Here is a 55,355-nt window from a genome sequence, read left to right on the forward strand (position 1 = left end):
CTGTAGAAATGACAACGCATCATAACCCGGCGCAGCGGGGCGGATTTGATCCGCAGCGGCAGATTATAAGCGGGATCGGGCCGCGCCGGATAGTTCGCGGACGCCTCAGCCGTCCTTGTCCTGCGGCAAATCCGGCATCTGGTCGCGTGCGAACGAGAAACAGATATAAGCTATTCCAGCAGAAAGGATGGCGAGCACGTACGCCAGCCGTTTTCCATGCCAAAGGCTGGACAGCCAGCGATTGAAGTCGGCGATCAATCTTCCCGAGGTTCCGCCATACAGCTCGACGTCGCGGCGGTAAGCCTTGGAATCGCCCGGGTCGACGGCATAAACGCCTCCGCCCACCACCTGGTAGCTGAGGGCGGCGCTTTCCCGTTCGGCGGCGGTACGATAGATCAGGCCGGCGGACAATAATCCCACCAGCAGGACCGCCGCGGCTATCAGGTACAGGGACAGCTGGAGATGTGAGTGCTTGCCGTGCATATGCCGTCCAGTCATGGCGCCGGGGTTTCTTCCGGCCCGATGTTTTTCCTCATCCGCGTCACCGGCACCTCGATGCCGCCTGGCAGGTCGAGCGCGAACCTTTCGATGACGGCGAAGCCGGACGCCAGGTACAGCGGCTCGCCGGGCAGCGTGGCGACCAGTTCCAGCGCGTTGAAGCCATTGCGCGCCGCTTCACGGGTGCAATGCTGCATCAGCCGGCTGCCGAGGCCGCGGCGCTCCATGCCGGGATCGACAAAAAAAGCCCGTATGCGGGCGGCTTCGCGCGACGGATCGAGCAGGGGATCCGCGCCGCTTTTCGCGCGGTCGCCGCCGAACAAGGTGCGCCGCTTGCTCCAGCCGCCGCAGGCCACGGCGTTGCCGGCATCTTCGATCACAAAATAGGTCTGGTCGGCGATCAGCTGCGTGTCTACGCCAAACACATGGCGGGTGACGGCTGCCGCCTGCGCCTCCGAATAGAAGCCGGCGCTGAGGGCGATGCCGGAGCGGGCAATCAGCGCTTCCAGCACCGGCACGTCGGCCATCTGCGCGGGACGCAGGCTAAGGGCCGATTCGCGGCCAGCGGCGACGGGATCCTGGGGTGGCATGAGTTATCCGCGCTCCTCAGGATTTGAGCCGGTAGCCGGTCTTGAAGATCCAGGCCACGATCGCCAGGAACACCGCCAGGAACATCACCGTCATCGCCAGGCTGATCGTGATGTTCACGTCCGCAGTGCCGTAGAAGCTCCAGCGGAAGCCGCTGATCAGGTAGACCACCGGGTTGAACAGGCTGATCGTGTGCCATACCGGCGGTAGCATCTTGATCGAGTAAAAGCTGCCGCCGAGGAAAGTCAGCGGCGTGATGATCAGCAGCGGCACCAGCTGCAGCTTTTCGAAATTGTCGGCCCAGATGCCGATGATGAAGCCGAACAGGCTGAAGGTGATGGCGGTCAGCAGCAGGAACAGGATCATCCAGAGCGGATGTTCAATGTGCAGCGGAACGAACAATCCCGCCGTGGCCAGGATGATCAGGCCGAGCAGTATCGACTTGCTGGCGGCGGCGCCGACGTAGCTGATCACGATCTCGCGGTAGGAAACCGGGGCCGACAGCAGCTCGTAGATGGTGCCGGTGAATTTGGGGAAGTAGATGCCGAACGAGGCGTTCGAGATGCTTTGTGTGAGCAGCGACAGCATCACCAGCCCCGGCACGATGAAGGCGCCGTAGCTGACGCCGTCGACCTGGGCGATGCGCGAGCCGATGGCGGCGCCGAACACGACGAAGTACAGCGATGTCGAAATCACCGGGGCGATGATGCTTTGCAGCAGGGTACGCCAGGTGCGCGCCATTTCGAACTTGTAGATGGCGCGGATTGCATGGAAATTCATTGTCCGTCCTTGATCAGGTTGACGAAAATATTTTCGAGAGAACTTTGCGTGGTCTGGATATCCTTGAACTGGATGCCTTGTGCGCTGAGGGCGTTGAGCAGCGAAATGATGGTCACTCGTTCGCCGTCGTTCTCATAGGTATAGACCAGCTGGCTGCCGTCGCTGGACAGGCTCAGCTGGTAGGCCGCAAGTTCAGGCGGAACCTGCGCCAGCGGCTGCTCCAGCTGCAGCGTCAGCAGCTTCTTGCCGAGCTTGTGCATCAATTCTTTCTTGTCCTCGATCAGGATGATCTCGCCCTTGTTGATCACCCCGATGCGGTCGGCCATGTCTTCCGCCTCCTCGATGTAATGGGTGGTCAGGATGATGGTGACGCCGCTTTCCCGCAGCGAACGCACCAGCTGCCACATGTCGTGGCGCAGGTTGACGTCGACGCCGGCGGTCGGCTCGTCGAGGAACAGGATCTGCGGTTCGTGCGACAGCGCCTTGGCGATCAGCACCCGGCGCTTCATGCCGCCGGACAGGGTCATGATCTTGTTGTCCTTCTTGTCCCACAGGGACAAATCCTTGAGCACTTTTTCGATATGGGCGGGATTGGCCGGCTTGCCGAACAGGCCGCGGCTGAAGGACACCGTCGCCCACACCGTTTCGAAGGCGTCGGTGGTCAGTTCCTGCGGCACCAGGCCGATCAGCGAACGGGCCGCGCGGAAATCGGCGCGGATGTCGTGGCCGTCGACCCGCACCGAGCCCTCGGAGATGTTGAGGATGCCGCAGATGCAGCTGATCAGGGTGGTCTTGCCGGCGCCGTTCGGACCCAGCAGCGCCAGGATCTCGCCGCGGCGGATCTCCAGGTTGACGTTGTTGAGGGCGCGCTGGCCGGAGGCGTAGGTTTTCGAGACGTTTGCTACAGAAATGATATTTTGCATGAGCCGTTCGATCGTAATGAGTGCAGGTGTGCCTAGCCGTGCATTCTAATCCTGAATAGGAAATTAATTCTGGCGGAGGCCGTTCTCGAAGGCGTCGATCAGTTTGATCAGGTTCTCCATGCGCGATTGCTCCTGCGGCGTCGTCGCGCGATTCCACAGGAGGTCGAATTCCGCCACCAGCTGGCGGTACTCGGTTTCGCTGACAGGTGCTGCGTCTGTTTCTTTCTCAAACATAGGTTTATCCCGACAAGTAGGAAACACCCGTGCTACGGCGTTTCACTGATTGGTGCGCCGGAGCGTCATGCAGGCACGGCGCTCTCCATGGTTTTGGTGCGCAAGAGCAGGGCGCCCAGCGCGGCGCCGAGGCCGGCGAAACAGGCGCCGACCAGGAACGCAGCCTGGTAGCCGCTGTTGAGCGCACCCAGCGGTTCGTTGCCGGCCGCCAGCAGGTTCTCGGTATGCAATGCCGCCAGGCTGGCCAGCACTGCGAGGCCGAGCGCGCCGCCCATCATGAACGAGGTGTTGACCACGCCCGAAGCCAGCCCGGATTCGGATGGCGCAACGTCGCTCATGGCCGCCAGCAACACCGGATTGAAGGCAACTCCGGCGCCCAGGCCGAGCAAGGTCATGCCCGGCAATACATCGGCAACGAAGTGGCCGTCGACCGGCGCGCGCGCAAACAGCAGCAGGCCGCAGGCTGCCAGCAGCAAACCCACCGCCAGCGGCCGCCGGATGCCGAAGCGCATCACCAGCCTGGCCGAGATGCCGAGGGAAAAGACGGCCATGATCAGGTTGGCCGGCAGGAAAGCCAGCCCGACCTGGAGCGGCTTGTAGCCGAGCACCAGCTGCAGGTATAGCGCGGACAGGAAGAACCAGGCGAACATCGCCGCCGCCCACAGCACGCCCACCACGTTGGCCACCGCCACATTACGCAGCTGGAACAGGCGCAGCGGCATCAGCGGCACCCGCACCCGCGTTTCGATCGCCAGGAAAGCCGCCAGCAGTATCGCTGCAACGGCGAGCTGGCCCAGCGTGCGCGGCGAGGCCCAGCCGGCCTCGTTGCCGTTGACGATGGCATACACGGCGAGCATCAGCGCGGCGGTGACGGTAACCGCGCCGAACACGTCCAGGTGCTTCGATTGCGCCTGGCTGTGCACGGCCGGCAGCAGCCGCAACGACAGGGCAATGACGGCGATGCCGATCGGCAGGTTGACCAGGAAAATCCAGTGCCAGCTCAGGGTATCGGTCAGCAGGCCGCCCAGCATCGCGCCCAGGCTGCCGCCGCCGGCGCAGACGAAACCGTAGACTCCCATCGCCTTGGCCCGTTCGGCCGGCTCGGTGAACAGGTCCATGATCAGCGACAGCGCCACCGACGTCACCACGGCGCCGGCCAGTCCTTGCACGGCGCGCGCCGCCAGCAGGAAACCCTGGGTGGTGGAGAGGCCGCAAGCCAGCGAGGCCAGGGTAAACAATGCGATGCCGATCAGGAACAGGCGCCGGTGCCCGTACAGGTCGCCGAGCCGGCCGCCGAGCAGCAGGAAACCGCCGAAAGTGAGCATGTAGGCGTTCACCACCCAGGCCAGCGAGGTGTCGGAGAATTTCAGGTCAGTCTTGATGGACGGCAGCGCCACGTTCACGATGGTGGTGTCGAGCACGATCATCAGCACGCCCAGGCACAGCACGATCAGGGCCAGGCCGCGGCGGTCGCGGGTTGCAGCATGGGCAGGATTTTCAGTCATGTCGGTCTTTCCAAGGATGATGGACTTTGCGCGAGGGGTAATCGAGCCGCAAGATTCAGGGGGCTTCGATACCTAGTCGAACGGAAGTCGCCGAAATCGACAGGCGGGCAAAGACTGCCCGGCCGGATTGCCGTTTGAATAACTTGGTTCTGTTCAAATCCAGGCGGCGCGCGGCGGCCTGTGCTGCAAAAACTGTAACGGGATCCGGTACAAGCCGGTGTCAGGCAAGGCGCATGTTTATCGCTGATGCGTCAGCTGTGATCGCCGTCGCGGAGGTGGGCTGCGATGGCGGGGTTTGCATTCGGATCGAATCCGCAGGTTGCGGAAGATTTCAGGAAATGATTTTACGCACGACATCACCATCGGCAAGGTTGTGCCGTTCGTCTTTGCGCCAAGGCGGTGCACCAAGGCGGTGCACCAAGGCGGTGCGCCCAAGGCAGGATTGACGGAAACGGCGTTACGGAACACATTATCGCCTGGCGGAAGGATTGCTCCCATCGCAAACGAACGAGAAAGTATAAACATGCGGCAAAAACTCCGCAAGTTCTTCCAGTCTTGATGCTTGCCCTTGGTTTTTTCGGGCCAGACGGTCCAGGCAGGCGCCTCGGCCGGGCAAAACAAAAAAGAATGACTATCTAAGGACGTAACCTGCACATGGAAATATTCCCGCTGACCACCGAGAGATTGATATTAAGAAGGTTCACCCAGCATGACCTGCCGGCATTTTCAGGCTACCGCAATCAACCCGAGGTAGCCCGCTACCAGAGCTGGTCGTCGTTCTCGGCGGCGGACGCGTCGGCTTTTCTTGAGCAGCAGCGCGAGCTGGCGTTCGATGCCGACCAGACCTGGTTTCAGATTGCAGTAGAACGCAAGGAAGACGCGGTGCTGGCGGGAGACGTAGCGGTGTATTTCTTCGACGGCGGCCGGCAAGCTGAGCTCGGCGTGACTTTCGATTCCAGCTGCCAACGCCAGGGCTACGCCACCGAAGCCCTGTCCAGGGTTATCGGCTTGTTGTTTGACGATCTGAAGAAACACCGGATTGTCGCCACCGTGGATGCGCGGAATGCAAGCGTGGTGCGCCTCCTTGAGAAGCAAGGATTCCGGCGCGAAGCGCATTATCGGGAAAATATTTTCTTCAAGGGCGCCTGGTCCGATGAATACAGCTTCGCCCTCCTAAAACACGAATGGAAGGCCGGTTAAAACAAGATGTCAAATTGCCCCGGTATCTTTTAGTGTTAAAGACTACACTTCCCGCTTCTTCTAAAGCACGGTAATGAAATGAGTTGCATGCTTCGAATTTTTGGTGAAATACTTGACGTCGATTCTTTGCTATCGCAACAGGACCTTCTTGTCTCTATACCAGAAGTGGTCGCTCATCATCAGTACGCTGCCGCCCAGAAGCTGGTTGTAGCCTGTATGTCACGGTTTTAAACAAAGCGAGAAATCGAACGACTTAGTGGGCAACTATGGAAACTAATGAAGACCAAGAACTAAGTGAATCAGAGAAAATAACCCGTTTTGGCTGCGGTGCTCTATTTGGCATTTTTTTAGGAATTTTCCTCGTCTTTGAGCTTGTGCTGTCGTCGTTTGGATGGGCTGCCGCTGTGATAGTGCTTTCTATACTTATATGCGGGACTCTAGCGTTGAAGTATGGCGATGAATTTTGGTATTCATTGAAAAATTGGGATTGGTGGCGCTGAGTTGAGGCTGGCAAAAAGATAAAAGTTACCAGATGTGGCATGAAAGAAATGGCCGAAACTACCCGTGTAGGGCGTAATAGCGGAGCGTATTACGCCGCATGTGATGCCTCACCAGGGTACGGGATGTCAAATGAATTGGCGTGAATAGCGATAAGAGAATACTGCATGATGTCGATCAAACATGCGGCGCAATACGCTTCGCTATTGGCGCCCTACGCCTTGGCGCGTTGGAGCATGATGAGCTGTATCGCCTTGAACCTGAAGATATCCATCTATACTACAAGCTTGAGCAACACAAAGGCTGATGGTCTGTGGCAACTATTTGCGCGGCAGGCCGGAGGCGACAGGAAACAATGCATACCAAACGACGCACACTGGTGAAGACCGTGCTGGCCCTGGGCGCCATGGCTGCTGCGGCCGGCGCCTGGGCCGGCTACAACATCTGGTCCAACGAATACACGTTTTCGCAAAAGCAGCTGCAGACGGCCATCGACAGCAAGTTCCCGCAGCAGCTGCGTTATGCGGAAGTGTTCAATGTCGGCCTGAAGAACCCGCGCCTGACGCTCAACCCGGACCAAAACCGGGTATTGACGCGGGTGCATGTCAGCGTGCTTAGCCCGCTGTTGCTGGCGGGGGCGTTGAATGGCGCGATCACGCTCAGCAGCGGCTTGAAGTATGACCGGGCCACGCGCGCCGTGCAGCTGGACAATCCTACTGTCGACAATATCGATTTCAGCAACGTGCCCGCCCAATACAAGCCGCAGCTGAGCCAGATCGGTGCGGTCGTGGCGCAGCAGGTGCTGAATAATTACCCGATCTATACCTTCACCAGCGACCAGCTGCGGCTCAACGGAAAGACCTTTGAGCCTGGTGCGATCACAGTGCAGCAGGATGGCATCGCGGTCGAAATCAACGAGTCCGGCGCTTAAGCCGGGCGCTTGGCGAAGGTCGTTTTGGTATAGGCCAGGCTAAAGCCGGCGCGCTCGGTGTTGCGCGCGCTGGTGTTCGCCGGCCGCGCCGTGACGCTGGCCAGCGTGCAGCCGGCGTTGCGCGCCGCCGCCAGCCGCGCGTGCAGCAGCGCTAGCTGGATTCCGCGTCCCCGGTACGCCGGCAGCGTGCTGGCGATATACAAATGCGCCAGCAGTCCCGCCGGCGTCTCGACCAGGCTCATGCCGGCCGTGCCGGCTACCTTGCCGTCCACGGCTGCGGCGAACAGCAGCGTATCGCTCCGTTGCAAGGCAATCCGCGCCAGCGTCTCCAGCAGGATGAGCGGGCGATTTACCGCCTGCACCGAAAATCCGGCCACCGAGTCGCCGGCAAACGTGGCTGCCACCAGAACCCTGTCAGCGATTATTTCTATCCCGCTGCCGGCCGCTGCATAGGCATCCGCCGGCGCCAGATGGCGCACGTAGGTATTGCTGAAAGCGTTGGCCGCATAGCCGCGCTCGGCCAGGACCGCCAGCGTGCCGCTGTCAGCGTGAGGACAGGCATCGACCTGCGTTTCCAGTCCATGGGCGGCGTACGCCGCTTCCAGCCGCGCCAGCTCGCCGGAGTCCACCGGCGCTCCCATGCCCAATCCTGTGACGTGGTTGAGTTTGCGTCCGAAAGCCGGATCGGTGAGCGCCGCGACGCCGCCGGCGATGGCGATGGCGCGCGCGTCCTTGTATCCCAGCTCTCGGCAGGCAGCCACCTGCCGGCTCAAATGTGTCGCTTCAGCCTGCTCAAGTGCGCGGGCGAGTTCGGGGCCAGTCAAAATCATGGGAAGTCAGGATGCAAGTCGAGGGAGCGATTCAGGCCGGGACAATTGTATCCGAGTAGGTCATGTGCCGTGATTCTCCCATCAGGAACGGCCGGTTGGGTTCGATCACTTCCCGCAGGTAACGCCATAGCGCGGCTACCCGCGCCACGTTGCGGGTTTCGGTAGCGGCCACCAGCCAGAATGCGCGCTGGATATCGGCCTGGCCATCCAGCACCGGCACCAGGTCGTCGCTTTGCTGCGCCAGGAAGCAGGGCAGGATCGCCAGCCCCTGGCCGCTGCGCGCCGCCGTGTATTGGGCAATCACGCTGGTGCTGCGGAACGCGCGGAAAGCGGCCGGCGCCACGTTGTCCTTGTAGCGCAGTTCTTCGCTGAACACCAGGTCGTCGACGTAGCCGATGAAAGCATGGCTGTTCAGGTCCTGCAAGGTCTTGATGGGCGCATGCGTCTCCAGGTAGGAGCGGGTGGCGTACAGCTTGAGCAGATAGTCGGTCAGCTTGGTGACGACGTAATTGCCGCTCTGCGGACGCTCGATGGTGACGCCGATATCGGCTTCGCGCTTGGACAGGTTGACGAAGCGGGGCACAGGCAGCAGGTCGACCGTGATGTGCGGATGCCGGGCGCAAAAATGCGCCAGGTGCGGCGCCAGCACAAAAGTGCCGAAGCCCTCGGTGGCGCCGAGCCGGACCTGTCCCGACAGCAGCCGGTTGTGGCCGCTCAGTTCTTCCGCGGCGGCATATACCGTGCTCTCGACCCGCTCCGCATATTCGATCAGCCGATGGCCCTCCGCGGTCAGCGTATAACCCTGGTTGTTGCGCTCGAACAGCTGGCTGCCGACCTGTTCCTCAAAGCGGCGCATGCGGCGCGACACGGTCGAGTGGTCAATGCCGAGTTTCTTTGCTGTTTCCACCAGGCCCTGGCTGCGCGTCAGCTCCAGGAAGACGCGCAGGTTGTCCCAGTCCAGCATGGCATTTGTGGATTTCACCCGCATCTCCTTGCTTTGCATAAATGCAAAGCCGTTGTGGATTATTGTCTATTGTCCCAATAATAATGCACATGCAGTATACCTACATAGAAATTCAAAAAAAATCAGCCAAGGATCCGCCATGGCGGACCCGGCTAAAAACAGGAGACCAGGATGTGGATAAATGCGGGGCGCAATAAGCTGCTTGCATGCAGTTCGGCCGTGATCTTTTTGTTAACAGGTTTGCTCGCCGGCGGCCAGGCTTTGGCCCAGGAAGGCGATACGTACAAGGTCGGCATCCTGACCGACATGTCGGGGCCGTATTCGGCGATGGGCGGACCGGGTTCGGTGGTGGCGGCCAAGATGGCGATCGACGATTGCCTGAAGGCGGAATGCAAGGGCATGAAAATCGAACTGCTGACCGCGGACCACCAGAACAAGGCCGACATCGGCGCCTCCAAGGCGCGCGAATGGATAGACCGCGACAAGGTCGACGCCATCGCCGACCTTACCAATTCCTCAGTGGCGCTGGCAGTGCAGCGCCTGATCCGCGACAAGGGCGGCATCGCCATGTACAGCGGCCCGGCGACCGGCGTGCTGACCAACGCCGAATGCGCGCCCAACGGTTTCCACTGGATGTTCGACACCTACTCGCAGGCAGCCGGAGCCGCCGCCGCACTGACCAGGATGGGACAGAAATCGTGGTACTTCGTCACCGTCGACTATGCCTTCGGCCAGTCGCTGGAAAAAGATGCAGGCGATGTCGTCAAGCGCCTCGGCGGCACCGTGGTCGGATCGATCCGCCATCCGCTCAACGCCAGCGACCTGTCCTCGTTCCTGCTGCAGGCGCAGAGTTCCAAGGCGCAGGTGATCGGCCTGGCCAACGGCGGCCAGGACACGGTGAATGCGATCAAGCAAGCGCGTTCGTTCGGCATCGGCAGCAAGAACCAGCGCCTGGCGGCCTTGCTGGTGTTCCTGTCGGACGTGCATGCGCTGGGATTGAGCGACGCCCAAGGCCTGGTCTACACCGACGGTTTCTACTGGGATTTCGACAACGAAACGCGCGCTTTTTCCAAGCGTTTTGAAACGCTTTACAAAGGCAACAAGCCGACCATGGTGCATGCCGGCGTCTATTCCAGCGTCTATCAATACCTGAAAGCGGCGGCCGCGACCAAATCGCACGACTGGAAAGCCGTGACCCAGAAAATGCGCGAGATCCCGATCCAGGACGCCGTCATGCGCAACGCTTCCATCCGCCCGGATGGCCGCGTGATCCATGACATGTATCTGTACCAGGTGAAAACGCCGGCCGAATCGAAAGCGCCTTGGGATTACCTCAAGCTGCTGTCGACCATCCCGGCGCAGCAGGCTTTCAAGCCGATGGACGCGTCCTGTCCTTTGGTCAAGTAAGACCAGCAAGGCGCTCGCGTTGCGGGCGCCGTTCATTTTTTTATTGTTCCAATTGTTCGAGGAAGCCATCATGTCTACCAATATTCCAAGCGTCCCTTTGTATGTAGGCGGCAAAGCCGTGCAGTCGACCAGCACCGAATGGCGCGATGTCCTCAATCCGGCGACCCAGGAGGTGGTGGCGCGCGTGCCGTTCGCCACCAAGGCCGAAGTTGACCATGCGGTGGCCAACGCCAAGCAGGCGTTCGCCGGCTGGCGCAATACTTCGCTGGCGCAGCGCATGCGCATCATGCTCAAGTTCCAGCAGCTGCTGCGTGAAAACATCGCACCGCTGGCCGAGCTGATCACGCGCGAGCACGGCAAGACCTTGCCGGATGCCGAAGGCGAAGTGATGCGCGGCCTGGAAGTGGTCGAGCATGCCTGCTCCATTACCTCGCTGCAGCTGGGCGAGCTGGCCGAGAATGCCGCTACCGGCGTGGATGTCTACACCATCAACCAGCCGCTGGGCGTGGGCGCCGGCATCACTGCGTTCAACTTCCCGGTGATGCTGCCGTGCTTCATGTTCCCGGTGGCGGTTGCCTGCGGCAATACCTTTATCCTGAAGCCGTCCGAGCAAGATCCTTCATCCTCGCTGTTCCTGGTTGAACTGGCGCAGCAGGCAGGCTTGCCGCCGGGCGTATTGAACGTGGTGCACGGCGGCCCGGACGTGGCCAACATGCTGTGCGACCATCCCGACATCAAGGCGGTTTCCTTCATCGGTTCGACCAGCGTCGGCACCCATATATATCGCCGCGCCAGCGAAGCCGGCAAGCGCGCGCAATGCATGATGGGCGCGAAGAACCATTGCATCGTGCTGCCCGATGCCAACAAGGACCAGGCCATCAACAACCTGCTGGGCGCGGCGTTCGGCGCTGCCGGCCAGCGCTGCATGGCGAATTCGATGGTGCTGCTGGTGGGCAAGGCGCGTTCCTGGCTGCCGGAAATCGTCGAGCGCTCGCGCGGCCTGAAGATCGGGCCGGGCAGCGACCGCAAGGCCGACCTCGGGCCGATGGTGTCGAAAGCCGCCAAGGCGCGCACCGAACGCCTGATCGGATCGGGCGTGGAGCAGGGCGCGCAGCTGTTGCTGGACGGCCGCAACTGCGAGGTGGCAGGCTACCCTGACGGCAATTTTGTCGGCCCCACCATTTTTTCCGGCGTGACTGCCGAGATGGATATCTATACGCAGGAGATTTTCGGCCCGGCCATGTGCGTGGTCGAACTGGAAACGCTGGATGAAGCGATTGCCTTCATCAACGCCAACCCGAACGGCAACGGCACGTCGATCTTCACGTCCTCGGGCTGGTCGGCACGCAAGTTCCAGAACGAGATCGATGTCGGCCAGGTCGGCATCAACGTGCCGATCCCTGTGCCGGTGGCTTATTTCAGCTTCACCGGTTCGCGCGCTTCCAAGCTGGGCGACCTCGGCCCCAACGGCAAGCAGGCGGTGCAGTTCTGGACCCAGACCAAGACCGTGACCGCGCGCTGGTTTGCGCCGGACGCGGATGGCGGCGAGATCAACACGACGATTTCGATGAAATGATGAAGCGGCATCCCACGGACCACAGGAGATTTTGACATGAGCAGCGAAATCGTTTTTATCGGCCTCGGCCACATGGGTTTGCCGATGGCGCTGAACCTGGTGAAGGCGGGCTGCCAGGTCAGCGGCCATGACCTGGTGGCGGCCAGCGTCGAGCAGTTTGTCGCCGGCGGCGGCAGTACCGGCAAGGATCTGGCAACGGCGCTTGGCGCCGCCAAGGTCATCATCACGATGCTGCCGGCCAGCCGCCACGTCGAAGGGGCTTATCTCGGCGCCAGCGGCATCCTGGCGCAAGCTGCGCCGGACGCCTTGCTGATCGATTGCTCGACCATCGCTCCCGACGCCGCCCGCAAGGTAGCGGCGCTCGCGCGCGACCAGGGTTTCACCATGCTCGATGCGCCGGTCTCGGGCGGTACGGCAGGCGCCGCGGCCGGCACGCTGACCTTCATGGTCGGCGGCTCGGATGAAGGTTTTGCACTGGCCAAGCCTTACCTGGAAAAAATGGGCAAGGCGATCTTCCATGCCGGCGGCAACGGCAGCGGCCAGACCGTCAAGGTGTGCAACAACATGCTGCTGGGGATACTCATGATAGGCAGCTGCGAAGCGATCCGGCTGGGCATGGCGAACGGCATGGATCCCATGGTGCTGTCGGAAATCATGGCGAAAAGTTCTGGCCGCAACTGGGCGCTGGAAGTGTACAACCCGTGTCCGGGCGTGATGGAAAATGCGCCGGCGTCCAAGGGTTATGCCGGCGGTTTCGGCGTCGACCTGATGCTCAAGGACCTGGGGCTGGCGGTGGAAAATTCCTTGTCCACCGGCAGCAGCGTGCCGCTCGGCGCGCTGGCGCGCAACCTGTACGACATCCACAGCAAGAGCGGCGCCGGCGGGCTGGATTTTTCCAGCATTTTCAATATGCTGGCGAAGGCAGAATGAACTGAATGAACTTGGTTTTAACCAGGCGCTGCAGCTTGCCATGCAGGATCATCATGGCAAGCTGCAGCGCTTTTCGTTACCAGCTGTCCAGTACCCGCGCCAAGCGCATTACAGTTACACCAGGCCCGATATGCCGTAGTGAAGGCATGACGATCAGGCAATCATCATAAGGCGTGACGATCTCCCTGTCGCCATCGCGCGCTATGACGGTGCCGGCGTCCTTTATCAATTCCAGTCCCCGGAAGTCCTGCGTGAACTCGAAATCCATGGTGTCTGCTATCACCGATTGCGTCACTTGGAGAACCCGCTGCGCCACAGGCTTGGCTTGCAGCATGAAATCCGTTAAATCTGTCGCATCGACAACGCCGGTTGTGATCAGGAAGCGAGATGCGGCATCCAGCGCGACGTCCTTGCTGCGAACTGAAAAATGCTGCCCGGTCTCGATCAGCAAGGCGTTCCTGGCGCTGGCCGGATCGCCGAAGTCGCCATAATCGCGGAGCCGCTTGCCGTTCGAATGACCTGCATCGACGATCACGTGTTCGGGGACGCCGACGTCGGCGGCAAATCGGATGCCTTTGGCCAACGGCCCGCTTAACATCAGCGGCGACGCTTCTTCGTGCATGGAGTGCAGGTCCAGCAGAAAATCGACGCTGTCGATAATCGTCCGCAGTGCGCGCGCCCGGCGCAATTCCAGTGAGTCGTCGCTGCTGTCAAGGCGTACTGCAGACCAGACACGGTTCATGTCTTCATCAATGAAGCGGCTTGCATCCGGGTTGCTGCTATCGAAACGATGGTATGCATCTACATTTGCAAAACCGAGAGTAAGGCGCCCTGCAACCGGATGCAAGCCCGATCGCAGGAACCTGTCCACGGCAATGGCGCCACTGACTTCGTTGCCGTGGGTTAGCGCCAGGACCATGGCATGCGGGCCGGCTACGCCGCTGTCGAAAGTATGGATGTAATCGACGCCGGTGTTACCGGTTTGCCACTTCGCGATAGCGGGAAAATTCACCTCGATCGGATATTCCTGCAACCTTGCACGAATCTGTTCCAGGGTTTGCATTAACGTTGCTCCTGTTCGAAAAGCCAAATAGATTTAATGAATTGAAAAAGAGGGAGAGTTTCAGACCGGCCGGCGGCGCGCCATCCGGCGACCGAGCACAAGCACTGCCACAATGCTGACCGAGGCCGTTGCCATCACATAAAAACTCGGCGCCAGCTTGCTCTCGGTGGAGGCAATCATCCAGGTGACGATCAATGGCGCAAAGCCGCCAAATAAGGTCACCGAAAAGTTATAGCTGAGGGCGAGTCCGGTGCCGCGGGTGCTGGTCGGAAAGATATCGGACAGCATCGCAGGCACCGGTCCGAGGGATGCCGCAATCAGCAGGCCGACCAGGCCCTGGACCAGCATCAAGGTGCCGACCGTCGGCCAGGTCGTCAACAGCAGGAACAGTGGATAGGAGGTGCAGCCTATCGTCAGCATCGCAATCGACAGTACGCGGAAACGCCCGTAGCGGTCCGACAGCGCACCAAACACCGGCGCGCTGATCATCAGGACAAGGCCGGTCACCATCGCACTGAGAAATGAAGAGGTCGCTGGAATATGCAATTGTTTCAGCGCATAGGTCGGCATGTACAATTTGTGAACGTAGTTGAATGCGGTGGCGCCCGCGACCACCCCAATGCCTAGCAGCAGATTGATGCGGTCACGTATCAGCACTACTTTCAACGGCGATTTCTCGGGCTTGGCTGCGGCAACTTTCTTGAACTCAGGTGTCTCGTCGATCTGGCTGCGTATGTACATGCCTACCGGTCCGATCAGCAACCCGACGCCGAACGCAAGCCGCCAGCCCCAGTCGTTCAATTGCATATCTGTCAACGCATAGCTGAGGAACGCGCTGACCCCGGCCGCAAGCACGGTTGCCAGTCCCTGGGTCGACAATTGCCAGCTGGCGAAGAAGCCCCTTCGTTTGGAATCGGCATGCTCGACCATGAATGCAGTTGCTGCGCCGAACTCGCCGCCGGTAGAAAAGCCTTGCAACATGCGGGCCACGATCACGATCAACGGCGACGCAATACCGATTTGTGAATAAGTCGGGGCAAAAACAATCATTGCCGTACCAACCATCATGATGAAGATTGACGCCGTCAGCGATGCCTTGCGTCCGGCGCGGTCAGCATACGAACCCAGGATGATGGCTCCGAGCGGACGCATGACGAATGAAATGCCGAAGGTGCCGACGCTCAGCAATAAAGAAGTGGTTTCGTCCGCAGCCGGAAAGAACAGCTTGCCGATCACAATCGCGAAATAGCCGTAGATCAGCAAATCGTAAAATTCGAGCGCGTTGCCGATGCTGGCTGCGCAAATTTCTTTCCAGGGATTATGCGGTTTGCTGATCGGCAAGCTGCGGGCTCCCGATGCTCGTAATTGTGATGACATGCGATGGCTCCAGAATTATAGGTATTGCACTTCATCGGATGCGGAAAATGCAAGATGAGGCGCTATTTTGATTTTCAAAACTGGCTGGATAGGAGGCTGCCGATGATCTGCAGGGCACACCTGCAGCGTGTGCCGTGCCTATCCATGATTTTTGAAAATTTGTGGAAGTATAGGGAGCCCAGGGCCGCGCCAATTGCCGTTTCGGCACAGGTTCGTGCTTTTTATTGAGGTGCCGTGTCTGGCGTTATCAGTGTGATGCAAGGCGACGGCTGTCATTCGTCATCGATGACATCGGCAGAAACGCCTTCCCAGATCGTGTTGACCAGCGCATTGGTATTGCCCCTCATGCGATAGAGAGAAATGTCGAAACTGACGCGCATGTCCGCATCGCCGACCAGCAGCAGATTGCCCTGCTTTAAATCTTCCTGCACCAACCGTTGCGGCAGCCAGGCCAGGCCGGCGCCGCGCTTGGCCATTTCCAGGATCGACTCGTAGGAATCGGCCTGGTAGGTCATGCGTAGCGATAATTTTTGCGGCAGCGCGGCCAGGTGGCTGGCGAGTACGCCGCGTAGCGTCAGCGACTGGGAAAAAGCCAGCCAGGGAATCGGTGTCGCCGCGTCGACGGCCGGTAGTCGGAACTTGGGGAGTCCCTTGGCATCCGGTGCGCTGACCGGCAATAGCACCTCGCGCGCCAGCGTGACAGATTCGTAACGCCGGGGATCGATCAGCAAGCGCGTGGTAGGGCTGGAATAGATCATCAGCAAATCGACATCGCCGCTCGACAAGCGCAAGATCACCTCTTGTGCGCCGCCGGTACTGACCGAGACCGGGAAGGGGCCGAAACGTCGGTTGATCGCTTCGTACCAGCCGGGGAAAAAAGTGCGCGCCAAGGTGCGGCCGGTGGCAACACGCAATACCTCGTCGGGCTGCTGGGCTGTATCTTGCAATTGCGCCCGGACCGCAGTCAAGACATCGATCGTGTGTGTTGCCGCATCGAGAAACTGCAAGCCGGCCGGCGTCAGGGATAATGGCTGGGTACGGGCAACCAGTTCCGCGCCCACCCATTGTTCCAGTGCGTGGATGCGGCGCCCGAAGGCCGGATGTGTGACAAAGCGGTTTTCCGCGGCGCGGGAAAAGCTGCGTGTCCGAGCCAACTCGACAAAATCTTCAAGCCAGGTCAATTGCATTTTTGCTCTCTTGTCGTGGGATATGAATCACCTGGTTCGGAGGCTGCGGCAAATTGCATGGTCAGTTATCCTGACTTGAGCAGGCGCTTGCGCTCTGCCGTGTATGACCACCACGGCAGCGGTTCGGCGCCTTCCATGTAGCGTACCGCTGACATGAACACGTCGATCACGCACGGATCGTGCCGGGTGCCGGTTTTGGCGCACAGGGTGTCGTACATCTGCAGCGGCGATTGGCCGACCAATTGACCTGGGCTCTGAATGCCGATGCGGCGCAGGTCGGCAGCGCCGGCCTTGCCGATATTCGGCAAATCCTCCAGCCGTACTACGGCGGCCCTGTCGAGATATTTGGGCATTCGCTCTCCATTACGTATTTTGTAGCTGTTGGCTCATTGTGACACTGCCTCGGCGTTTGTTCCTGTCCGGCATAAGCTTATGCAGCAAAATTACTTGACCGGCAGCATCTGTATCGAATAATATTACAGTATGAAGTCGAGTCGATTTGCCGTGGCGGCACATATTTTAGTCAGCGTCGAGTACGCTACCAGGGGCGGGGAAGTGTTTTACCCCTCCACGGCCATTGCTGCCAGCGTCAATACCAATCCCGTTTTTGTGCGTGAACTGCTGCGCAAGCTAAGCAAGGCCAGGCTGGTGCTGACCAAGGAAGGCAAGGGCGGCGGCGTGCAGCTGGCGCGGCCGGCGTCGGACATCAACCTGGCCGAGATCTACCAGGCGGTGGAAGAGGGGCCGGTGCTGAAGCACAATACGCGCTCGAAAGACCTTTGCTGCCCGGTCAGCTGCGGCATGGACATGGTGCTTGATCCGGTGGTGTCGGAAGTCGAAGGGGCTTTGCTGGATATTTTGCGGGAAAGGAAATTGTCCGAGCTGGTCAACAAGATTGCCGACAAGCCTGGCAAGTAGTGGTTTTTTTTATATTTAACTGTATAAAAATCATATACAGTTAATTTGGCGCCGGATCGAAATTTGATCCTATTTTTATATTTTAAACTGTATTAAAAAATAATACAGTTTTGCTGTGGCGAGATGGGGCCGCGGCAAACCTGATGCAAGGCAGCCGGTGCGGGTGGCCAGCACCGGCTGCATTTTTATTGATTTCAGTCAGTTCTATCGGACGTAACGAACAGGAGTTTCACATGGAAAAAAATATGGCGGCGATCAGCGCCCAGAACGACAGCCTCCTCGATCTGCCGATTCGTGCCGGCAGCGCGGCATCGCCTTTGCGCTCGTGGCTGTCGGTGGTGGCGGTGGCGATAGGCGCGTTTGCTTTTGTCACGACCGAATTCCTGCCCGTCGGGCTGTTGCCGCAAATCGCGCGCGACCTCGGCGTCTCGCCCGGCACCGCCGGCTTGATGGTGACCACGCCGGGCGTAATTGCAGCAATCTCGGCGCCGGCGCTGATGCTGGGAGCAGGGCGCATCAACCGCCGCCTGATCTTGCTGATGCTGTCGGTGCTGCTGCTGGCATCCAACCTGATCTCGGCGATGGCGCCCGGCTTCGGCACGATGCTGCTGGGCCGGGCCTTGCTGGGCGCCGCGCTGGGCGGATTCTGGACGCTGGCGCTGGCAACTTCGGCGCGGCTGGTAAAAGAAGAGCATGCGGCCAAGGCAACCGCGATGATACTCACCGGCGTCACCTTCGCCACCGTGATCGGGGTGCCGCTTGGAACCTTCATCAGCACCCTGGCTTCCTGGCGCGCATCGTTCATCGCCACCGGTGTATTGGCTGCCGTGGCGCTGGCTGCGCAAGCACTGCTGCTGCCTTCGCTGCCTTCGAAAGCGGCGATACGCTTCAGCGACCTGGGCGCCTTGCTGGGCCGCGCCACCATCCGCAAGAGCCTGCTGATGGTAGCGCTGGTGTTCGGCGCGCACTTTTCCGCCTACACCTACGTCACGCCGTTCCTGGTGCAAAGCGCAGGATTGAGCCTGCCGGCAATTACATCGGTATTGCTGGGCTTCGGTTTCGTCGGGTTTGTTTCCAACTTCGGGATCTCGACCACCGTCTCGCGCAACCTGCAGCTGTCCTTGTTTTCCATGGTGGCGATCCTGATGGTGGCGCTGCTGGCGTTGCCGCTGCTGCATGCATCCCAGGCCGGCGTCGTGACCATGGTGCTGGCCTGGGGCGTAGCATTCGGCGCCATTCCTTTGTGCGCCAGCATCTGGCTGCAGCTGTCGTCGCCTGATCTGCCGGAAGCCGGTTCCGCGCTGTTCGTCAGCATCGTGCAGGTAGCCATTGCGGTGGGTTCGTCCACCGGCGGCGTGGTGGTCGATTCGCTCGGCATCCCGGCCACCTTGTGGCTGGGCGGCGCGCTGGCGCTGGCCAGCCTGGCGGTGATCGCCAGCTTCGGTTTCAACAACAAGAACCTGGCCGAGACCTTGAGCCAATAACCGGCCGCCCGCTTGGCCGGGCCTGCTGCGCCGGCTGTTGGCCAAGCTTGCATCCTGGCCAGGCGAAAAAAAACGCTGCGGATAAATCGGCAGCGTTTTTTTATGGGCGGGAAGGTATTAACCGCGCTTCTTGAACTCGTTGGTGCGTGTGTCGATTTCAATCATGTCGTCGGAACTGACGAACAGCGGCACCATGACGATGTGCTGGTTCGCTTCGATGGCGTTCTCGATCTTGGCTTCTTTCAGGACGTTGCCCGAAGTGTTGCCCTTGACCGCCGGTTCCGAGTAGACAACCTGGCGCGTGATGGTGGTCGGCAGTTCGACCGAAATTGCCTTGCCGTCGTAAAACACGGCTTCGCATTCCATGCCGTCTTTCAGGTAGTGCAGGGCGTCGCCCAGGTTTTCTTCTTCGATTTCATACTGTTCGTAGTCGGCGTCCATGAACACGAACAGCGGATCGGCGAAGTACGAATAGGTCACCGGTTTCTTGTCGAGCACGACCACGTCGAACTTGTCGTCGCCGCGGAAAACGTTTTCCATCGGGGCGTTGGTCAGCAGGTTCTTCAGTTTCCACTTGTAGGTGAAGCCCGTGCGGCTCGAACCGTTGACGTCAGAACGCAAGACGATCATAGGCTTACTGTCAACCATGATGATGTTGCCAACACGAATTTCTTTTGCAGGTTTCATAGCGAATATACGTAAAAAGTAGGTTACTTGAGAATCATCTGTAGCCCACTGGCAAAAAACGCCGCAAGCCAACGTATGATTGAATTTTTAATTGCGTCAAAAATTAGCCGTATATTTTAACCTATTTTTTCGCGCGGCTTATCTAACTGTTTCGGCAAACTTCAGTAAATTGCCGGCCAAGTCGCCATTTGCCAACATTTGCTGCTGCCAATCCATGGCCATCATGGCAATTTTCGGCATATCGGCTGCAAATGACGGCCATAGCGCAGGCCAGTCCACCGCTGCTTTCGTGGCTTCGTTCCAGCATAGGGAAAATTCGGCCAGCTTTTCCGTGGTGGCCGCATAGGACTGCAGGAATGCGTTCAATTTCACGTGATGCAAGTCTTCGTCTTGCGGATAGATATGCCAGACAAACGGCTTGCCGGCCCACTGGGCGCGCACAAAGGAATCCTCGCCCCGCACAAAATTGAGGTCGCAGGCCCATAGCAGCTTGTCGTAGTCCTGCTGGGGAAGGAAGGGCAGCACCCGCACGGTCAATGCATCGCGCGTTGCGCTGGCGCCGGCTGGCGCCGCTTGTCCCAGGAATGCCTCGACGGCGTCGACGGCAACGCCTTCGGGCACCAGGCAGGTAATCGCCTTGCCGCCGCCTTGCCATGCCTTGAACAAGGCCGCGACCGGCGCCTGCGGATAGCAGAACAGGGAAACCTTGAGGGACGCCATTTCAGCGGGCGTGACGCCAAGCTGCCGCAGAAAAGCCGCCATGGCGGCCTGGTCATCCTGGAATGCCTGGCGCTGCTGCAGCAGGCCGGATTCAAGCAGCAGGCCGCCGGTTTTGCCGGTGAAGCCGGGAAAGAAAAAATATTTGACCAAGGAGCGCGATTGGGGCGAAGGCAATGTGTGGCAACCTTCCACCCATGCTTCCGCGCTGAGCCCTTCCAGGTTCAGCCATACCGGATGCGGCACACGTTCCGCCATCGCCGCAATATAGGCGGGCGGAATGTCGCAGGCAAAAAATTCGATCACGATGTCGGCGATGTCGGCGGCCGTAAACACGCCGTCCTGGCCGCGCCAGTGGCGTATCGTGACGGCGCTCACCTGCTGCGTCTCGCGGTCGGTGGCGACTTGCGGACAGATCCGCTGGAAACTCTGCAGGTCGTCTACCCACAGGGTCACGGCTATGCCGTGTTCCTGTTCCAGCTGCCGCGCCAGGCGCCAGCAGATGCCGATGTCGCCGTAGTTGTCGACCACCTTGCAAAACAATGCCAAGGTCGTCTTTTGATGATGTTGGTCCAAGATCCAGGTTCCAGTGTGTGCCGTTTTTTTTATTGCCCGGCGGTTTTGCATTTGACAGTGTAATGTAATAATGCCGTCCCCCGTATGACACTGGACGACGAAGATGACGAATGAGCGCGACCTGATTGCCGACCTGACGCTGGCGGTAATCGATTTGGCAGGAGCCGTGGCGCAGATAGCGGAAACCATGCCCGGGCACACCAAGGCGCAGGTCAACGATTCGCTGAATGTGGCGGTGACCAAGCTGGAGCAGGTAGCGCTGGCCATTAGCGCCGGCGGCGAAGGCCGCAGCGAAGACGGTGACGTGGCCGCGGCGGCAACGGAAGCCGAAACGCAAGCCGGCTAGGCGGCTCGGTCGAAGCGGGCGTGCTCCAGCAGATGACGGACTATGATCCGGTGAAAAGGCATGATCGTTGCAAGATAAGTTCGTCCCGGGAGATTATTGGTCTTGACTACGGTGCTGACGGTCACCAGCGTGCCGGCGGTGCCGGCAGGCGCGACCGTCACGCTGACCCTGAAATCCAGGTGCTTGTCGTCGAACCCTAACACTACCTCTTGCGGTGATTGCGCAACGACAGGAAAACCGCCTATCGTGGGCTGCTGGGCACCCGCATCATCCACGCCTATCTCAACTGTTTTCAGTTGAAACAGCCTGACCACGCGGTTGCGTGTCGACACCAGCCGTTTTATCCAGGCAGGCGGATTCCTGAGGATAGCCTCGGCTGCCCGGCGCGCGTCCAGTCCCGGCATGCCAGCCTGGACCTGGTAAGCGTCGACAAAATCATGCCCGGGCAACAGTGCGCTGCAGCTTGGGCTCGGCATGACGAGGAGCGCGGTGTCGTTCATTTCTTACGCGTCCTGGCTTCGTACTCGGCCGCCGCGCTTTCAAACCGCTCGCGGGTGGTTTCTTCGTCGCGGCTGCCGAACGCGTAGTTCGCTTCCAGCCACATGACGTTGATGATGCCGAACGCTAGCGCCAGGCCGACTCCCAATATCCATGCGAAATACCACATAAGTTTCTCCCTTGTCCGGTCAGTAAGCGGTGTGTTCGTTGTCTTCGATATGCTTGAGGGTGACCTTGCCGCGCATCACCCGGTACACCCAGGTGGTGTACAGCATGATGATAGGCAGCATGATGACCACCACCCAGAACATGATGCCCAGCGTCTTGTGGCTCGATACCGCATCCCAGATAGTGAGGCTGCTGCTGGGGTCGAGCGAGGACGGCATGATGAACGGGAACAGCGCAGCGCCTGCGGTCAGGATCACGGCGGTGACGCTGACCCCGCTCGACAGGAAGGCCGCCATGGACTTGCCGGCGCTGCTGAATGCCGTGCACAGCAAAGCCGCGGCCACTGCCACGATCGGCAATGCCCAGGTTGCCGGCCAGCGCGCATAGTTGTCGAACCAGGCACCGGCGACAGTGGTCACGGTTTTAGCGGTCGGCATGAAGGCGGTATTCATGTCCGGCATGGCGCTGATGCGATAGCCGTGGATGCCGTAGGCGACCCAGAAGCCGCCGGCGATGAACAGCGCGGCGGTGGCCAGGCCGGCGATTCTGGCGACGCCGCGGGCGCGCCGGGCGATCACATCGTCGGTCTTGACCTGCAGGTAGGCGGCGCCGTGCATCAGCAGCATGGACACGCTCAGCAGGCCGGCCAGCAGCCCGAACGGATTGAGCAGCTGGAAGAAGTTGCCGGTATATTCGACCCGCATGGTGTCGTCGTAGTGGAAAGGCACGCCGAGGAACAGGTTGCCGAACGCCACGCCGAAAATCAGCGGCGGCACGAACCCGCCGGCGAACAGGCCCCAGTCCCAGGCATTGCGCCAGCGCGTGTCGGCCACCTTGCTGCGGTAGTCGAAGCCGACCGGGCGGAAGAACAGCGAGAACAGCAGCAGCATCAGCGCTACGTAAAAGCCGGAAAACGCAGCGCCGTACACCAGCGGCCAGGCCGCGAAGATGGCGCCGCCGGCGGTGATGAACCAGGTCTGGTTGCCTTCCCAGGTGCTGCCGATGGAATTGATGATGACGCGCCGCTCGCCGTCGGTCTTGCCGATGAACGGCAGCAGCATGCCGACGCCGAAGTCGAAGCCGTCGGTCAGGGCGAAGCCAATCAGCAATACGCCGACGAAACCCCACCAGATCACTTTCAGTGTTTCATAGTCAAAGATCATGCTGTTCCCCTTAGGCCTTGGCGGTGTGGTCGTGGCTGGCGCTGGGCTTGTCCAGCAGTTCCCAGTGGTATTTGCCGGTATGCAGGCTGCTTGGGCCGCGCCGCGCGTACTTCACCATCAGTATCATTTCAATGACGAACAGGAAGCTGTAGAAGCCGAGGAAGCCGGCCAGGCTGAAATACAGGCTGCCAGGCTGCAGGGTCGAGGCTGACAGGTGGGTCGGCAGCACGCCCGAGATGGTCCATGGCTGGCGGCCGTATTCGGCGAGCAGCCAGCCGAGTTCGATTGCGACCCATGGCAGCGGAATGCTGTACATCGCCAGGCGCAGCAGCCAGCGCTGCCTGGCCAGTTTCTTGCGGATCAGGAAATAGAACGAGCAGGAGAAAATGAACAGGAACAGGATGCCGAGGCCGACCATCAGGCGGAACGACCAGAACATCGGCGCGATCTTGGGAAAGGTGTCGTTGACCGCCATGGCGATCTGCTCAGGCGTGGCGTCGACCACCTTCGGCGTGTATTTCTTCAACAGCAGACCGTAGCCGAGATCGTGTTTCAGCTTGTCGAAATCGGCAATCGCTTGCGGCGACTTGTCGCCGCCCTTGAGGCGGGTCAGGGCGGCATATGCCAGCATGCCGTTGCGGATGCGTACTTCGTGCTCTTTTTTCAGGTCGTGGATGCCGCTGATCTGCTTGTCCACCGAGCGGGTGCCGATCAGGCCCAGCACGTAGGGAATCTTGAAGGCGAAATCGGTGCGCTGTTCTTTCTCGTTCGGCCAGCCGAACACGGTGATGCCGGCCGGCGCCGGTTCGGTATGCCATTCGGCTTCCATCGCCGCCATCTTGACCTTGTTGACTTCGCCGGCGGTGTAGCCGGATTCGTCGCCCAGCACGATCACCGACAAGGTCGACGCCAGGCCGAAGCCGGCGGCAATCGCGAACGAACGCAGGGCAAACGCGGTGTCGCGTCCTTTCAGCAGGTAGAAGGCGGAGATGCCGAGCACAAACATGGAGGCGGCGACGTAGCCGGCCGACAGGGTATGCACGAACTTGACCTGGGCCACCGGATTGAAGATGACGTCGACGATGCTGGTCAGCTCCATGCGCATGGTTTCATAGTTGAATTCGGCGCCGACCGGATTGTTCATCCAGCCGTTGGCGATCAGGATCCACAGCGCCGACAGGCTGGAGCCCAGCGCCACCAGGAAAGTGATCAGCAGATGCTGGACCCGCGACAGGCGGTCCCAGCCGAAGAAGAACAGGCCGACGAAGGTCGATTCGAGGAAGAAGGCCATCATGCCCTCGATCGCCAGCGGCGTGCCGAAAATGTCGCCGACATAATGCGAATAGTAGGACCAGTTGGTGCCGAACTGGAATTCCAGCGTGATGCCGGTGGCGATCCCCATGGCGAAGTTGATGCCGAACAGCTTGCCCCAGAAGCGCGTCATGTCTTTATAGACAGGGCTGCCGGTCATCACGTACACCGACTCCATGATGACCAGGATCCAGGCCAGTCCCAGGGTGAGCGGCACGAACAGGAAATGGAACATCGCGGTCGCCGCAAATTGCAGGCGGGACAGGGCGACGACTTCATCAATAGGAATCATTGGCGGGTCTCCGAAGGGGAAGGGTGGGAGGGTGAGGAAGATGCAGGTGCAGCGGGCGGCTGGCTCAGGAAATGCTGTTCGACCAGGCTGGTCGGCATGCGCATTTTCTTGGTTTGCGGCTCGGAGAAGAAAGCTTTCCAGAGCAGCGTCAGCAGGGCGATCTTGACGATCAGGATCAGGGTGATCTCGACTGCCAGCGGCAGCCGCGTGAATCTTTTGTTGGCGGAGAAAGACTGCATGCGTCTATTCCTTTAGCTGAACCGTCAGCTGCACATCGGGGTGATCGTGGTGGCTCTTGCTGCCGCCGGAGCCGACGCGGAACTTGTCGCGCACATCCAGCAGTTTCTTGACCTTGGAACCCATCTTCATCAGCGACGCCAGCGTTTCCGGCGACAGGCGTTGCACATCGTCGAACCAGGAACTGGACAGCTCGATCAGATTGTACATCTCGCGCATCCGCTGTTGCGCCTGTTTGTCGGTGTCGTTGGCCGGGTTTTCCAGCAAGGCGTCGCGCAGCATCGACAAGGTCGGCTCGATCTCGCGCCGGCGGCGCTCTTCCAGCAGGGTCTTGAAAATGTCCCAGATATCCTTGGGCGGCTCGAAGTATTCGCGGCGGTCGCCCGGCTGGTGCAGCAGCTTGACCAGGCGCCATGACTGCAGTTCTTTCAGGCCCATGCTGACGTTCGAGCGCGAGAAGGTCAGGTAGTCGGCAATCTGGTCGGCGTTCAGCGGCTGGCCCAGCACATACAGCAAGGCGTAGATCTGGCCGACGGTGCGGTTGATGCCCCAGCGGCTGCCCATTTCGCCGAAATGCGAGATGAAGCGCTGGGTCAGCGGCGTGAGGGGAGTGAGCGGACTGCCTGCGGGCTGGGTGGTGATTGGGGGCGTCATGATGTTTTGAATTTTCAGTAATTACTGAAATATAAGTCAAAACAGGAAAATATGCAAGGTCGTTGCCTTATGGTTATTCATCCGGGCGAATCGCTGTCTTTGCAGCAACTAAGTCGATGTTGCATCGCACGATAGGGCATTGAGCCGTTATAATTTCAGGCTGAGAAGGTTTTGTAGCGAATTTTTAATTATTGACGAGAGCACACCATGAGTCTGAATCAAGTATCGGCCGGGCGCGATTTGCCAAACGATTTCAACGTCATCATCGAGATCCCGATGAATGCCGATCCGATCAAGTACGAAGTCGACAAGGAGTCCGGCGCGATTTTTGTCGACCGCTTCATGGGTACTGCCATGCATTACCCTTGCAACTACGGCTATATCCCGCAAACCTTGTCGGACGACGGCGACCCGGTCGACGTGCTGGTGATTACTCCGTTCCCGCTGTTCCCAGGCGTGGTGGTGCGCTGCCGCCCGATCGGCGTCTTGAAGATGTCGGACGAAGCCGGCCAGGACGCCAAGCTGCTGGCTGTGCCGGTCGACAAGGTGCTGAGCATCTACACGCACTGGCAAAAGCCGGAAGACATGAATGAACTGCGCCTGAAGCAGATCCAGCATTTCTTCGAGCACTACAAAGACCTGGAAAAGGGCAAATGGGTCAAGATCGACGGCTGGTTCGGTCCGGATGAAGCGCGCAAGGAAATCCTGTCTGGCGTCGAGTCTTACAAGAAATCCGTTGCGGCGTAATTTGCCCCAGGTTTAATAAAAAAGCGCACTTTGAACTGAGCCCCAAAAGTTGGATGCCAACTTTTGGGGCTTTTTAATTTCATGCAATAACCAGCTCCAAATTTGTTTGATCTACATGAGGTACGCCACAGCGAGTCTCTCTAAGGGGGGAGTGAATCCGCGCCGTTGACGATTTGCTCGAAGCGTTCTGCGCTGTTCAGTACCGCATCAAGTTGCGGGATGTGGCCGAAGATCATGCCGGTCATTGCTTCGTAATCTCTTTCAATGGCATCTCGCATCATGAGGCTCGGCGTCAACGTGAACGTACCTGGCGCGGCAATATCGAGCCCCAGATCGGCGCTGCCGAAGAACAGCCTTGCATGGCGGGCGCAATCGGTCGCCAGCACGTGATCGGATTGCCACATGGCAGCTAGCGGGGCCTGCATCAGTTGATGCACGTCATAGTAGTGGCGTGAGACGCGTTGCCCGCCGTGTCGTAACTCGCCTCGACGATCGTGCCACTGGCGGAGGCCGTGCAAGATCATGACCTTGTCCCAAAAAGTACGTTCTGGATTCACAGTGATAACATTCGTCACGGTCAAGTCCAGGTCGGGAAGATCTTGCGTAACATACGGCGTGACGGTGGCTGCGGCATGCGGATCGAGGGCAGATTTGGCGCCGGCCTCAATCTTGACGGCTGAACGGATGTAATCGCCGGCAGTAACCGTGACCGCGGGATACCAGAACAGCAGACTCTGGCCATCTTTGTCGTCGGGGTCGGGTTCCAGCCGAAAACGGTTTGCGGGAATGACGGATGATGCGAGCTGGATGAATTGCGCGGTCAACGGCCCAGCGACATAGCCCTGACATGCATCGCGGATGGCTTCGAGACGTGCACGGCGCTTCCTCCCGCTCAGCGCATCCAGATCGGCAGCTTCTGCACCTTGTCCTAAATCATCACGGAACACGGTGATATCAATGTCTTCGGAAAAGCGCGAGATGAGGCCGAAAGCCTTGGAAAGCGAGGTGCCGCCCTTGAACAGCAGCCGGGGGCCGCCACCCTCCAGGCCGTTGAACAGTGCGTCCAGCACCCAGCAGACCCAGAAGTCCTTTTCGACATTCTGGACCGCTGTGCCAAGACGGGTTGCCGCGCCGAGAAACAAATCTCGGCGCTCGTCATCGCTGGCAGTGATGACAGCATGGAATGCCGGATTCAATGCGCCTCCACGTATTTGACATTGCGGCGACGCACTGATGGCGGCTTTTCAGTCCCGGGAGATTGACGTGTCGCCTGCGGCGCACATCCGGGGAGCTCGCGGACCAGGCTTTGCATCCACGCCGGCAATACGTTGAAACCCTCGCGCAGATCGCGGCGGATCGCGGCGCCGTGTACAGGATCGTCCAGAACCTTGGACAATTTGTTCAGGACAAGAGAACGCTCCGAAGTCAATGTGTCTTTCAACCAATACAACGCCTGTACGATGCGCATGGCCGGACGCCCCGCCCAATAAAGGCGGCTGGGTGCCGTCTGCTTGAACTCAACGACTAGCTTGTCTAGTTGCACTGTGCGACGGCGGGCGTCGGTATGGATGGTGATGCGAGCCGGTACCGCATCGGTCAGGCCAAGGTCATTGGCGGCGGTCATGCCGTCGACCAGCAGGCGCAATTGATCCCGGCGGGCAATAGCTTCCACCACTGAACGATAGTCCGGAGACGTGGGGCGCCCGGTCAGGCTATTCAGCTTGGGCCGGTCATATAGGCCTCTGTCGATACGACGCAACTCTCCTGCCTGCACCATGCGCTGCAGAGTCTTGTCGATGGCATCACGGCTGCCCAGCTGTGCAAAATCGGTTGGTACCCAGACTTGCCTAGGGCCAGCTGCTTCGATCAGTGCCGAAATGTGGGATTTAAGAGCAGACATTATTTCTCCTGTCCGATATTTATATATCTTTTTCGGACATTTTTCAAGAATTTGTCCGAAAAATGTGGTTTTATTTCGGACGATCTGAGAGCCGCTCCACCATTTGTGGCTACCTATGCGCTGTCATGGCCTTGACCCCGCACGCGGGGATTTTATAGTGCGCGGACTGTTGTAACCCGAAGGAGCATTGTCCTTATTACCTAGCCGCTTTCACCAGCAGCATCAGGCGTCCGCCAAACTGGTTCAGCAGCAAACCGCACAGCACCAGCAGCCCGGCCATGATTTTCCACGGCTGCAGCGCTTCGCCCAGCACCAGGCTCGCGCTCAGCATGCCGGCCACCGGCACCAGCAGCGAAAACGGGGCGACCGTGGCGGCCGGGTATTTGCGCATCAGGGTCGACCAGATGGCGAAACCGAGGATGGTGGTCGGATAAGACTGGAACAGCACGGCGCCGGCCGAGATCCAGCTGAAGCGAGCGGCGGCATCCTGCCAGGCCGCCGGCCCTTCGATCGCCAGCGAAGCCAGCAGCAGGCCGGGCGCCGCCAGCAGCGAACCCCACGCCACCAGCGCCAGCGGATTGACCTTGCCGATCTGTTTGGTGACGATATTGGCGGCGGCCCAGCTGAGGCCGGCACCCACCACCAGCAGGAAGCCGATGACGGTAGCGGCGCCGTCCAGGTGCGCGGCTACCAGGCCCATGCCGGCAAAGGCGATCAGGGCGCCAGCAACCTGCGCCGCGCGCGGCCGTTCTCCGAGGACGAGAACCGCCAGTCCGACCGTGAAAAAGACCTGCAGCTGCATCACCAGCGACGCCAGGCCCGGCGCAAATCCCAGCTTCATCCCGTAGAACAGCAAGGAAAACTGGCCGGCGAACTGCAAGCCGCCGTAGGCGATCAGCAGACGCCAGGGAATTGCCGGCCGCCTGATGAAAAACACCAGGGGCAGCGCCGCACAGATAAAGCGCAATGCGCAAAACAGGATAGGCGGCAAACCCTGCAGGCCGATCTTGATCGCGACGAAATTGAAGCCCCAGATGGAGACGGTCAGTACTGCCAGCAAAATGTCGGTGGGTTGCATCTCGAATTGCTCCGTAAGGGAAGGATGAAGCAAGTCTATTGTTTCTGTGTGATGATTAAAGCGGCTTTTATAAAATCATTGTTTCTCTATAAAAAATATGATCGATTTGCAAAGAATGGTGGCGTTCGCCGCCGTGGCGGACCACGGCAGCTTTTCAATTGCGGCGGCACGGCTGGAAGTGTCGAATTCGCACATCAGCAAACAGGTCAGTGCGCTGGAGCGCGAGCTGCGGGTGCGCCTGCTGCAACGGACCACGCGCAGCCTCAGCCTGACCGAAGCCGGTGAACTGTTTTACCGGCGCTGCAAGACCATCTTGTCGGATGTGGCGGAAGCGGAGCAGGAGGTATTGCGCCGCCAGGATTCGCCGCAGGGAATTTTGCGGGTGACGGCGCCGGCCAATTTCGCCAATGCCTGCCTGCCGGACATCATCTGCGATTTCATGCGGCGGCACCCGGAGATCGAACTGGAGCTGACGCTGTCCGACCTGTTCTTCGACCTGGCCGAGCGCGGCATCGACGTCGCCTTGCGCATCGCCACCACGCCGCCGGAGAATGTGCATGCGCGCCTGCTGCACCAGATCGACTGGAGCGTGGTCGGCAGCGCCGGATATTTCGCCACGCGCCGCCAGCCGCAGACGCTGGCCGAACTGCCGGCCTACGACTGCCTGGCCGACAACGTGATGTCAGCCAAGGACGTGTGGCAGTTCGAGGAAATCGGCGGCAAGCCGGGGCAGCACCACGAAATCGGCATCGATCCGCACATCAACTGCAATAACAGCGTCTGGCTGCGCGAATGCATCCTGCGCGGGATGGGCATAGGCTTGCTGCCGGACTACATGATCGGCGCCGACCTGGCGCAAAAGAAGCTGCTCAAGCTGCTGCCGCAATACGCGCCGTTGCCGCGCCGCCGGCTGTACGGCATCTACCTGCCGAACCGCTACCTGTCGTCCAAGGTCAGGCTGTTCCTGGAAGCGGTAGAGCAGGGCTTGCAGCGGCCGTCCTGAAACGTCTCACGCCCTGGCCTTCAGCGCCAGCAGCAGGCGCCCGCCGAACTGGTTCAAGGCCAGGCCGGCCAGCACCAGCAGGGCGGCGACGATTTTCCACCATTGCAGCGATTCATCCAGCACGGCGGCGGCGCTCAGCATGCCCACCAGCGGCACCAGCAGTGAAAACGGCGCCACCGTGGCGGCCGGGTATTTGCGCATCAGGATAGTCCAGATGCCGTAGCCGACGATGGTGTTCGGATAGGACTGGTAAAACACCGCCGCCACTGAAACCCAGCCGAAATGGGCAAAGGCGTTGTGCCAGGCGGCCGGGCCTTCGAGCAAGGCCGAGGCCAGCAGCAAGGGCGGCGCCGCCATCAGCGAACCCCAGGCCATCAGCGCCAGCGGATTGATCTTGCCGATTTTCTTGGTGACGATATTGGCGCTGGCCCAGCTCAGGCCGGCGCCGATCACCAGCAGGAAGCCGATCACGGTGGCCTTCGCTTCCAGGTGCGTCGCCACCAGCACGATGCCGGCCAGCGCCACCAGCGCGCCCAGCAACTGCGTCAGCAGCGGTCGTTCGCCCAGCAGCAGCACCGCCAGGCCGATCGTGAAAAACGCCTGCAGCTGGATCACCAGCGACGCCAGTCCGGCGCCTATGCCCAGCTGCATGCCCGAGAACAGCAAGGAAAACTGCAGGGCGAACTGGAACAGGCCGAAGCCGATCAGGTAGCGCCAGGGAATCGGCGGCCGCTTGATGAAAAACACCAGCGGCAGCGCGGCAAACACGAAGCGCAGCGCGGAAAACAGCAGCGGCGGCAAGCCCGCCAGGCCGATCTTGATCACGACGAAATTCATGCCCCAGATCGTGACGGTCAGCAAGGCTAGCAGGATGTCGGTGGGTTGCATGGCTATGTGGCGCGAGGAATGAGGAAGCTAGAGCGAAGCCGCGCGGAACGGATTGCGGTCGTTCAGCTCATCCATATAGCTGTCGATGCCGTCGGCTTCGCGTTCCAGGAAATTCGCCACCGCATCGGCGAAAGCGGGATGGGCCAGCCAGTGCGCCGACCAGGTCTTTTGCGGCAGGAAACCGCGCGCCATCTTGTGTTCGCCCTGGGCGCCGCCTTCAAAGCAGGCGATCTTTTGCTCGATGCAGAATTCCAGCGGCTGGTAATAGGCGGTTTCAAAATGCAGGCAGGGCACGAACTCAAGCGCGCCCCAATACCGGCCGTACAGGGTCTGGCCGGTATGGATCAGCAGCGACGAGGCAATCGGCCGGCCGTCGCGCTCGGCCACGATCAGCAGGATATTCTGCGGCATGCTGGCCCCTATCCTGAGGAAAAAATCCAGGTTCAGGTAAGGCGTGGAGCGATGTTCGGCATAGGTCTGCGCATAACAGCGGTTGAAGAAGATCCAGTCCGCTTCGGTCGCGTCCGTGCCGCGCACCCGGCGCAGCCGCACGCCGGCGTCGGCTACCTTGCGCCGTTCGGCCAGGATGTTCTTGCGCTTCTTGCGTTCCAGCGTATCGAGAAACGCCGTGAAGTCGCGGTAGCCCGGGTTCAGCCAGTGGAACTGGACCCCGCTGCGCAGCATGAAGCCGGCCTGTTGCAGGGCCGCGGCCTGTTCGGCGGGCGGATACAGGATGTGGGTGGATGAGGTCTGCGTGTCCTTGCGCAGGGACCGCAGCACCTCGACCAGCGCCGCCCGCGCCGGTTCGTCGCGCGCCAGCAGGCGTCCGCCGGTAACCGGCGTGAACGGGATCGCCGACAAAAGTTTCGGGTAATACTCCAGGCCGTTGCGCTGGTAGGCGTCGGCCCAGGCCCAGTCGAACACGTATTCGCCGTAGGAGTGGAATTTGACGTACAGGGGCAGGGCTGCGATCAGCTGCGGCGGGTTGCAGCCTGGGTTACTGCTTTCTTCCCACAAGGTCAGGTATTGCGGCTGCCAGCCGGTTTTTTCCGAGGCGCTGCCGCTTTCATGCAAGGCATGCAGGAAGGCGAACGACAGGAAGGGATTGGCGTCGGCCTGCAAGGCCAGCAATCCGTCCCATGCCGCCTGGCCGACTTCGCTCAGGGATGAAACAATGCGCGTGGAGGTCTTGGTTGTTGTCTTGTTAATCAAGGACGTGGCGAGCTGTGAATGTGGGTGGCGAAAGCGATGAGTTTAGCACCGCCGCCGGCGTTCTGCCGCCTGCGCCCAAGGGCAAGGCATTAGCATGCGATAATTGGCCAATCAAGCAGAGCGCAGGAAGAATGATGACAACCAACAAATTTCTGAACCTTTACTCCCATGATTTCGCGCGCGTCGCCGTCGCCATCCCGAAATGCCGGATAGCCGACCCCGCCTTCAACGCCGCCGAGACCATCGCGCTGGCCAGGCAGGCAGAACAGCAAGGCGCCGTGCTGGCAGCGTTTCCGGAGCTGGGTTTGTCCGCCTATACCTGCGACGACCTGTTCCACCAGCGCGCTCTGCTGGATGCCTGCGAAGCGGCTTTGGCCACGGTGGTTGAAGCTTCAGCCACGCTCTCGCTGGCGCTGATCGTCGGCCTGCCTTTGCGCGTCGGCCACCAGCTGTTCAATTGCGCGGTGGTGGTTGCAGGCGGCCGCATCCAGGGCATCGTCCCGAAAAGCTACCTGCCGAACTACGGCGAATTCTACGAAATGCGCCAGTTCAGCCCGGCTGAAAACGCCGCGGCCAGCCAGGTCGAACTGTTCGGCGCCAGCGTTCCGTTCGGCACAGGATTGCTGTTTGAAGTCAGCAACCTGCCGCTGCTGAAATTCCATGTCGAGATTTGCGAAGACGTATGGGTGCCGATTCCGCCATCGTCGTTCGCGGCGCTGGCCGGCGCCAGCGTGCTGGTCAACCTGTCCGCTTCCAACGTAGTGGTCGGCAAGGCGGGCTACCGCCACCAGCTGGTCGCGCAGCAATCCGCGCGCTGCCTGTCGGCTTACCTGTACACCTCGGCGGGCAAGGGCGAATCGTCGACCGACCTGGCCTGGGACGGGCAGGGCCTGATCTACGAAAACGGCGAGCTGCTGGCGGAATCCGAGCGTTTCCTGGACGACTCGCACACCATCTTCGCCGATGTCGACCTCGAACGCTTGTCGCGCGAGCGGATGCGCCAGACTACTTTCGGCCAGTCGGCGCGGCGCCATGCGGGCGAAGTCGCCAGGTTCGAGGTGATCCGCTTCGCGCTGGCCCTGCCGCTCGACAAGGCTTTGCCGCTGGCGCGCACCGTCGAGCGCTTCCCTTACGTTCCAGCCGATCCCAAGCGGCGCGACGAACGCTGCACCGAGGTCTACAACATCCAGGTGCAGGCGCTGGTGCAGCGCCTGTCCGCCAGCAAGATATCCAAGGTGGTGATCGGCGTCTCGGGCGGGCTCGATTCGACCCACGCCTTGCTGGTCTGCGCCAAGGCGATGGACCGCCTCAACCTGCCGCGCGCGAATATCCTGGCCTATACCATGCCGGGTTTCGCCACCAGCGAGCGCACCCTGCTGCAGGCCAGGCAGCTGATGCAAGTGGTCGGCGCCAGCGCAGCCGAAATCGATATCCGCCCGAGCTGCCTGCAGATGCTGAAAGACCTGGGCCATCCGTATGCCGACGGCCAGGAGCAGTTCGACATCACCTTCGAGAACGTCCAGGCCGGCGAACGCACCAACCATCTGTTCCGCCTGGCCAACTTCAATAACGCGATCGTCATCGGCACCGGCGACCTGAGCGAGCTGGCGCTGGGCTGGTGCACCTACGGCGTGGGCGACCACATGTCGCACTACAACGTCAACGCCAGCGTGCCGAAGACGCTGATCAGCCACCTGGTGCGCTGGGTGGCCGAGACCGGCGCCATCGGCGGCCAGGGCTCCGATGTGCTGCTCAATGTCCTGGATACGGAAATCAGCCCCGAACTGGTGCCCGGCAAGGCCAGCGGCAAGCCTGAGCAGATCACGGAAAACGTCATCGGCCCGTATGAGTTGCAGGACTTCAACCTGTACTACATCCTGCGCTACGGCTTTGCGCCGTCGAAAGTCGCTTTCCTGGCGTTCTCGGCCTGGCAAGACAAGAGCGCAGGCAACTGGCCTAACGACGCCAAGGTGGTCCGCAACCAGTACGACCTGGCGGCGATCAAGCGCAACCTGGCGATTTTCCTCGACCGCTTTTTCCGCACCAGCCAGTTCAAGCGTTCCTGCGTGCCCAACGCACCTAAAGTGGGCAGCGGCGGCTCTCTGTCGCCGCGCGGCGACTGGCGCGCGCCGAGCGATTCGGAGGCAACGGTCTGGCTGGACGACCTGGACAATATTCCCGGCTGACAGCCGGCCCGCCGCAGGCGATGCGAGATTCCCGGTGCCAGGCACTGTGTTTTAAATACACTTATTGATTTGGGCGTATAGACAAACCGGGTTTTTCATATACTCTTCTAGCTTGCGCTTCAACTGGACGCGTCCCGCCTGGGGTGCGTTCGCTGCAAAGATTTATGTTTTAATGCCTAAAGGAGTTGTCATGAAGCAAATTACCGCCGTTATCAAACCCTTCAAGCTGGACGAGGTGCGTGAAGCCCTCGCCGAAGTTGGCGTCACCGGCCTGACCGTGACTGAAGTAAAAGGCTTCGGCCGCCAGAAAGGCCATACCGAGCTGTACCGCGGCGCCGAATACGTGGTCGATTTCCTGCCCAAGGTGAAAGTCGAACTGGTGATCGACGACGCCCTTACCGAACGCGCAGTGGACGCCATCATCAAGGCCGCGCGCACCGGCAAGATCGGCGACGGCAAGATCTTCGTGCGCAATATCGAGCAGGTAATCCGCATCCGCACTGGTGAAACCGGCCCCGACGCAGTCTGATGCTTCCGGCGTAGCAATCGTTACTGCCTTCCCTCTTCGCTATTCCGGCCGCGGTCGTTCGATGTAATGGATGACTGACCGCGGTTCCAGGCTCATCCCGCCATTCCAGACATTCCCGCCGGATCCAGGTTGCCGCTTGTGAAAGCCGGTAAAACGTTTTCCGCATACTCTCCTGCGTTTTTCTTATTGGACGCGGATTGCGCCCGCAAGCTATCGTTTCCTCTTCCGCAACACGGCGCGATCACGAGTGCGTTTTTAGTGTGGCGCCACAGAAGAGGTGATCCATGTCGTCTACCGCGACCATTGCAATTGAAGAAAGCCAGGTCGACCTGTTACCCCGGGTCCTTCCGGCGCATCGTATCGGCAGCGACCGGGAAGCGTTGGACATCGCGCAGGCATTGGCCGCCGAGTTCCGCACCGGCGCCAGCGAACGCGACCGCGAACGGCGCTTGCCGTGGGCGGAAATCGAAAAATTTTCGGCCAGCGGCCTGGGCGGCATCAGCGTGCCGCGCGCATTCGGCGGCGCCGAGGTTTCCTACCGCACGCTGGCCGAAGTATTCCGCGTGCTGTGCTCGGCCGATCCGGCATTGGGACAGATCCCGCAAAACCATTTCGGCATCCTCGGCGTGGTCGCGCAAAGCGCCGACGCCGCGCAGAAAACGCGCATCTACGCCGACGTGCTGGCCGGCCAGCGGATCGGCAACGCCGGGCCGGAACGCGGCACCAAGAACATCCTGGAGATGAAGGCGCGGCTGCTGGAAACGCCCACCGGCTATCGCCTGAGCGGCAAGAAATTCTATTCCACCGGCGCCTTGTTTGCGCACTGGGTGCCGGTCAAGGCGCTCGATGAGCAAGGGCGCGTGGTGCTGGTATTTGTCAGGCGCGGCACACCCGGCCTGACTATCGTCGACGACTGGTCCGGTTTCGGCCAGCGCACCACCGCCAGCGGCACGGTGCTGCTGGATAACCTGCCGGTGGCGATTGAAAACGTATTGCCGCTGCATAGGCAAGCCGAGCAGGCCAGCATACAAGGTCCGGTTTCGCAACTGATCCAGGCGGCGATCGACGCCGGCATCGCCGAAGCCGCGGTCGACGACGCCATCCATTTCGTGCGCACCCGTTCCCGTCCCTGGGCCGACAGCGGGGTGGAGCGCGCCAGCGACGATCCCTATGTCATCCGCGATATCGGCGACCTGAAGATCCGCCTGCATGCGGCCAACGCGCTGCTGGCAAAGGCTGCCGGCCTGCTTGACCAGATCGCCGCGGTGACGATCGATGCCGAAGCCTCGGCGCGCGCCTCGATTGCAGTGGCCAAGGCCAAGGTGCTGACGACCGAGATCGCCTTGCATGCCAGCGAAAAGCTGTTCGAGCTGGCCGGTTCCGCCGCCACCCTGGCTGAACACAACCTGGACCGCCACTGGCGCAACGCGCGCACCCACACCTTGCACGATCCGGTGCGCTGGAAACTGCACGCCATCGGCAACTATCTGCTGAACGGCATCGCCCCTGCGCGCCATTCCTGGAACTGAGACCATGACTACATCCATCAAATCCGCAGAAGGCCCGGTGGTGCGCATCCTCGACGATATCCAGGCGCTCGCCGCGGCGCGCGCGCTGGCGGCCTCGTTTGTCAAGGAAGCCAGCCAGCGCGACCGCCAGCGCCAGCTGCCGCTGCATGAACTGGAACAGTTCTCCCGCTCCGGCCTGTGGGGAATTTCGGTGCCGCGCGCCTATGGCGGCGCCGGCGTCTCGTTTGCCACGCTGGCGGAAGTGATCGCCACCATCGCCGCGGCCGACGGGTCGCTCGGGCAGATTCCGCAAAATCATTTTTATGCGGTCGAGATCCTGCGCGTGAACGGCAGTGAAACGCAAAAGCGCTTTTATTTTGACCGGATCCTGGCCGGCGAGCGTTTCGGCAATGCACTGGCAGAGCTCGGCACCCGCACGTCGCAGGAACGGCGCACTCGCCTGGACAAGGACGGCGACGGTTTCCGCATCAACGGCCGCAAATTCTATGCGACCGGCGCGCTGTATGCGCACCGCATCCCGGTATCGGTGATCGACGGCGACGGCGTGCAGCAGCTGGCGATCGTCAAGCGCGACGCCGCCGGCGTCAACGTGATCGACGACTGGTCCGGTTTCGGCCAGCGCACTACCGGCAGCGGTTCGGTGGTGCTGGACAATGTCCGGGTCGAGGCGGAGGAGGTGCTGCCGTTCCAGAGCGCCTTTGAACGTCCGACGTCGCTCGGGCCGGTGGCGCAACTGCTGCATGCGGCGATCGACGTCGGCATCGCCCGGGCGGCGCTGCACGATGCGGCCATCTTCGTGCGCACCCGTTCGCGGGCCTGGATCGACAGCAAGGTCGAGCGTGCGATAGACGATCCTTTGACCGTGCGCGAGTTTGGCGACCTTGCGGTGCGCCTGGCCGGCGCCGAAGCGCTGCTTGAGCTGGCCGGGGAAGCCGTGGACCGGGCCGCGGCGGTGCCGGATGCCGACAGCGTCGCCGCCGCCTCGATTGCGGTCGCCGAAGCGCGGGTCCTGACCACGGAAATATCGCTGGCCGCCGGCAGCAAGCTGTTCGAGCTGGCCGGCACCCAGGCGACCTTGTCCGAACACAACCTCGACCGGCATTGGCGCAATGCGCGCACCCACACGCTGCACGATCCGGTGCGCTGGAAATACCACGCCGTCGGCAACTATTACCTGAACCATAAAAACCCACCGCGCCACGGCGCCATCTAAGCCACAGCATGCCGAAGAAACAAATCCGCCTCAACGCGTTCAACATGAACTGCGTCGGGCATATCAACCATGGCCTGTGGACCCATCCGCGCGACCATTCCAGCGACTACGCCAGCATCGCATACTGGACCGAGCAGGCCCAGCTGCTGGAGCGCGGCAAGTTCGACGGCCTGTTCCTGGCCGACATCGTCGGCGTCTACGACGTCTACCAAGGCTCGGCCGACCTGACCTTGCGCGAATCGATACAGCTGCCGGTCAACGATCCGCTGCTGCTGGTGTCGGCGATGGCTGCGGTGACCAGGCATCTCGGTTTCGGCGTCACCGTCAACCTGACTTACGAAGCGCCTTACCTGTTCGCGCGCCGCATGTCGACCCTGGACCACCTGACGCGCGGCAGGATCGGCTGGAATATCGTCACCGGCTACCTCGACAGCGCCGCGCGCGCCATGGGCCTGAGCGAACAGCCTGAGCACGATGCGCGCTACGAGCGCGCCGAAGAATTCATGCAGGTGCTATATAAACTGTGGGAGGGCAGCTGGGAGGACGGCGCCGTGCTGCGCGACCGTCAGCGCCGGGTATATGCGGATCCAGCCAAGGTGCACAGGATCGCGCATCGCGGCCGGCATTACCAGGTGGACGGCTATCATTTAAGCGAACCCTCGCCGCAGCGCACGCCGGTGCTGTACCAGGCCGGCGCCTCCGACCGCGGCCAGCAGTTCGCCGCAGCCCATGCGGAATGCGTGTTCATCTCCAGCCAGAAACCGGAGGCGGCGCGCAAGCTGGTCAGCGATTTGCGCGACCAGGCGCAACTGGCCGGCCGTTACCGGCATGACCTGAAAATCTTCATGGGCATTTCCGTGATCGTTGCGCCGACCGCCGCCGAAGCACGGGAAAAATATACCGAATACTGCCGCTACGCCAACCCGGAAGCCGGCCTGGCGCATTTTTCCAGCGGCACCGGGTTCGATTTTTCTACGTACGGCATAGACGAAGCCATCAAGCCGGCCAGCAGCAATGCGATCCAGTCTTCCGCCAAGGCGGTGACGGCGGCCGAGGCCGGCTGGACTGTGCGCAAGCTGCTGGACCAGCTGGCGCTGGGCGGCCGTTACGTGACCGTCGTCGGTTCGCCGCAGCAGGTTGCAGACCAGCTGGAGGCGTGGGTAAGGGATACCGATATCGACGGCTTCAACCTGGCGCGCACGGTAGCGCCGGAGAGTTTTGAAGACTTCGTCAACCTGGTGATTCCTGAGTTGCAGGCGCGCGGTTCTTACAAGCTGGACTATGAGCCGGGGACCCTGCGCGAGAAACTGTTCGAGGCCGGGCAGCCGACCTTGCCCGGCAGGCACCCGGCGGCCGGCTACCGGCAAGCGGCACGGACATGATTCAGCGCCGGCGGCGGCGCTGGTACATGTCCATCAGCGGCGTCGAGGAAATGCCGTGCATGACGATCGACATCGCCACCACCGTCAACACCATGGAACTGACATGCGGCGCCAGCGCCGGCGAGCGGTAGCCGTCGGGCGCGGTCCACGGATATTGCAGCGCGAACATCAGGTAGTACAGCGAGCCGATGCCCTTGATGCCGAACCATGCCAACAGGCGCCGCTGCAAGGGCGTGACGTTGGCGCCGGCCAGCGCCAGCGCCACCGAAAGCGGCCGGATGATAAAAAACAGCAGTAACGCAAGCAGCGCTCCCGCCGCCGAAAAGCCGATGTGCGACAGCAGGATGCCGGTCAGGGTCACCATCAGGAATTCGGCAAACTGCTCCAGCTGCATGTTAAAGCCGAGCACCGCTTCCGTCATGTAGGCGGAAGCCTTGGCCGGATGGGTCGCCACCTCTTCCTTGTCGTCCGCATGGGGCACATGCGCCACGGCTGGAGCCTGGTTGGGATCGACTCCCTGCAGGCCGCTGTTGGTCGACTCGATGCGCCGCATCGCCAGGCCGGCGGCGAACACCGCCAGGAAGCCGATGCCATGGATCGCCTCCGTTGCGCCATAGGACAGCGCAATCAGGCCGATGCCAAGGAATTCTTCCATTCCCAGCGCCAGCCGGAACCGCCGCCGCAAGCCGACCACCAGGCGTCCCAGCAGCCAGCCGGAGAGCCAGCCGCCGACCAGCCCGGCGGCCACGCCCCAGGCGACGTGCAGCATTGCATAGTCATTGGTATAAGCGGCAGCCGAAGGCACGCCCAGCAAAGACAAGCCCAGCATGACGAACGGAAACGCGGTGCCGTCGTTCAGGCCGCCTTCGCCGGTCAGGCTATAGCGGATGCGGTCGCGGTCGCTGACATGCTTGATCTGGACGTCGGAGGCCAGCACCGGGTCGGTTGGCGCCAGGATGCCGCCGAGCAGGATGGCGGCGCCCAGCGGCAGGCCGAACACGAACATGCCGGCCAGCGCTACCAGCGGAATCGTGACCAGCATGGCCAGCACGCCCAGCCGCAGCGGCAGCCGCCAGATGCGGTCGCGGAACGGCATGCGCAGTTTCAGGCCCACAGTGAACAAGGACAGCAGCAATGCCAGCTTGGCCAGCGTGGCCAGCAATTCGGCGTGCTGGTCCGGCGCGACATTGATCAGGCCGCTCACAGCCGGTCCCAGGATATAGCCGACAGGCAGGTAGAACATTGCCGGGCTGATCGGCAGGCGATCCAGCAACGACGCCATCAAGCCCATGGACAACAGCAGCGCGCCGACGATCAGGTACCAGATGATTGATTGATCGATGGCAAGGCCTCCTCGCATGAAATAACCGCCGCCGGAGCGCTCAGTATGGGGAGCCGACGCGGCCTGATCTGTACGCTGACTAACAGAGTAGGGACGGAAGCGGATTTCCGGTTGTTCCTGCCAGTTGTCGGCGCCGCAAAAGATGCAATGCAATGTTGAACAGCGCACCGATTTTTGCACCAGGAAGTTTTATAACGATGCTTTATCGGACCTCGCGGCGTGCGGTGATTACCGTTGCGGAAAATCAGTCAGTTGTTTTATTGAAAGGAGTTGTCATGCCGGCAAATGCATGGAGCAAGAAGCGCGAGCGCCAGTACGCGCACATCAAGGAAAGCCTGGTCAAGCACGGCAAGCGCAAGCAGCTTGCAGAAGAGATCGCCGCCCGCGTCGTCAACAAAGAGCGCGCGCAGCACGGCGAAGCGGAGCAGGCAAGCAGCTTGTCGCTCAAGGACATGCCGGCTGGCCGGCGCGGCGGCTTGCGCTCGCATCGCGGCGCGGGCGGGCGCACTTTCGCCCAGCTTTACAACGAGGCAAGGCAGCGCGGCGTGAAAGGGCGCTCCAAGATGAACAAGGCGCAGCTGGAGCAGGCGCTCGGCAGCCGCCGCACTGCTGCGTGAGCAGCATGGGCGGCAAGAACGAAGCCTTGTTCAGCCATTGTGTTTTTTGACCCAGGAAACGTAGTTGTCCATCCAGCCTTGCAGGAAAGGCTTGCTGTCTGCGCCGATATCGCCGGCTGCGTCGAACAAGCCGTCCTTGGCCTGGATGAACGCTTCGGGCTGGCCCAGCGTCGGCACATCCAGGTAGGCGAGGACATTGCGCAAATGCTGTTGCGACAGGGCGGTGCCGACAGCGCCGAGCGATACGCCGATGACGCCGGCCGGCTTGCCGGCCCAGGCGTTTTGGCCATAGGGACGGGATGCATGGTCGATGGCGTTCTTGAGCACGCCGGGGATCGAGCGGTTATATTCAGCCGTGACGAACAGCAAGCCCTGGGCTCCCGTGACCTCGGCTTTCAGGCGCTTGACGGCTTCCGCCTGGTTGGCGTCGTCGTCCTGGTTGTAGAGCGGCAGGTCGCCGATCTGGACCTGCTTGAATACGAATTCGGACGGCGCCAGCCTTGCGATGGCGGTCGCCAGCTTGCGGTTGAACGAATCGCGGCGAAGGCTGCCGACGACGACTGCGATCTGGTATTGGCTCATGAGTGTCTCCAAGAAAGAGGGGATGGCTGCCGTTTACGGGAAGCGCCAGTCTTGCATGGGAAAACGGTAGCGTCAGTGCGGTATCGAACCTAGCTTGGCCTGGCGGCTCCTGTTTGTTGTCTGGCGCACAGACATGGAGAGCGAATGTTCAATATCGTATTGGCATCTTACGACAAAAGGCGTGAGCCCGCGCCTTGCCGGGCCTTTCTTGCAGAAGGGGCGGTTTTCTCCGGATCAAAATGACTGTTTCCTCTGTAAACCCTTCACGTACGATCGTATATGTCGCGCTCGCCGGCAACATGCTGGTCGCCGTCACCAAGTTTGCCGCGGCAGCCTGGACCGGCAGTTCCGCCATGCTGAGCGAAGGCATCCATTCTCTGGTCGACAGCGGCAACGAACTGCTGCTGCTGTACGGCATGCATCGCAGTACCGGCGGCCCTGACCGCGACCATCCGCTGGGCCATGGCCGGGAAATCTATTTCTGGAGTTTTGTCGTCGCGCTGCTGATTTTTACCGTGGGCGCGGGAGCGTCGGTTTACGAAGGTGTTGCGCACGTCTTGCAGCCAAGGCCGATTGAAGATGTCCATGTGAATTATGCGGTGCTTGGCCTGTCGGCTTTGTTCGAAGGCAGCTCGTGGTGGTTCGCCTTGCACAAGTTTCGGAAAGCCAGGCCCGGCGCCGGCCTTTTCAGGGCGATCCGGCATAGCAAGGATCCGCCTTCCTTCATCGTTCTGCTGGAAGACAGCGCTGCCATTGCCGGCTTGCTGATCGCATTCATCGGCGTGTATCTCTCGGCAACGCTGAAGATGCCGCTGCTGGACGGGATCGCGTCGATCTTCATCGGCTTGGTGCTGGCGGCTACCGCGCTGGTGCTGGCGCGCGAAACCAAGGGTCTGTTGATCGGCGAGAGCGCCCATCAGGCCACGCTGGATTCAATCTTGCATATTGCCGAAGAAATCGACGGCGTGGTGCATGCGAACAACGTCCTTACCGTACACCTGGCGCCGCAACAGATCCTGGTTGCGCTCAGTGTGGAATTTTCGGATGAGCTCCGCTCGCCGGACATAGAGGCATGCGTGATCGAAATGGAAAAGCGCGTGCTGGCGCAGCATCCGGCGGTGGTTGCCTTGTTCATCAAGCCGCAGGCCTCGCATCATTTCGAGGAAACCGAGCGGAGCGGATCGCAGCGGATTCCTTAGCTGCGAAATGCTTTTTCAAGTCAGCCTGATTTTTTGAGCTGCATTTCGGGAATGCGGGTGCTATTTTCTGCCGCATGAGCGGGCACGGCCGTTACGAAGCTATCGAGATTGTTCTGCGTGCCGGGCATAAAGCGATGGACGATACATAATCAGCGCCGTTTTTTTGTCGAACGGCGGCTAAACCGCTGTTCGACAACCACGGTTCCCCACTGCGAGCCTTCGGCCTCATCGGCCAGCTTGAAGCCTGCCGATTCGTATAGATGGCGCGCCGCGTCCAGGCCCTTGAAGGTCCATAGGTATGTTTCGTTAAAGCGCTGGTCGACAAAATCCATGGCAAGCGAAAGCAGGCGGCGTCCGACGCCGGAGCCGCGCAATGCGTCGTCGACAATGAACCAGCGCAGGTGCGCAATGCCGCTGGCTGCGTCGCCGTCTATCGCAATCGAGCCTAGCGTCCTGCCGTTTTCGACATAGAGCCAGAGCGCTTTGCCGTCGGCAGGCAGGGCCTGGGCGAATGCGGCCAGCTCCGTGGCCACCCGTCTTTCGAAGAACACGCCGAAGCCCGATGCCTGCGAATAGAAGCGCGCATGCAGGCTTGCCACGTCGCCTATGCATCCGGGCTGGTAGCCTTGCACGATTTGTTCGTCTATCGACCTGGCTGGCTGCGGCGCCTCGCCGGCGTTATTCAGCGCCAGCGCATCCGCGTAAAGGCCAAGCGAGCGGACCAGTGTTTGCTGGTCGGCAGGCGCCAGTTGCTGCAATGCGCCGGATACCTGGCGGCTGGCAAAGCGGTCGATTTGCTTGCGCAGCTTCTGGCCCGCATCGGTCAGGTGGAGCCTGAAAGAACGGCCGTCGTCGTCTGCGCTCTCGCGCATGATCAATCCTGACGCTTCAAGTTTTGCTACCTGCCTGCTGGTATTCGACTTGTCCAGGCGCAGCACGCTAGCCAGGTTGCGCGCCTGGATTCCTGGCACCAGGCCGATTTCGATGATGGCGTGCACCGCCGACGGCGCAAGATCGCTCTCCGCCAGGGACGGCCGCATGAAACCCAGCTCGCGCACCAGCTTCCGGGAAAATTCGCGCAGTTCGAGGATCGTGTGTTCCTTCGGCTTCGCAGGGAAATTGAAATAGCTCACGGCGCCCTCGATAAAGTTGCATAAAGTTGCGTTGCGCAACCAATATACTTGCGTTGCGCAACTTTATCAAGGTGGAATATCAGTCATGCCGCGCTTGTCGCGCTTACCTGGGGAAGTACTTCACTATTCCCTCCACGAGCAGCCGCACGTCGCCGAACAATACGCCTATTTCGGTGCTGGCGATGAACAGCGCAGTCTGGAAAGCCGCGGGGTATCTGGCTAGCAGCGCCATGCTGTGTGCTTCATATAGTTTCCTTGCGCTGCCGCGTGCTGCCAATGCGGCGCACGCGATTCCCAGTATTGCGCCTGCCACAATGTCGCTCGGATAGTGCAGGCCGAGGTATACCCTGGGCAGGGCGATGAACGCCAGCACATAGAGATAGAGCAGGCAGCCGGCGCGTCTTGAAATAAGGAAAATTCCGGTGGCCAGGCTGAAGAACAAGGTGGCGTGGTCGCTCGGAAAAGAGCTCCAAATATACAAGGCCTGGCTCTCAGGCACCGGCAAGCCGATGAACTCATGGTATGCCAGCACCGCGTTGGCAAAAGGGCGCGGCTGATAGGGGCCGATATTGTTCGCGATCCTGGCGATCAGTACCGCTACCACGCAGCCGATCAATGTGCCGACGATGATGCGCCTGGTGTCCGATTTAGGATCCGCATCCCTGAACCAGAAATACCAGAGCATGCCGATGATGGGTAAACCCTTGAACAGGTTGGAGCCGGAGATGTAATGGACGATCTGGTTGAAAGGGGCCGACATGGCAGTGAATTGGGACAGCCAATGCATCACCGCAAGATCCACAGAGTTGATCCACATTTTTATTTTTCCTTTCGCGAGGTTATGGAAAAAGAGATTTTTTAATGGACATACGATTTATAGCATTTATCAAGGCGATCTGATTTAATCCGCAGTCGCTGTTTATGTAAAGAAAATTATTTGGTGGATTTGCTGCCTCGCACAATAATTTTTTTTTAGATGAAACCTGTGTCGATGGATGACTGTCAAAGTACTCGTAGCTGCACAAGTCGCAATTGGAAAATTTATTTTTACGTCCTAAGATGAGTGCATGAAGATTCACGAAGAATAATGTGAAACCTTGTAAAAGCCTTATATTTATTGGCTTGCAAAGGGTCAACAAAGATGTTTGTTGAATTGGAAATTTAATGTTGATCTGTATTTTCAAACAGTCAACGGAGTTGTTGTCAACGTGAGAACTGACTTTCGGAAACATGTAACAAATCGTTTCAGGAATGAACTAAGGCTCTCCCATCAAGGTCATTATGTTGTCCTGCAACATGCGTTCGCAGTGCAACTTTTCCAGAAATACAGACCGAATTCTGGCGTTCTCAGACCGTAAGAAACCGACCTTTGGTTTCAACTTTATTCAGATTCCAGTACTGGCTGCAGTCGGCCGATACGCATCTCGTTAAGGGGAATAACATGCTGAAAACATCTCAATCTCTCTGTGAGAACACCAATCGCTTTGGAGCTGCTTCCTGTGCCGCGCATGGGCAGGATCGCTTCTTGAAAAACGATGTCCGCATGTCCGGCATTTCCTGTTTTTCTTTCCATCCACTCATATTTCACTCGATACGCAGCAGCCGTTAGCAGCTCGGATGCGGCAGGCATTGTTGCCTGCCGCACAGTTTTAGCGCACTGAAAGCCAGATCGGAAATCCGCCCGCGACGAGGGCAGGACACGGTCTTTTCGAAAGATTCGATATTTGATCGCTTGCAGGTTCTTCAAGAAAGCGAATCGATCCATAAGCGGCCCATCCTGTCGCGCCACTTGCCCGGTAAAAAACATAAAAATTTCCAGCCGGCTTGGATCGATACATTTGCGACGCAGACGCTGCGTCAGAGAGGCATGAAATGAACAGGCGTTCAAAAACCGAGCCGTACCGGGTGCCGTGGAAGTTTGTCATCCTGATCCCGATATGCTCCTGCGCGGCAGCGCAGGCCGTTGCTGCCGACCTGGTGCCGACCGACATCATGCCGCCGGCCGACATCATCCAGCCGCCTGCAGATGCGATTACACCCTATGTCGGCTACAGCATCGGCCACGACAGCAACCCGCTGAGGCTGCAGAATTCCGCAGCGGCGCAGGCGATGGGAATCGGCAGCGAACTGTCCGATACCACGCAGCGCTACCTGTTCGGGCTGGCGGTCGACAAGACGCTCAGCCGCCAGCACCTGACGGCGAACCTGAGCGCGGCCAAAGTGGATTACAACCGTTTCGGCCAGCTCGACCACTACGACAAGAACCTGGCGGCGAACTGGAACTGGCATGCCGGCGATCATTTCGAAGGAAACATCGGCGCCGATTATTCGCAGGGGCTGACGCCTTTCATCGATTTCCACTTGCTGGAAAGAAACATCCGTACCCAGGAAAACGTCTATGCCGACGGCTCCTGGCTGTTCCATCCGAGCTGGCGCGTGCGTGGCGGGCTGACCTACACCAAGCTGAAATACGACCTGGCGTCGCAGCAACCGCTCGACAATACGCGCAACCAGACCGAAGTGGGACTGGATTACCTGGCCGCCAGCGGCAGCACCTTCGGCGTCCAGCTGCGCCATACGCACGCCGATTTCCCGAATCCCGAACTGGACAACGGCTTGCTGGTGTTTAACGGCTATAACCAGGATGAGGTCAAGGCCAAGATCGACTGGCTGCTCAGCGGCAAGACGCAGCTGCATTTCCTGGGCGGCTGGGTCAGCAGGAAACAGGATGCGGCTGCGGTCAGGGATTTCAGCGGCATCAATTCCCGCCTCTCCGCAGACTGGTCGCCGACCGGGAAAATCGGCGTCACCGTATCCGGCTGGCGCGAGATCGGCGCGGTGGACGACCTGTCCACCGTCTATTCCCTGAACCGGGGCGCCAGCCTGGCTTCCTCCTGGCAGTATTCGGAAAAAATCAAGCTGGTGGCGCAGGTCAAATACCAGAAGCGGGATTTCGGTCCCTCGTCCGGCACCGGCACCCTCGGTTCTCTCAATCAGAACGATGTATTGCGCGATACAGCGCTGAGCGTGGTCTACAACCCGACGCAACGCTGGCGCGTCCAGCTGTCGGGCATCCGCAGCACGCAAACCGTGAAGAATGGGCCGGGCGGTTTTGTCAGCAACGGCGTGACGCTTAACACGCGCTATGCTTTCTAGAGGCCGAACATGACCGAGAACGACATTCCGCTGGTTTCATTTTTCAAGCGCCTGCTTGATCCGCTCATCATCCTCGGGTCGCTGTACCTGATCGTCCTGACGCAGGATGAAATATTTACCGGCGACTATCTGGTGCTGATGATTATCGCCTTCTTCATTTCTTCCTACGTCTACGAACAGATCGACCTCTACCGCACCCTGCATATCGGCAAGCAGCTGGCCTATGCCGGCGATATCTTCATGGGCTGGGCAATCACCGTCATCATCCTGATCCTGATAGGCCAGGGAACCGGGTTGCGCTACGAATTCTCTGACCGCGTGATCCTGGCCTGGTTTGCGCTTGCACCTTTCGCGCTGCTGGCGAGCCGCCTGACGGCGTATATGCTGGCCTTCCATTTCGGCAAAGAAATGAAGCTGCGGTCGGCGATCATCGTCGGCTCCAACAATCCGATCGACGATGTTCTCAAATGCCTGTCTTCCGGCAGCAATGCCGGCATCGACATGCGCGGCTATTTCGACGACCGCGACCAGGCAGTCCGGCCGGCGGGCATGGATTGCCCGCATCTTGGCGCCATCGCAGATGTCGGACCTTATGTGCGGGCCAACAAGATCCGCACCATCTTCATCTGCCTGCCGATGTCGGCCCAGCCGCGGGTGCTGGCGCTGATGGAGGAATTGCGCGACACCACGGCGTCCGTCTATTTCGTGCCGGACATCTATACCTTCGGCCTGATACAGGCACGGCTCGACCATATCGCAGGGATTCCTGTGATCGGCATTTGCGAGACGCCTTTCATCGGCTTGCGCGGCGTCCTCAAGCGTGGCAGCGACATCGTCCTGGCGCTGCTGATCCAGATCATGCTGCTGCCGGTCATGCTCGCCATCGCGATCGGCGTAAAGCTTTCATCGCCAGGACGGATCATTTTCGCGCAGCGCCGCTACGGCCTGAACGGAGAAGAGATCGTTGTCTATAAATTCCGTTCGATGACGGTCGCCGAAGACGGCGCGGTAGTGGACCAGGCAAAAAAGAACGATGCCCGCGTGACACGATTCGGCGGCTTCCTGCGGCGTACGTCGCTGGATGAATTGCCGCAGTTCTTCAACGTGCTGCAAGGCCGCATGAGCATCGTCGGACCGCGCCCGCATGCAGTGGCCCACAACGAAATGTATCGCAAGCTGATCAAGGGCTACATGCTGCGGCACAAGGTGAAGCCAGGCATCACGGGCTGGGCGCAGGTCAACGGCTACCGCGGAGAAACCGACACGCTGGACAAAATGCGGTCGCGCATCGAGTTCGACCTGGAATACCTGCGCAACTGGTCGCTGGCGCTGGACCTGTGGATCATCGTGCGCACCGTTAAAGAAGTGCTGAAGAAAGATAACGCTTACTAAATGCAGGTAGGCATGGAGGAGATTTTTTTCTGTTTGTCCGAATCGGACAGTCCAAGAAATGCGATGTATTTTTCCAGGAGAAAATCATGCGAGGAATTGTATTGTCGATAAGCCTGCTGCTGGCTGCCTATTGCGGCCCCGGCATGGCGGCGGCGCCGGTGTTCCAGCTGGACGGCCAGCCGGCAGCAGGAAGTGCGTCAGCGGTGTATGGCTACCAGCCGGAAACCGAAGCTGCTGCTTCTGCTTCTGCGATTGCAGAGATGGAAACCGTGCGGCCCGTGGCGGCGCAGCCGGACATTTTCGCTGCACGGACCGGCCGCGCCTGGCCCGCCGCAGGGCTCGTTCCCGTGGCCTTTTCGAACAGCCCCAGGCAGGAGCCGGTCCAGGCCCCGAGGAAAATGGCGTCCGGCAAGAACGCCTCGGACGACCTGCTGTTTTATTTCCTGAAGGACTTCAAGGCAAAGCAGCCGCAGAAGCCGGCGCGCTGGGCGATGCTGTTGATCGCGCTCAGCCTCTTGCTGTACCAGATCCGCCGCCGTCCCATGCGCACTTCGATCGGGTTCGGCTCGGCGTCGCGGCTGGGCGGGCAGCATGCCGCCTGATCGCGCGCCGCGGCCATGCCCGAGCGCTGGCCGCAGCGGCGGCTATAGGAATTGTTTTGTCAACAGGAGTCGGAACTTGATGTTCTCTGAACGTATCGGCCGCAGGTCTCTCATCAACAACATGTTCGGCGCGAAAGGAATAGGCATCTTGATGCTGCTTACCGTAATGAATTTAACCGCTTGCGACGACCAGAAAAAGAAAAACGGCCAGGTAGTGGCCAGGATCAACGGCGAAGAGATCACCGCACCGCAGCTTGAGGCTGAGCTGCAGTATGCAGGCAGGCTGCAAGACGACAGCGCCGCGCCGCGGCAAGCCGCGCGCGAGCAAGCCATGGAAGCGCTGATCGACCGCCAGCTGCTGCTGGATGAAGCCTTGCGCAACAAGATCGACCGCGATCCGGCATTGATACAGATTATCGAACGCTTCAAGACCCAGGCCATCGTGCAGGCTTATCTCGAATCCAGGAGCGGAGACCAGGAACAGCCCGGCAAGGCCGAAATTGACAGCTATTTCCAGGCCCATCCAGAGATGTTTGCGCATCGCAAGGTGTTTGAGGTCGAGCAGCTGATCATTGCCGACCAGGATTTCAGCGCGCCGCTGAAGGCCATGATGGATTCGTCGAGATCGCTGAGCCAGGTGGCTGCATGGCTCCGGCAAAACAAGGTTGCGCATGTGCAAAGGCACTATTCCTACAGCAGCGCGGACTTGCCGCCGGAAGTCGGAAGCCGGCTGCAGAGGCTGGGCCGGAACCATCTGTTTGTCATGAAGGACGGGGAGCGCGATTTATTGTGCGCCCTGACCGAACTCAGGGATAGCCCGGTCACGTCGGACGCCGCGGCGCCGCAGATCGAGCGCTACCTGATGAGCAAGAAAATGCAGGAAATAGCCATTTCGGAAATCACTCGCTTGCGCTCGAGCGCCAAGCTTGAATACGTGAAGAAACCCGCTGACAGCATCGACAGCAAAGGCTCGCCGGTCGTGGCGACGCCGCCCGGCGAGCAGCAGCCTGCGGTGCGCAAGAGCATCGAGATGTCTGGCGTGGCGGGGCTCAAATGAACAACCTGGAATTGCTGACCGGAAGGAATAATAAATGAATGAGGTGGCCACCATGATGAGACGATTCTATGTATGTGTACTGCTGCTGCTTTTGCTGGCCTTCGCCAGCAATTCCGCCAGTGCGGCCGATACGCCGATCGGCGCCGGCGACAGCTTGAAGATCTCGGTGTTCGGCAACCCGGACCTGAGCCTTGAAACCAAGGTCGGCGACGGCGGCAACATTACGTTTCCGCTGATAGGCGCGGTCAGCGTCGGCGGCCTGTCGACTGCGGAAGCGGAGAAAAAAATCTCCGACATGCTGACCGGCGGCGGTTTCCTGCGCAAGGCGGAGGTCAATGTCACAGTCACTGAACTGCAGAGCCAGCAGGTGTCGGTGCTCGGCCAGGTGCTGCATCCGGGGCGCTACCCGATCGCCGGCAAGCGCAGCGTGACCGACATGCTGGCGATGGCCGGCGGCGTCGGCCCGGAAGGCGGCGATACCGCCGTGGTGATCCGCACCCGCAACGGCAAGAGCAGCAAGCAGGTAGTCAACCTGCAGGAAATGATCCAGGCCGCGGACATGAAGTCGAACCTCGACCTGGTCAACGGCGACATGATCTATGTCGACCGTGCTCCCAAGTTCTATATCTACGGCGAAGTGCAGCATCCTGGCGGCTACCGGCTGGAACGCAACATGACCATATCCCAGGCCCTGTCGATAGGCGGCGGACTGACGCCGCGCGGCACCGAACGCGGAGTGCGCATCAAGCGCCGCGACAGCCATGGCAATTCCGTGATGATAGACGCCAATCGCGACGAGATATTGCAGACGGACGACGTCGTGTATGTGAAAGAGAGCCTGTTTTGAACCAAGTGCCGCCATTTTCCTGCCGCACTAGAGAGGAGCTTCCATGACTTTCCCACAGCTTCTGAGCATCCTGCGCGCGCGCTACTGGGTGATCCTGCTGACCTTGGTGATCGCGGTGGCGGCTACCGCCGCAGTCACTTTCAACTTGCCCAGGATTTATCGCACCTCGACCACGCTGCTGCTCAATTACAAGGGTACGGATCCGGTGTCCGGCCAGGTGCTGCCGGCGCAGCTGGTGTCAGGCTACATCGCTACCCAGGTCGATCTCGTCGGCAGCAGAGGGGTGGCGCTGAAGGCGGTCGACATGCTGGGGCTGGCCGACAATCCGGTCACCCGGCAGCGTTTCCGGCAGGCGACGAACGGCAAGGGCTCGATCCGCGAGTGGCTGGCGGATTCCTTGCAAAAGATGGTGGATGTGGCGCCTTCGCGCGAAAGCAGCATGATAGAAATCACCGCCAAGGGCAGCGATCCGGCATTCACGGCGCAGGCGGCGAACGGCATCGCGGCGGCTTACCAGCAGCTCAACCTGCAGATCAAGGTCGAGCCTTTGCGGCAGGCGGCCAAATACTTCACCCAGCAGACCACGGCCTTGCGCGCCGAACTGGAGCAAGCCCAGGAAAAAATGTCGCGCTACCAGCAGGAACACGGCCTGGTCAGCGCCGACAGCCGCCTGGACGTCGAGACCACACGTCTCAATGAACTCTCCAGCCAGCTGGTGCTGGCGCAAGGGCAGGGGGCGGAAGCCTCGTCGCGCGGCAGCCAGGCGATGGGCAGCGGCGGCCGCGATTCGCCGGACGTGATTTCGAACGTGCTGGTACAGAACCTGAAAGCGTCGCTGGCGGCGGCAGAAGGGAAATTCGCCTTGCTGTCGCAGAACCTGGACCGCAACCACCCGCAGTACCAGGCCGCCAAGGCGGAAGTCGACCAGCTGCGCTCTGAACTCAACAACAGCATCAGCGCCACCAATGCCGGCGCTGCCAACAACGCTCGCATCCAGCGCCAGCGCACGGGCGAAATCCGTGCCGCGCTGACGGCGCAGACCGCCAAGGTGCTGCAGCTCAACCGCGCCCGCGACGAACTGTCGGTGCTGGCCAAGGATGTCGAAAGCGCGCAGCACGCATACGATGCCGCTGCCCAGCGCCTGAACCAGACCGAACTGGAAGGCCGGTCGAACCAGTCCGACGTCTCCGTGCTGAGCCCGGCCACGGTGCCGGCCCGTCCGTTCAGCCCGAATATCCCGCTCAACATGGTGCTGTCGCTGCTGTTCGGCAGCATGCTGGGGCTGGCCTTGGCAGTGCTGGCCGAGCTGGCGAACCGGCGCATCAGGACCGGCAATGACCTCATCAGCGTGCTGGATGCGCCGATGCTGGGCACCATCGTGTGGCAGAAGCCGGCGCGCAGGCTTGCATTCCCCCATCTGTTTTTATCGCGATGATCGCGCCAACCGGAAAGGTGAAACAACATGAACAAACCGGTCAGTCCTCTTTTCAGCGACACGTTTTATAGCGACTCGGCGCCGCGCAAGGACAGTAACATCGGCCGTATGCTGGTCGAGCAAGGCAAGCTCACGCAGGAGCAGGCGGAACGCGTGCGGCGCCTGCAGCAGGAGCAGGGCTTGCGTTTCGGCGAAGCGGCGCAGCGGCTGGGCCTGGTCAGCGAGCTGGATATCCAGCAGGTGCTGTCGCGGCAGTTTGACTATCCCTACCAGGAAAACCAGGGAAATTACCCGGCGGCGCTGGTCGCCGCCTATCAGCCCTTCAGTGCGGAAGTCGAAATGCTGCGCTCGGTGCGCAGCCAGCTGATGCTGCGCTGGTTTACCGCCTCGCGCAAGACGCTCGCCATCGCCAGCGTGAACGCCGGCGACGGCACCAGCCTGATGGCGGCCAACCTGGCCATCGTATTTTCGCAGCTGGGCTTGCAGACCCTGCTGGTGGACGCCAACCTGCGCAATCCGCGCCAGCAGCGGATATTCAACCTGGCCGCCGGGCACGGGCTGGCCGATGTGCTGGCCGGGCGCGCCGGCCTGGAACCCCTCGCCGTTGCCGAATCGTTCGCAGACCTGTCGCTGCTGCCGGCCGGTTCGCCGGTGCCTAATCCTCAGGAGCTGATCAACCGCTCCAGCTTCAACGCCTTGAACCAGACTTTGCGCAGCCGTTTCGACGTCATCCTGTACGACACGCCTGCCTGCTCCAGTGCGGCTGACGTCCTCACTATCGGGGCCCGCGCCGGCGGCGTGCTGCTGGTGGTGCGCAAAGACCATACCCGGGTGGCAGACCTCACCGCTTTCAGCGACCAGCTGCGCCGCAGCGGCACGGAAGTGGTCGGTTCGGTACTGGTGAGTTTCTGATAAAGGAAATCGATCGCATGCAGAGTTTCGCAAACATCAGGGATTTCATTTTTCCGCGTTCGGCCGGCGTATCCGTCCCGGCGGAACGGATGACGTCCTGGATACTCATGGCCGCGCTGCTGTACCAGGCAGTCCTGTGTGCGGTGCATACCAACGTCCATGCCATATCCACCGCGGGCGTGATGTTTTCGGAATTTGTCATCTACCTGTTATGCATGGTGGTGCTGAGCAAGAATATCAGGCTGGAACTGGTCGCCGTCGCGGCGCTGGCTGCCGCTTGCCTGTTCCTGCTGGCGATCATGCGCAACCAGCTGGACCCGAAAGGATTCCGGGACGTGATGATCCCCATCCTGTTCTACGGGATCGGGCGCCAGGTCGGCGACGCCAGGTATGCCGACCGCCTGCTCAAGCTGGCGGTGCTGCTGGTGCTGGCTTTCGGTTTCCTCGAATGGTTTTTCCTCGATATTTATTCGCGCGTCTTCAACATCTTTTCCTATTACGTCAACCAGGGCGGCCTGGCCGCCGGTTCCAACTGGGCAAAAGACAGCGTGCTTGGCCTGAACGGCATCCGGCCCGAAGGGATAGGGCGCACCATCTTGCCGGCGCTGCTTGGCAGCCACCGCATATCGTCGATATTCCTGGAGCCGGTTTCGCTCGGGAATTTTGCGGTGATCATTGCGGCCTGGGGCTTGTCGAAGCGGCGCGAGGAATTCAAGGACACCATTTTCTTCCTGCTGGCCGCCGCCCTCATGATTGTCATGAGCGATTCGCGCTACGGCATGATCACGGTCGCCACACTGGTCGTGCTGCGCTGTTTGCCGCTGGGCAGGAGCGGCAACGCCTGGCCGATCGTGCTGCCGTTGCTGAGCGCGCTGATGCTGCTGCTGATCGGGGCGTTCTTCGACGGCAGGTACAGCGACAGCTTCCTGGGCCGGCTGTACGTCAGCGGCCGTACGCTGCTGGACCTGAATATCGGCATGCTGCTGGGCCTCGACGGCTACAACACCAATTTCGGCGACATGGGCTACCCATCGCTGCTGACGCGGCTCGGCCTGCCGCTGTGTGTCCTGCTATGGGTGCCGTTATGGATGCTGAAAATGGAAGACGAGCGGGGCAACCGCTTCCGTATCTATATCACGCTGTATATCTCGCTGATCCTGTGCGTCAGCGGCACTTCGCTGTTCGCGCTGAAAACCGCCGGCATCCTGTGGTTCCTGGTCGGGTGCGCCGCCGGCAAGGCGGCCGATCCAGCGCCTGCCGGCGCCGCAGCACGGCCATCGGCTAAAACAAAGGAGCAAAACAATGCCTATTAAAGTCACGCACATCGTGCGCCAGTATTCCCCTTCGATCGGCGGCATGGAAGACGTGGTGCAGAATATCGCCAGGCAGCAGCGCGAGCATCATGGCCAGTTGCCGAAGGTGGTCACGCTCAACCGCCTGTTCAGGAACTCGGCCGAATTCCTCGGCGCCGAAGCCATGGTCAACGGCGTCGCCGTGGTGCGCCTGCCGTTCCGCGGCAGCAGCCGGTATCCGCTCTGTCCAAGCGTGCTGGAGCATGTGGCGGATGCCGATGTCATCCATGTGCACGGCATCGATTTCTTTTTCGATTACCTGGCGCTGACCCGTCCCTTGCACCGGCGGCCGCTGGTGGCGTCGACCCATGGCGGCTTTTTCCACACCAGGTTCGCGTCGGGGCTGAAGAAAGTCTATTTCAATACGGTCACGCGCGCCTCGTCCATGGCCTACGACAAGATCATCGCCACCAGCGACAACGACGGCGACATGTTTGCCGGCATCGTCAAGCCGCCCAAGCTGGCGGTGATTGAAAACGGCGTCAACGTCGAGAAATACAGCGGCCAGTCGGCCCAGGTG

The 55,355-nt window shown here is 60.5% G+C and carries 58 protein-coding genes (1 of these 58 cut by a window edge); 28 read left to right on the forward strand and 30 right to left on the reverse strand.

What is annotated here, in order from left to right:
- Positions 1-105: 105 nt before the first annotated feature.
- The 6 genes from AC07RZ_RS07270 to AC07RZ_RS07295 form a co-directional block, all read right to left on the reverse strand.
- On the reverse strand, positions 106-498 hold the full coding sequence (locus tag AC07RZ_RS07270) for a hypothetical protein (protein WP_494667445.1): 393 nt from the start codon (positions 496-498) through the stop codon (positions 106-108).
- Positions 495-1,088: a GNAT family N-acetyltransferase gene (locus AC07RZ_RS07275; protein WP_494667446.1), complete on the reverse strand. Its 594-nt coding sequence runs from the start codon at positions 1,086-1,088 to the stop codon at positions 495-497. The genes AC07RZ_RS07270 and AC07RZ_RS07275 overlap by 4 nt, the downstream gene beginning before the upstream one ends.
- 16 nt (positions 1,089-1,104) lie before the next feature.
- Positions 1,105-1,866 (reverse strand): ABC transporter permease, encoded by a 762-nt coding sequence (locus tag AC07RZ_RS07280; RefSeq protein WP_092393268.1) that lies wholly within the window; start codon positions 1,864-1,866, stop codon positions 1,105-1,107.
- Complete coding sequence (locus tag AC07RZ_RS07285) at positions 1,863-2,789, reverse strand: ABC transporter ATP-binding protein (RefSeq protein WP_494667447.1); 927 nt, start codon at positions 2,787-2,789, stop codon at positions 1,863-1,865. Before AC07RZ_RS07285 ends, AC07RZ_RS07280 begins: the two co-directional genes overlap by 4 nt.
- A gap of 63 nt (positions 2,790-2,852) precedes the next feature.
- Positions 2,853-3,023 (reverse strand): hypothetical protein, encoded by a 171-nt coding sequence (locus tag AC07RZ_RS07290; RefSeq protein WP_175500868.1) that lies wholly within the window; start codon positions 3,021-3,023, stop codon positions 2,853-2,855.
- Positions 3,024-3,088: 65 nt separating this feature from the next.
- Entirely contained in the window at positions 3,089-4,528 is a 1,440-nt protein-coding gene (locus tag AC07RZ_RS07295; RefSeq protein WP_494667448.1) for a DHA2 family efflux MFS transporter permease subunit, read from the reverse strand.
- A gap of 654 nt (positions 4,529-5,182) precedes the next feature.
- On the opposite strand from AC07RZ_RS07295, the gene AC07RZ_RS07300 reads away from it, so the two are divergent.
- From AC07RZ_RS07300 to AC07RZ_RS07315, 4 genes are all read left to right on the forward strand, one after another.
- Positions 5,183-5,728, forward strand: a complete 546-nt coding sequence (locus AC07RZ_RS07300; RefSeq protein WP_494667449.1) for a GNAT family N-acetyltransferase — start codon at positions 5,183-5,185, stop codon at positions 5,726-5,728.
- A gap of 266 nt (positions 5,729-5,994) precedes the next feature.
- Positions 5,995-6,228 (forward strand): hypothetical protein, encoded by a 234-nt coding sequence (locus tag AC07RZ_RS07305; protein WP_139219983.1) that lies wholly within the window; start codon positions 5,995-5,997, stop codon positions 6,226-6,228.
- Between the two features lie 165 nt (positions 6,229-6,393).
- Positions 6,394-6,609 (forward strand): hypothetical protein, encoded by a 216-nt coding sequence (locus AC07RZ_RS07310; protein ID WP_494667450.1) that lies wholly within the window; start codon positions 6,394-6,396, stop codon positions 6,607-6,609.
- On the forward strand, positions 6,582-7,157 hold the full coding sequence (locus AC07RZ_RS07315; protein WP_494667451.1) for a DUF1439 domain-containing protein: 576 nt from the start codon (positions 6,582-6,584) through the stop codon (positions 7,155-7,157). The genes AC07RZ_RS07310 and AC07RZ_RS07315 overlap by 28 nt, the downstream gene beginning before the upstream one ends.
- Here the strand turns inward: AC07RZ_RS07315 and AC07RZ_RS07320 are convergent.
- Positions 7,154-7,987 carry a GNAT family N-acetyltransferase gene (locus AC07RZ_RS07320; RefSeq protein ID WP_494667452.1) on the reverse strand — a complete coding sequence of 278 codons (834 nt, stop codon included), beginning with the start codon at positions 7,985-7,987 and terminating at the stop codon, positions 7,154-7,156. The genes AC07RZ_RS07315 and AC07RZ_RS07320 overlap by 4 nt on opposite strands.
- A gap of 31 nt (positions 7,988-8,018) precedes the next feature.
- Positions 8,019-8,951 carry a LysR family transcriptional regulator gene (locus AC07RZ_RS07325; RefSeq protein ID WP_144738651.1) on the reverse strand — a complete coding sequence of 311 codons (933 nt, stop codon included), beginning with the start codon at positions 8,949-8,951 and terminating at the stop codon, positions 8,019-8,021.
- 171 nt (positions 8,952-9,122) lie between these two features.
- Between AC07RZ_RS07325 and AC07RZ_RS07330 the strand changes: the two genes are divergently transcribed.
- The 3 genes from AC07RZ_RS07330 to mmsB all read left to right on the forward strand — a co-directional run bounded on the left by AC07RZ_RS07330 (position 9,123) and on the right by mmsB (position 12,864).
- The gene (locus AC07RZ_RS07330) at positions 9,123-10,358 is read left to right on the forward strand and encodes an ABC transporter substrate-binding protein (protein WP_494667453.1); all 1,236 of its coding nucleotides are present in this window, start codon (positions 9,123-9,125) and stop codon (positions 10,356-10,358) included.
- 70 nt (positions 10,359-10,428) lie between these two features.
- Positions 10,429-11,934: a CoA-acylating methylmalonate-semialdehyde dehydrogenase gene (locus AC07RZ_RS07335; RefSeq protein WP_494667454.1), complete on the forward strand. Its 1,506-nt coding sequence runs from the start codon at positions 10,429-10,431 to the stop codon at positions 11,932-11,934.
- Between the two features lie 36 nt (positions 11,935-11,970).
- Positions 11,971-12,864 (forward strand): 3-hydroxyisobutyrate dehydrogenase, encoded by an 894-nt coding sequence (mmsB, locus tag AC07RZ_RS07340; protein WP_494667455.1) that lies wholly within the window; start codon positions 11,971-11,973, stop codon positions 12,862-12,864.
- Positions 12,865-12,940: 76 nt separating this feature from the next.
- Here the strand turns inward: mmsB and AC07RZ_RS07345 are convergent, their stop codons facing one another.
- From AC07RZ_RS07345 to AC07RZ_RS07360, 4 genes are all read right to left on the reverse strand, one after another.
- Positions 12,941-13,927, reverse strand: coding sequence for a M14 family metallopeptidase (locus AC07RZ_RS07345; protein ID WP_494667456.1), 987 nt, complete (start codon positions 13,925-13,927; stop codon positions 12,941-12,943).
- Positions 13,928-13,987: 60 nt separating this feature from the next.
- Positions 13,988-15,304, reverse strand: coding sequence for an MFS transporter (locus AC07RZ_RS07350; RefSeq protein ID WP_494667457.1), 1,317 nt, complete (start codon positions 15,302-15,304; stop codon positions 13,988-13,990).
- Between the two features lie 272 nt (positions 15,305-15,576).
- On the reverse strand, positions 15,577-16,491 hold the full coding sequence (locus tag AC07RZ_RS07355) for a LysR family transcriptional regulator (protein WP_494667458.1): 915 nt from the start codon (positions 16,489-16,491) through the stop codon (positions 15,577-15,579).
- 65 nt (positions 16,492-16,556) lie between these two features.
- Positions 16,557-16,844 carry a helix-hairpin-helix domain-containing protein gene (locus AC07RZ_RS07360; RefSeq protein ID WP_494667459.1) on the reverse strand — a complete coding sequence of 96 codons (288 nt, stop codon included), beginning with the start codon at positions 16,842-16,844 and terminating at the stop codon, positions 16,557-16,559.
- A 130-nt stretch (positions 16,845-16,974) separates the two neighbouring features.
- Here AC07RZ_RS07360 and AC07RZ_RS07365 point away from each other — a divergent pair, with 130 nt between their 5' ends.
- The gene (locus tag AC07RZ_RS07365; protein WP_092393292.1) at positions 16,975-17,409 is read left to right on the forward strand and encodes an Rrf2 family transcriptional regulator; all 435 of its coding nucleotides are present in this window, start codon (positions 16,975-16,977) and stop codon (positions 17,407-17,409) included.
- 233 nt (positions 17,410-17,642) lie between these two features.
- Positions 17,643-18,893 carry an MFS transporter gene (locus AC07RZ_RS07370; RefSeq protein ID WP_494667460.1) on the forward strand — a complete coding sequence of 417 codons (1,251 nt, stop codon included), beginning with the start codon at positions 17,643-17,645 and terminating at the stop codon, positions 18,891-18,893.
- A gap of 117 nt (positions 18,894-19,010) precedes the next feature.
- Here the strand turns inward: AC07RZ_RS07370 and AC07RZ_RS07375 are convergent, their stop codons facing one another.
- Both AC07RZ_RS07375 and earP read right to left on the reverse strand, forming a co-directional pair.
- On the reverse strand, positions 19,011-19,580 hold the full coding sequence (locus AC07RZ_RS07375) for an elongation factor P (protein ID WP_144738448.1): 570 nt from the start codon (positions 19,578-19,580) through the stop codon (positions 19,011-19,013).
- Between the two features lie 138 nt (positions 19,581-19,718).
- Positions 19,719-20,873: an elongation factor P maturation arginine rhamnosyltransferase EarP gene (gene earP, locus AC07RZ_RS07380; protein WP_494667461.1), complete on the reverse strand. Its 1,155-nt coding sequence runs from the start codon at positions 20,871-20,873 to the stop codon at positions 19,719-19,721.
- A gap of 103 nt (positions 20,874-20,976) precedes the next feature.
- On the opposite strand from earP, the gene AC07RZ_RS07385 reads away from it, so the two are divergent.
- Positions 20,977-21,219, forward strand: coding sequence for a hypothetical protein (locus AC07RZ_RS07385; protein ID WP_494667462.1), 243 nt, complete (start codon positions 20,977-20,979; stop codon positions 21,217-21,219).
- Here AC07RZ_RS07385 and AC07RZ_RS07390 read toward each other — a convergent pair.
- From AC07RZ_RS07390 to AC07RZ_RS07415, 6 genes are read right to left on the reverse strand one after another with little or no spacing between them, the layout of a single operon-like run.
- Positions 21,216-21,719 carry a DUF2867 domain-containing protein gene (locus AC07RZ_RS07390; protein WP_494667463.1) on the reverse strand — a complete coding sequence of 168 codons (504 nt, stop codon included), beginning with the start codon at positions 21,717-21,719 and terminating at the stop codon, positions 21,216-21,218. The two genes, AC07RZ_RS07385 and AC07RZ_RS07390, sit on opposite strands and share 4 nt — an antisense overlap.
- Positions 21,716-21,886 (reverse strand): cytochrome bd-I oxidase subunit CydX, encoded by a 171-nt coding sequence (gene cydX, locus AC07RZ_RS07395; RefSeq protein ID WP_092393316.1) that lies wholly within the window; start codon positions 21,884-21,886, stop codon positions 21,716-21,718. Before cydX ends, AC07RZ_RS07390 begins: the two co-directional genes overlap by 4 nt.
- Positions 21,887-21,905: 19 nt before the next feature.
- On the reverse strand, positions 21,906-23,048 hold the full coding sequence (cydB, locus tag AC07RZ_RS07400; protein ID WP_494667464.1) for a cytochrome d ubiquinol oxidase subunit II: 1,143 nt from the start codon (positions 23,046-23,048) through the stop codon (positions 21,906-21,908).
- A gap of 10 nt (positions 23,049-23,058) precedes the next feature.
- Positions 23,059-24,651 (reverse strand): cytochrome ubiquinol oxidase subunit I, encoded by a 1,593-nt coding sequence (locus AC07RZ_RS07405; RefSeq protein ID WP_494667465.1) that lies wholly within the window; start codon positions 24,649-24,651, stop codon positions 23,059-23,061.
- Positions 24,648-24,890, reverse strand: a complete 243-nt coding sequence (gene cydP / locus AC07RZ_RS07410; protein ID WP_144738442.1) for a cytochrome oxidase putative small subunit CydP — start codon at positions 24,888-24,890, stop codon at positions 24,648-24,650. The genes AC07RZ_RS07405 and cydP overlap by 4 nt, the downstream gene beginning before the upstream one ends.
- A gap of 4 nt (positions 24,891-24,894) precedes the next feature.
- Entirely contained in the window at positions 24,895-25,542 is a 648-nt protein-coding gene (locus AC07RZ_RS07415) for a GbsR/MarR family transcriptional regulator (protein WP_494667466.1), read from the reverse strand.
- 207 nt (positions 25,543-25,749) lie between these two features.
- Between AC07RZ_RS07415 and ppa the strand changes: the two genes are divergently transcribed.
- The gene (gene ppa, locus AC07RZ_RS07420) at positions 25,750-26,289 is read left to right on the forward strand and encodes an inorganic diphosphatase (protein ID WP_014006739.1); all 540 of its coding nucleotides are present in this window, start codon (positions 25,750-25,752) and stop codon (positions 26,287-26,289) included.
- Positions 26,290-26,429: 140 nt separating this feature from the next.
- On the opposite strand, the gene AC07RZ_RS07425 is transcribed toward ppa, so the two are convergent.
- The 3 genes from AC07RZ_RS07425 to AC07RZ_RS07435 form a co-directional block, all read right to left on the reverse strand.
- Positions 26,430-27,485 carry a nucleotidyl transferase AbiEii/AbiGii toxin family protein gene (locus tag AC07RZ_RS07425; protein WP_494667467.1) on the reverse strand — a complete coding sequence of 352 codons (1,056 nt, stop codon included), beginning with the start codon at positions 27,483-27,485 and terminating at the stop codon, positions 26,430-26,432.
- Positions 27,482-28,189, reverse strand: a complete 708-nt coding sequence (locus tag AC07RZ_RS07430; protein ID WP_494667468.1) for a DUF6088 family protein — start codon at positions 28,187-28,189, stop codon at positions 27,482-27,484. The genes AC07RZ_RS07425 and AC07RZ_RS07430 overlap by 4 nt, the downstream gene beginning before the upstream one ends.
- 196 nt (positions 28,190-28,385) lie before the next feature.
- Positions 28,386-29,267, reverse strand: coding sequence for an EamA family transporter (locus AC07RZ_RS07435; protein WP_494667469.1), 882 nt, complete (start codon positions 29,265-29,267; stop codon positions 28,386-28,388).
- Between the two features lie 97 nt (positions 29,268-29,364).
- On the opposite strand from AC07RZ_RS07435, the gene AC07RZ_RS07440 reads away from it, so the two are divergent.
- Positions 29,365-30,270 (forward strand): LysR family transcriptional regulator, encoded by a 906-nt coding sequence (locus AC07RZ_RS07440; RefSeq protein WP_494667470.1) that lies wholly within the window; start codon positions 29,365-29,367, stop codon positions 30,268-30,270.
- 6 nt (positions 30,271-30,276) lie between these two features.
- Here AC07RZ_RS07440 and AC07RZ_RS07445 read toward each other — a convergent pair whose 3' ends face one another.
- Complete coding sequence (locus tag AC07RZ_RS07445) at positions 30,277-31,158, reverse strand: EamA family transporter (RefSeq protein WP_494667471.1); 882 nt, start codon at positions 31,156-31,158, stop codon at positions 30,277-30,279.
- A 27-nt stretch (positions 31,159-31,185) separates the two neighbouring features.
- Positions 31,186-32,370 carry a GNAT family N-acetyltransferase gene (locus tag AC07RZ_RS07450; RefSeq protein WP_494667472.1) on the reverse strand — a complete coding sequence of 395 codons (1,185 nt, stop codon included), beginning with the start codon at positions 32,368-32,370 and terminating at the stop codon, positions 31,186-31,188.
- 134 nt (positions 32,371-32,504) lie between these two features.
- Here AC07RZ_RS07450 and AC07RZ_RS07455 point away from each other — a divergent pair, with 134 nt between their 5' ends.
- From AC07RZ_RS07455 to AC07RZ_RS07475, 5 genes are all read left to right on the forward strand, one after another.
- The gene (locus AC07RZ_RS07455; protein WP_494667473.1) at positions 32,505-34,556 is read left to right on the forward strand and encodes an NAD(+) synthase; all 2,052 of its coding nucleotides are present in this window, start codon (positions 32,505-32,507) and stop codon (positions 34,554-34,556) included.
- 190 nt (positions 34,557-34,746) lie between these two features.
- Complete coding sequence (locus tag AC07RZ_RS07460; protein WP_038487829.1) at positions 34,747-35,085, forward strand: P-II family nitrogen regulator; 339 nt, start codon at positions 34,747-34,749, stop codon at positions 35,083-35,085.
- Positions 35,086-35,369: 284 nt separating this feature from the next.
- Positions 35,370-36,614, forward strand: coding sequence for an SfnB family sulfur acquisition oxidoreductase (locus AC07RZ_RS07465; protein ID WP_494667474.1), 1,245 nt, complete (start codon positions 35,370-35,372; stop codon positions 36,612-36,614).
- A 4-nt stretch (positions 36,615-36,618) separates the two neighbouring features.
- The gene (locus AC07RZ_RS07470) at positions 36,619-37,827 is read left to right on the forward strand and encodes an SfnB family sulfur acquisition oxidoreductase (RefSeq protein WP_494667475.1); all 1,209 of its coding nucleotides are present in this window, start codon (positions 36,619-36,621) and stop codon (positions 37,825-37,827) included.
- Positions 37,828-37,835: 8 nt separating this feature from the next.
- Positions 37,836-39,209, forward strand: a complete 1,374-nt coding sequence (locus AC07RZ_RS07475) for an LLM class flavin-dependent oxidoreductase (protein WP_494667476.1) — start codon at positions 37,836-37,838, stop codon at positions 39,207-39,209.
- Position 39,210: 1 nt separating this feature from the next.
- On the opposite strand, the gene AC07RZ_RS07480 is transcribed toward AC07RZ_RS07475, so the two are convergent.
- On the reverse strand, positions 39,211-40,569 hold the full coding sequence (locus AC07RZ_RS07480) for a cation:proton antiporter (protein WP_494667477.1): 1,359 nt from the start codon (positions 40,567-40,569) through the stop codon (positions 39,211-39,213).
- 257 nt (positions 40,570-40,826) lie between these two features.
- Between AC07RZ_RS07480 and AC07RZ_RS07485 the strand changes: the two genes are divergently transcribed.
- Positions 40,827-41,168, forward strand: coding sequence for a plasmid stabilization protein (locus AC07RZ_RS07485; protein WP_494667478.1), 342 nt, complete (start codon positions 40,827-40,829; stop codon positions 41,166-41,168).
- A gap of 30 nt (positions 41,169-41,198) precedes the next feature.
- On the opposite strand, the gene AC07RZ_RS07490 is transcribed toward AC07RZ_RS07485, so the two are convergent.
- Complete coding sequence (locus AC07RZ_RS07490; RefSeq protein WP_144738429.1) at positions 41,199-41,750, reverse strand: NADPH-dependent FMN reductase; 552 nt, start codon at positions 41,748-41,750, stop codon at positions 41,199-41,201.
- A gap of 239 nt (positions 41,751-41,989) precedes the next feature.
- Between AC07RZ_RS07490 and AC07RZ_RS07495 the strand changes: the two genes are divergently transcribed.
- A complete protein-coding gene (locus AC07RZ_RS07495; RefSeq protein ID WP_494667479.1) occupies positions 41,990-42,949 on the forward strand; it encodes a cation diffusion facilitator family transporter in 960 nt (319 codons plus the stop codon).
- Positions 42,950-43,098: 149 nt separating this feature from the next.
- Here AC07RZ_RS07495 and AC07RZ_RS07500 read toward each other — a convergent pair whose 3' ends face one another.
- The 3 genes from AC07RZ_RS07500 to AC07RZ_RS07510 form a co-directional block, all read right to left on the reverse strand.
- A complete protein-coding gene (locus AC07RZ_RS07500) occupies positions 43,099-44,082 on the reverse strand; it encodes a bifunctional helix-turn-helix transcriptional regulator/GNAT family N-acetyltransferase (protein WP_494667480.1) in 984 nt (327 codons plus the stop codon).
- A 103-nt stretch (positions 44,083-44,185) separates the two neighbouring features.
- Entirely contained in the window at positions 44,186-44,899 is a 714-nt protein-coding gene (locus AC07RZ_RS07505; RefSeq protein ID WP_494667481.1) for a phosphatase PAP2 family protein, read from the reverse strand.
- A 564-nt stretch (positions 44,900-45,463) separates the two neighbouring features.
- Complete coding sequence (locus AC07RZ_RS07510; RefSeq protein ID WP_494667482.1) at positions 45,464-45,970, reverse strand: hypothetical protein; 507 nt, start codon at positions 45,968-45,970, stop codon at positions 45,464-45,466.
- On the opposite strand from AC07RZ_RS07510, the gene epsL reads away from it, so the two are divergent.
- From epsL to AC07RZ_RS07555, 9 genes are all read left to right on the forward strand, one after another.
- Complete coding sequence (gene epsL / locus AC07RZ_RS07515) at positions 45,955-47,238, forward strand: XrtB/PEP-CTERM-associated polysaccharide biosynthesis outer membrane protein EpsL (protein WP_494667483.1); 1,284 nt, start codon at positions 45,955-45,957, stop codon at positions 47,236-47,238. The two genes, AC07RZ_RS07510 and epsL, sit on opposite strands and share 16 nt — an antisense overlap.
- A 9-nt stretch (positions 47,239-47,247) precedes the next feature.
- Positions 47,248-48,630, forward strand: coding sequence for an undecaprenyl-phosphate glucose phosphotransferase (locus tag AC07RZ_RS07520; protein ID WP_494667484.1), 1,383 nt, complete (start codon positions 47,248-47,250; stop codon positions 48,628-48,630).
- An 86-nt stretch (positions 48,631-48,716) separates the two neighbouring features.
- Positions 48,717-49,232, forward strand: a complete 516-nt coding sequence (locus AC07RZ_RS07525; RefSeq protein ID WP_494667485.1) for a hypothetical protein — start codon at positions 48,717-48,719, stop codon at positions 49,230-49,232.
- Between the two features lie 79 nt (positions 49,233-49,311).
- Complete coding sequence (locus AC07RZ_RS07530) at positions 49,312-50,289, forward strand: EpsD family peptidyl-prolyl cis-trans isomerase (protein ID WP_494667511.1); 978 nt, start codon at positions 49,312-49,314, stop codon at positions 50,287-50,289.
- A 34-nt stretch (positions 50,290-50,323) separates the two neighbouring features.
- Positions 50,324-51,136 (forward strand): polysaccharide export protein EpsE, encoded by an 813-nt coding sequence (gene epsE, locus AC07RZ_RS07535; protein WP_494667486.1) that lies wholly within the window; start codon positions 50,324-50,326, stop codon positions 51,134-51,136.
- A gap of 43 nt (positions 51,137-51,179) precedes the next feature.
- A complete protein-coding gene (gene epsF, locus AC07RZ_RS07540) occupies positions 51,180-52,571 on the forward strand; it encodes a chain length determinant protein EpsF (RefSeq protein ID WP_494667487.1) in 1,392 nt (463 codons plus the stop codon).
- A 27-nt stretch (positions 52,572-52,598) separates the two neighbouring features.
- Entirely contained in the window at positions 52,599-53,483 is an 885-nt protein-coding gene (gene epsG / locus AC07RZ_RS07545) for a chain length determinant protein tyrosine kinase EpsG (protein WP_494667488.1), read from the forward strand.
- Between the two features lie 17 nt (positions 53,484-53,500).
- Entirely contained in the window at positions 53,501-54,796 is a 1,296-nt protein-coding gene (locus tag AC07RZ_RS07550) for a polysaccharide polymerase (protein ID WP_494667489.1), read from the forward strand.
- Positions 54,786-55,355, forward strand: partial view of a glycosyltransferase family 4 protein gene (locus AC07RZ_RS07555; protein ID WP_494667490.1) — the 5' portion only. The gene runs 552 nt beyond the window's last position; the window shows 570 of its 1,122 coding nt (coding positions 1-570); the start codon lies at positions 54,786-54,788; the stop codon falls past the right edge of the window. Before AC07RZ_RS07550 ends, AC07RZ_RS07555 begins: the two co-directional genes overlap by 11 nt.

This window comes from Collimonas sp. GW821-FHT07E08 (genome assembly GCF_059418905.1).

Bases quoted from the DNA above. Each gene is read 5' to 3' on its own strand.
- AC07RZ_RS07270 (WP_494667445.1), bottom strand. From the start codon at position 498: ATGACTGGACGGCATATGCACGGCAAGCACTCACATCTCCAGCTGTCC.
- AC07RZ_RS07275 (WP_494667446.1), bottom strand. From the start codon at position 1,088: ATGCCACCCCAGGATCCCGTCGCCGCTGGCCGCGAATCGGCCCTTAGC.
- AC07RZ_RS07280 (WP_092393268.1), bottom strand. From the start codon at position 1,866: ATGAATTTCCATGCAATCCGCGCCATCTACAAGTTCGAAATGGCGCGC.
- AC07RZ_RS07285 (WP_494667447.1), bottom strand. From the start codon at position 2,789: ATGCAAAATATCATTTCTGTAGCAAACGTCTCGAAAACCTACGCCTCC.
- AC07RZ_RS07290 (WP_175500868.1), bottom strand. From the start codon at position 3,023: ATGTTTGAGAAAGAAACAGACGCAGCACCTGTCAGCGAAACCGAGTAC.
- AC07RZ_RS07295 (WP_494667448.1), bottom strand. From the start codon at position 4,528: ATGACTGAAAATCCTGCCCATGCTGCAACCCGCGACCGCCGCGGCCTG.
- AC07RZ_RS07300 (WP_494667449.1), top strand. From the start codon at position 5,183: ATGGAAATATTCCCGCTGACCACCGAGAGATTGATATTAAGAAGGTTC.
- AC07RZ_RS07305 (WP_139219983.1), top strand. From the start codon at position 5,995: ATGGAAACTAATGAAGACCAAGAACTAAGTGAATCAGAGAAAATAACC.
- AC07RZ_RS07310 (WP_494667450.1), top strand. From the start codon at position 6,394: ATGATGTCGATCAAACATGCGGCGCAATACGCTTCGCTATTGGCGCCC.
- AC07RZ_RS07315 (WP_494667451.1), top strand. From the start codon at position 6,582: ATGCATACCAAACGACGCACACTGGTGAAGACCGTGCTGGCCCTGGGC.
- AC07RZ_RS07320 (WP_494667452.1), bottom strand. From the start codon at position 7,987: ATGATTTTGACTGGCCCCGAACTCGCCCGCGCACTTGAGCAGGCTGAA.
- AC07RZ_RS07325 (WP_144738651.1), bottom strand. From the start codon at position 8,951: ATGCTGGACTGGGACAACCTGCGCGTCTTCCTGGAGCTGACGCGCAGC.
- AC07RZ_RS07330 (WP_494667453.1), top strand. From the start codon at position 9,123: ATGTGGATAAATGCGGGGCGCAATAAGCTGCTTGCATGCAGTTCGGCC.
- AC07RZ_RS07335 (WP_494667454.1), top strand. From the start codon at position 10,429: ATGTCTACCAATATTCCAAGCGTCCCTTTGTATGTAGGCGGCAAAGCC.
- mmsB (WP_494667455.1), top strand. From the start codon at position 11,971: ATGAGCAGCGAAATCGTTTTTATCGGCCTCGGCCACATGGGTTTGCCG.
- AC07RZ_RS07345 (WP_494667456.1), bottom strand. From the start codon at position 13,927: ATGCAAACCCTGGAACAGATTCGTGCAAGGTTGCAGGAATATCCGATC.
- AC07RZ_RS07350 (WP_494667457.1), bottom strand. From the start codon at position 15,304: ATGTCATCACAATTACGAGCATCGGGAGCCCGCAGCTTGCCGATCAGC.
- AC07RZ_RS07355 (WP_494667458.1), bottom strand. From the start codon at position 16,491: ATGCAATTGACCTGGCTTGAAGATTTTGTCGAGTTGGCTCGGACACGC.
- AC07RZ_RS07360 (WP_494667459.1), bottom strand. From the start codon at position 16,844: ATGCCCAAATATCTCGACAGGGCCGCCGTAGTACGGCTGGAGGATTTG.
- AC07RZ_RS07365 (WP_092393292.1), top strand. From the start codon at position 16,975: ATGAAGTCGAGTCGATTTGCCGTGGCGGCACATATTTTAGTCAGCGTC.
- AC07RZ_RS07370 (WP_494667460.1), top strand. From the start codon at position 17,643: ATGGAAAAAAATATGGCGGCGATCAGCGCCCAGAACGACAGCCTCCTC.
- AC07RZ_RS07375 (WP_144738448.1), bottom strand. From the start codon at position 19,580: ATGAAACCTGCAAAAGAAATTCGTGTTGGCAACATCATCATGGTTGAC.
- AC07RZ_RS07385 (WP_494667462.1), top strand. From the start codon at position 20,977: ATGACGAATGAGCGCGACCTGATTGCCGACCTGACGCTGGCGGTAATC.
- AC07RZ_RS07390 (WP_494667463.1), bottom strand. From the start codon at position 21,719: ATGAACGACACCGCGCTCCTCGTCATGCCGAGCCCAAGCTGCAGCGCA.
- cydX (WP_092393316.1), bottom strand. From the start codon at position 21,886: ATGTGGTATTTCGCATGGATATTGGGAGTCGGCCTGGCGCTAGCGTTC.
- cydB (WP_494667464.1), bottom strand. From the start codon at position 23,048: ATGATCTTTGACTATGAAACACTGAAAGTGATCTGGTGGGGTTTCGTC.
- AC07RZ_RS07405 (WP_494667465.1), bottom strand. From the start codon at position 24,651: ATGATTCCTATTGATGAAGTCGTCGCCCTGTCCCGCCTGCAATTTGCG.
- cydP (WP_144738442.1), bottom strand. From the start codon at position 24,890: ATGCAGTCTTTCTCCGCCAACAAAAGATTCACGCGGCTGCCGCTGGCA.
- AC07RZ_RS07415 (WP_494667466.1), bottom strand. From the start codon at position 25,542: ATGACGCCCCCAATCACCACCCAGCCCGCAGGCAGTCCGCTCACTCCC.
- ppa (WP_014006739.1), top strand. From the start codon at position 25,750: ATGAGTCTGAATCAAGTATCGGCCGGGCGCGATTTGCCAAACGATTTC.
- AC07RZ_RS07430 (WP_494667468.1), bottom strand. From the start codon at position 28,189: ATGTCTGCTCTTAAATCCCACATTTCGGCACTGATCGAAGCAGCTGGC.
- AC07RZ_RS07435 (WP_494667469.1), bottom strand. From the start codon at position 29,267: ATGCAACCCACCGACATTTTGCTGGCAGTACTGACCGTCTCCATCTGG.
- AC07RZ_RS07440 (WP_494667470.1), top strand. From the start codon at position 29,365: ATGATCGATTTGCAAAGAATGGTGGCGTTCGCCGCCGTGGCGGACCAC.
- AC07RZ_RS07445 (WP_494667471.1), bottom strand. From the start codon at position 31,158: ATGCAACCCACCGACATCCTGCTAGCCTTGCTGACCGTCACGATCTGG.
- AC07RZ_RS07455 (WP_494667473.1), top strand. From the start codon at position 32,505: ATGACAACCAACAAATTTCTGAACCTTTACTCCCATGATTTCGCGCGC.
- AC07RZ_RS07460 (WP_038487829.1), top strand. From the start codon at position 34,747: ATGAAGCAAATTACCGCCGTTATCAAACCCTTCAAGCTGGACGAGGTG.
- AC07RZ_RS07465 (WP_494667474.1), top strand. From the start codon at position 35,370: ATGTCGTCTACCGCGACCATTGCAATTGAAGAAAGCCAGGTCGACCTG.
- AC07RZ_RS07470 (WP_494667475.1), top strand. From the start codon at position 36,619: ATGACTACATCCATCAAATCCGCAGAAGGCCCGGTGGTGCGCATCCTC.
- AC07RZ_RS07475 (WP_494667476.1), top strand. From the start codon at position 37,836: ATGCCGAAGAAACAAATCCGCCTCAACGCGTTCAACATGAACTGCGTC.
- AC07RZ_RS07480 (WP_494667477.1), bottom strand. From the start codon at position 40,569: ATGCGAGGAGGCCTTGCCATCGATCAATCAATCATCTGGTACCTGATC.
- AC07RZ_RS07485 (WP_494667478.1), top strand. From the start codon at position 40,827: ATGCCGGCAAATGCATGGAGCAAGAAGCGCGAGCGCCAGTACGCGCAC.
- AC07RZ_RS07490 (WP_144738429.1), bottom strand. From the start codon at position 41,750: ATGAGCCAATACCAGATCGCAGTCGTCGTCGGCAGCCTTCGCCGCGAT.
- AC07RZ_RS07495 (WP_494667479.1), top strand. From the start codon at position 41,990: ATGACTGTTTCCTCTGTAAACCCTTCACGTACGATCGTATATGTCGCG.
- AC07RZ_RS07505 (WP_494667481.1), bottom strand. From the start codon at position 44,899: ATGTGGATCAACTCTGTGGATCTTGCGGTGATGCATTGGCTGTCCCAA.
- epsL (WP_494667483.1), top strand. From the start codon at position 45,955: ATGAACAGGCGTTCAAAAACCGAGCCGTACCGGGTGCCGTGGAAGTTT.
- AC07RZ_RS07520 (WP_494667484.1), top strand. From the start codon at position 47,248: ATGACCGAGAACGACATTCCGCTGGTTTCATTTTTCAAGCGCCTGCTT.
- AC07RZ_RS07525 (WP_494667485.1), top strand. From the start codon at position 48,717: ATGCGAGGAATTGTATTGTCGATAAGCCTGCTGCTGGCTGCCTATTGC.
- AC07RZ_RS07530 (WP_494667511.1), top strand. From the start codon at position 49,312: ATGTTCTCTGAACGTATCGGCCGCAGGTCTCTCATCAACAACATGTTC.
- epsE (WP_494667486.1), top strand. From the start codon at position 50,324: ATGAATGAGGTGGCCACCATGATGAGACGATTCTATGTATGTGTACTG.
- epsF (WP_494667487.1), top strand. From the start codon at position 51,180: ATGACTTTCCCACAGCTTCTGAGCATCCTGCGCGCGCGCTACTGGGTG.
- epsG (WP_494667488.1), top strand. From the start codon at position 52,599: ATGAACAAACCGGTCAGTCCTCTTTTCAGCGACACGTTTTATAGCGAC.
- AC07RZ_RS07550 (WP_494667489.1), top strand. From the start codon at position 53,501: ATGCAGAGTTTCGCAAACATCAGGGATTTCATTTTTCCGCGTTCGGCC.